Source organism: Halogeometricum pallidum JCM 14848, from assembly GCF_000337095.1.
In the GTDB taxonomy this organism is placed as follows: Archaea; Halobacteriota; Halobacteria; order Halobacteriales; family Haloferacaceae; genus Halogeometricum; species Halogeometricum pallidum.
The window spans coordinates 57,672-112,204 of sequence record NZ_AOIV01000004.1; the positions used below are offsets into that span (position 1 = coordinate 57,672).

Sequence of the window (54,533 nt, forward strand, 5' to 3'; positions counted from 1 at the left end):
GGCTCGCGTCTCGGAGCTACGAACAATTAAGGCGGATGGCCTCAAGAGGGTCCACATGGACGGCACTCCCGAAGAGCTAACGACGCTCGTCGGGCGCGAGGTCTACTCGAACAACGGCGTCTTCGTCGGGGAAGTCGAGGATATCCGCCTCGACCTCGACCGACAGACCGTGACCGGACTCGCGCTCGGTAGACTCAACGACGAACTGTTCGGAACCCGGATCGACCCGGGGAAGGGCGTGCTCCTCCCCTACCGCTGGGTCCGCGCCGTCGGCGACGTCATCCTCGTCAACGACGTGATAGAGCGCCTGAAGCACTCCGACGAGGAAGAAGAGTCGACGGTCGTCGCCTGACTCGAACGGCTGCGACGACCCCGAATCGGATCTATATCCGGATTCGGTCTCAGTTTCCGTTTCCGCTCTCGCTCTCGACGCCCATCGCCGCGAACAGTTTCTTCCGGACCGCCTCCTCGGTGAGTTGGAGCAGGGTGTCACGGTTGTCCTCGGACGTCTCGATGCCGGTGAAGATTCCGAGCGGAATCTCCACGTCGCCCTGCGTGGAGTGGCCGCCCGCCTCGCCGATGCCCTGGAAGGCGTCCTGCAGGACGTTACCGATGTTCATCCGGATGTCCTTCGACCGCGCCGAGAGGTAGATGTTGTTGTCGACGATGCCGAAGACGGCCGTTGTCGTCACGCCCTCGAGGTTGAGGAGGTGCTGGGCCGCCTGTCCGAGGGCGTCCCTGTCGCGGATGAACCCGGCGTTCGAGACGAGGTGGCTCCCCTGCACGTCGCGGTTCTGGATGGCCTCGGCCAGCACGTCCAGCGTCTCCGGCGACATCGACGGGGACTCCACCTGTTCGAGCGTGTCGTGGTCGGCGAACGGGTAGAGATACGCCGCGGCGGTCAGGTCCGCGGGCGTCGTCTCGCGCTTGAAGTCCAGCGTCTCCGCGCGGATGCCGTACAGCAACGCGGTGGCGACGGCCTCGCTGGGGCTGATGTTGAACTCCTGGATGTACTTCGTGAGGATGGTCGACGTCGAGGAGACGTTCGGTCGGACGTCGATGAACGCGGGGTCGATGACCTCGCTCGGTTCGAAGTGGTCGATGAAGACGTCCACCTCGGTGCCGATGTCGGGTTCGCCCGACTTCATGTGGTCGACGAGGGCTACCGCGCCGTAGGAGGCGAGGTCCGGCGCGTCAGACAGTCGCAGCAGGTCGATGCCGAGGAGGTTGACGAACGCCCGGTTCTCCTGGTGGCCCATCTCGCCGTCGTAGAGGATGTCCGCCTCCACGTCGAACTCGGCGGCGATGGCCTGCAGAGCGGCGGCGCTGGCGATGGAGTCGGGGTCGGGGTTGTCGTGCGTCAGGATGGCCAGCGTCCCCTCCGTCGCCTCCAAGAGGTCGGCCAACTGCCGGGCCTTGTACTCCAGTTCGCCCGACTCCAGCGAACGGAGCGCGGAGTCGGCGATAACCTCCGAGGGGGTGATGACCACGTCGGCGCCGAGTTCGGCGAGTTCGTCCTCGGAGACGGGGTCGGAGGCGCGGACGACGATGAACTGGTCGTCGCCGCGTTCTCGGATGGTGGACACGGCCGCCTTGTTAGCTTCGACGTCCGAGGAGAGGATGAGGACCACGTCCCGGTCGCTGACGGCGTCCCCGACTTCGGACTCGGAGATATCGGTCGTCTGCGCGTTCAGGTCCTGGTCGCGGAGGGCCTCGACGCGGCTCTCGTCCTTGTCGAGGATGAGGACGTCCTTTCCCTCCTCGGTGAGTTCCTCCGCGACGGCGTGCCCGACGCTCCCGCATCCCAGAATCGCGTAGGTGGACATCGAGGAGATGGTGACCCCAGCACTCATAATCGTCAGCACCTCTGGTCGGACGACACTTAACAGCACTCGTTTCCCGCGGTAGCGTCTGCGAACCGACTCGTTCGCCGACAGCGGCCCGGTTCGCCGGGTCGGCGGCGTGCGTGGTTCTCCCACCGAGGGGCTTAAACGAAAGGTCTTTACTTACCCCGCGGAAACGAACGATTGCACGGGCCGGTAGCTCAGTTAGGGAGAGCGTCTGACTCTTAATCAGACGGTCGGGGGTTCAACTCCCTCCCGGCCCGCTCACATTCTCTTCGGGACGACCGAACCCGCCGAGCATCGCCGCTCGTCAGACACCACGTTTCCGGTGAAATACCCACCGAGAGATTCTCGGACGCTCGAAATTTGCTTCTGTCGCTCGCCTCGAATCAAATCGGTTCCGCGGAATCCGCCCGTCCGTGCCGTCGACGCGGCCGACGCTCTCCGTCCTGTCCGTTCGGCGGGGAACCCGGCGAAGAAGGGGTCGAATTGAGTCGCCGCCGAGACGCGACGTTCCGCCGTCAGACTCTCACGCGCCGATCGCGTTCGTCACGGTCCTCGTCGACGGGGCGCGCGTCGTCGCGTCTCGGAGCGGTCGGTCGCTGGGCGTGGTCGACGCCGACGAGTTCGGTGACGCGCCACGCGTTGCCGCGCGAACCGAGCGACTCCATCTTTAAGGGTACCGTCGCGCCCGTCGGAAGCCGCGCCAACGTGTGCTTGACGGCGTCGCTCTCGCACTCGACTATCTGCCGTACCTCGTTCGACGCCTCGACGCGTACCGTCATCGCGCCGTGGTCGTTCATCGGCCACTCGATTCGCGCCGTCGTCGTCTCCGCGCCGGATGGGTTGGTGGGGTGAGACCGCATATTAGACACCTGTCACTACACCATCTTAAACTCTAGTTTGCGTACTCTGAATTTATTATCAATTTGTGAGAATCTACTATATGGGTGAAGAAATATCACGTCTCACCGATGTTCACTCGTCTTCGAGTAGTTCGTCGAGGAGCGTCTCCAACTCGTAGTTCTGGAGGACGCGCGCGCTGTCGCGGAGCGTCGAGACGACGAACGTGGAGTTCGTCCGTTCGACCTCGTCTATCTGCTCGAAGTCGGTGATGAGTCGTTCGACCATCTCCCGGCCCGAGAGATGAGCGACGACGATGAAGTCCGTCTCGCCCATCGTGAAGTACGCCTGTGTGACGCCCTCCACGTCGAGAATCTTGTCCTGAAAGGTGTGGTGGGGACCGCTGTAGTCGGTGAGCAACTCAACCAGTACGGTCACGCCGAGTCCGACCTTCTCCAAGTCGATGTCGTAGAGGTCGTTCTCGATGATGCCCGCCTCGCGCAGGTTGTTCAGTCGATAGTGTATCGTCGATACAGGAATCCCCGTCTCCTCGTGGAGTCGTTCGGGACTGCCCGTTTCGAGGTCCGAGATGGCCTTCAGAAGGCGTATATCACGTTCGTCCATGGCCCAGTTGTCTCTCCATACGCCCCTCGGGGGTTGTATGTTCCGCCTTCTGTCCGAGTTTATGTACCGTAACAAGGATATTATAAGTATACCGAACTATCATGGTCTAAGACGGAATAAATTTGAACCAAAATCGAATTCCTAATGAACTGTTGTAGATAGATTTAATTACTCTCGTATACAAGAATATACAACGCAGATGTCGCTCCGAACCTCCTCCACCACTGCCGACCGGAACGCCCTCCTCTTCCTCGCGCTCGCGTGCTTTTGGGGTACGTCGTTCGTCGCCATAGAGACCGGACTCGAATACTTCCCGCCCGTGCTGTTCGCGGGCGTGCGCTACGTCCTCGCTGGCCTCGTCATCCTCGCCTACGCCGTCGCCACCACCGACCGCTGGATTCCCCGCACCCGCGCGGAGTGGCTCAGCGCGGGCGTCGCCGGCCTGTTCGTCATCGCCGCCTACCACGCGCTGGCCTACCTCGGACAGATGCACGTCTCCGCCCCCGTCGCCGCCGTCGTCGTCAGTCTCTCGCCGGTGCTGACCGCAGTGTTCGCCGCGGCGATGCTCGACGAGTCGCTCGACGCCGTCGCGGGCGTCGGCTTCCTCCTCGGCGTCCTCGGCGTCGTCATCGTCGCCAACCCCGACCCGGCGAATTTCCTGTCTTCGAACCTGCTCGGCATCGTCCTCGTCCTCCTTGGCGCCGCCAGTTTCGCCCTCGGGTCCGTGCTCACGGCGCCCCTCCGGACGACGCTCCCCACCGAGTCGATGCAGGCGTGGGCGATGCTCATCGGCGCCGCCGTCCTCCTCGCGGTGTCGGCCGCCCGCGGCGAGTCTGTCGCCGCCGTCGAGTTGACGCTCCCGGCCCTCGTCTCACTGGGCTACCTGACGCTCGTCTCGGGCGTCGTCAGCTACCTCATCTACTTCGCCCTCCTCGACCGCGTCGGCGCGACCGAAATAAACCTCGTCGGCTACCTCCAACCCGTCGCCGCCGCCGTCACCGGCTGGGCGCTGTTCGGTCAGGTCGTCGACGCGACGACGCTCGTCGGCTTCCTCGTCATCTTCCTCGGGTTTGGCCTCGTCACGCGCGAGACGCTCCGCGCGCGCCTCTTCGGCCGTCCCGCCGCCGTTCCGGACGGCGCGGCGACGACGCGGACTGACGGCGGCTACGACGCGGACTGATCGCTTCCGGTCTCGGACCTTTTACTACGAACCGAAACCGCTTTTCAACCCTCCCGAGCAGTACCGCCGTGAATCGGAACAGCATACAATTTTACGCGCTCTACCTCACGCGGTTCGCCGGCGGCTACGGGTTCATCACCCTCATCACGCTCCTTTCCGACTACATTGACGCGCTCGACCCCACGAGCGTCTCCGTCTTCGGCCTCTTCACGGTCGGGGCGGGATTCATCGTCGGCATGTACACGACGGGGTTTACCGCCGCGCAAACCATCGCCGTCGTCCCCCTCGCGTGGGCGGGCGACCGCTTCGACAAAGGCGACGTGCTCGTCGGCGTCCTCGCCCTCGGGACGGTGGCGTACGCGCTCTTCGTCCCCGTCGACTCCAGTCTCAGCTTCATCGGCGTCCGCGCCCTGCAGGGCGTCGCCGTCACCGGCGCGGGGCTGATGTCGCTGTCGCTGGTGGGCGAACTCTCCGCCGTCGGGTCGCGCGCGAACAACATCGGCAAGGCGAACGCGTCGGCGTTCGCCGCCTCCATCCTCGGAAGCCTCCTCGCGGGGGCGCTGTACGACACGTTCGGCTTCACGCCCATCTTCGCCATCATCGTCGTCCTCATGGCGATAGCCACCGTCACCTGCTGGCTGTTCCTCGACGACGACGACACCCGAGTCCGCGGGTTCCCGTTCACCGACCTCGCGCTGAACCGACGCATCCTCACCATCGCCACCTTCCGCGCGCAGTACGCCGTCGCCGTCACCCTCGTGCGGACGTGGGTTCCCATCTACGCTGGCGTCTCTGCGGCCACCGGCGGCCTCGCGTACGCCAGCCTCGCCGTCTCGTTCACCGTCGTCGCGGAGAAGTTCACGAACATGCTGTGCCAACCGCGGACGGGCGCGCTCTCGGACCGGTACGGCCGCGCCCTCTTCGTCTTCGTCGGCGGCGGCGTGTACGGCCTCGTCGCCCTCGCGGTGCCCTTTTCGCCCGCCATCGGAACCGCCCTCGCCTTGCCGGCCGCGTTCCCGATTCTGGGACCGCTCTCGCCCGCGTTCCTCCCCCTCGTGGGGCTGTCGGGACTGCTCGGCGTCGCCGACAGCTTCCGCGAACCGGCGAGCATGGCGCTGTTCGCCGACGAGGGAACCGACAGCGGCGGCGTCGCCTCCTCGTTCGGCATCCGCGAACTGCTGTGGCGGCCGGGCAGCGTCGTCGGCCCCCTCCTCGGCGGGTGGCTGATGTACGAAGTCGGGATGGAGTGGGTGTTCTTCGTCGGCGGCGCGACGGCGCTCACCGGCGTGCTCACGTTCCTCGCCGTCCTCGTCTACGACTTCGGGCCGGGTGCGCTCACCGAGTGGTGACTCCCCCTGGATATCATTCAGGATAACCGACCGGTCGGTATTTATCCCGGCGGTCGCCTCCTTCTCTCTAATGTTCCGCGCGGACGCACCACCCGAGGAGGCCTACGAGCGACTACGAAAGACGCTCCGTTCGCTTCCGGAGGGAGTGGTGTCGCTGGCTCAGGTGACCGAGGAGTTCCAACACGCCTACGGGGGGTTGTTCCCCGACCTCAACGTCCCGCGGGCGATGCAGGACCTCATCGTCCTCGGCGAGGTCGAACTGTGCCGCGAGACCGACTCCGGCGCGCACGTCTGGTTTCGCCACCGCTGGGGCGACGTCGACCCCGACGATAGAGCGGACGACCCGATAGTCGTCACCGGGACGACGTGGCGGTGCTACGTCGCCCCCGACTTCCGGCGGCGCCGCGCCGACCGACTGTTCACCACCCGAAGCGCCGCGTTCGACCACCTGCGACGCGCCGGCGGCGTCGACGCGGATGCACTCGAACCCGTCTGGTTCCTCGAGGCGGTGTGGGCCGCGGGGCTCGAATCCGGCGAGACCGCCGTCGTCCGGCGCGAACCGGTCTACGAACGCGAGGCCGTCCACGGGGAGTACTACGAGGAGACGAGCGATTTCGGCGAGTAGACCGGGGGTCGTAGCGTCCACCGACGCACCGACGTCGACGCCTCGGCGCGTCGGGCGCCGTCGGCCTAGAGTGAAGAAATACCCCCCCGTAGGGAGGGTATGGATAGCCTCGACACCCCGCGCCGGCACCGACTCCTCGGCTCCCGTCTCGGGGGCCTGCTCGAGACGCAGACGTACGAGACGGTGGCGTTGCGTCGACTCCGGCGTCGGTACGCGGTCCGCCGCGCCCGCGCCGCCGCCGACGTGTCCCTCGGGTCCGGCCCCGCGGCGTTCCTGCGGGCGGCCGACGCGCCGCCGGCGCCGCACCTCCACGACCGAGTCGAGGCCGCACTCGCCCAGTTCGCGGAGTTCCGAGAACGACATGAGGACGCGGCCGACCGCTGGGAGGCGGCGTTCTGGGGCGACGAGGAGACGACGCCGGACGAACGCGTCGCCCGCGAACGCGAGCGACGGGCGGCCGACGCCGCCCACGCCGCCCCGGACGACCTGTTCGACTTCCTCGAACGCGACCACCTCGTCCCGCCCGTGGCGTTCGACGTTCCGACCCCCAACGACGCCCGCGACCGCTGGGCGCACGAACTCGCCGAACCTGAGCGGCTGTACGGGTTCGCCGACTCCACGGTGAGCGAGTCGCTCCCGCGCGTCTCGCGGTCGAAGACGGTGCTCGGCCCCGAGACGGTGGAGTACCGCGTCCGGTTCGCCACGCCGTCGCTGCACGTCGGCGACACCGCCACCGCCCGGGTGTACGAACCGGAGTCGGCGACGGACGACCTCTCGACGCTCGTCTTCTTCTCCGGCCTCGGGTCCTTCGGCGACCGGGCGGCGTACTGGCTCGAAGAGGAGGCGGTGGCTCGGCCCCTCGCCCGCGAGGGCTACCGGGTCGTCCTGCCGGACGCGCCGTGGCACGGCCGGCGCGAACCGCTCGGCGCCTACGCGGGCGAACCGTACCTCGCCCGGGCACCCGTCGGCCACGCCGAGTTGTACGGCGCCGCCGCTCAGGAGGCGGGCGTGTTAGTCGAGTGGGCGCGGACCGAAGGGGCACCGGCCGTCGCCGTCGGCGGTCTGAGCCTCGGCGGTATCGTCTCGCTGCACGTCGCGGGTCGGTGCGGCGACTGGCCCGAATCGATGCGCCCGGACCTCGTCGCCCCCGTCTCCGGCGTCGGCTCCGTCACGCAGGCGCTCACCGGGTCGCGCCTCGTCTCCCTGCTCGGCGTCGACGACGCCCTCACCGCCGCGGGGTGGACCGGCGACGACCTGAACGACTTCGCTCCCCTGCTGAACCCCCCCGCGAAGCCGGCGCTCCCGCCCGAGCGAATCCTCGCCTGCTACGGCTCCCGCGACGACGTGGCGCCCGCCGAGGGGATGGCGAGTCTCCTCCGCCGGTGGGACGTCCCCCGGCGGAACGTGATGGTGTGGGACCGCGGGCACGTCGGCACCGCGACGCGCCTCGCCCGCGACGACGCCTTCCGACGCGTGCTGACGGACGAACTCGACCGGCTGGCGGCCGAGCAGAGCGGGGACGGCGACGGAGAACGGGACGACGACGCCGACTCCGGAACGGCGACCGAATCGACGGCGTAGTCGCCTCCGAGCGTTCGTCCGTCGGGGCGAAGGAGAGAAGAAGAAAGTGTTCAGTCCGCGAGGAAGTCGGGTTCGAGGCGCTTCTCGCCGTACTCGGCGTCGAGGTGCTCGCGGAACGCCTCGACGGCCACGTCCTGCTCCTCGCGCTCCTGCCGGTCGCGCACGGAGATGGTGCCGGCCTCCGCCTCGTCCTCGCCGACGACGAGCATGTACGGCACGTTGTCATCCTGAGCCTCGCGTATCTTTCGCCCGAGCGTCCACGAGCGGTCTTCGACGGAGACGCGGAAGTCGCCGAGTTCGTTCTTCACGCGGTGGGCGTAGCCGAGTTGGTCGTCGGAGATGGGGAGCACTCTGACCTGCTCGGGCGCCAGCCACAGCGGGAACTTCCCGTCGAAGTGCTCGATGAGGACCATGAAAAACCGCTCGTAACTGCCGTAGAGGGCGCGGTGGATCATCACCGGGCGGTGCTCCTCGTTGTCCTCGCCCGTGTACGTCAGGTCGAACCGCTCGGGCATGTTGAAGTCCACCTGCACCGTCGGACCGTCCCACTTCCGCCCGAGGGCGTCCTCGAACGCGAAGTCTATCTTCGGGCCGTAGAACGCGCCGTCGCCGGGTTCGAGGTCGTAGTCGACGTTCTGGTTGTCGAGGACCGCTCGCAGTTGCGTCTCCGACTGCTCCCATATCTCGTCGCTCCCCACGGACTTCTCGGGGCGCGTAGCGAGGGCGACGTGGGCCTCCAACCCGAAGGTATCCAACACCTCGTAGATGGAGTCCATCACCTGCCGTATCTCGGCCTCTATCTGCTCGGGTCGGCAGAACAGGTGGCCGTCGTCGATGGTGAACGACCAGACGCGCGAGAGCCCCGACAGTTCGCCGCGCTGTTCTTTTCTGTACACCTTCCCGTCCTCGAAGTATCGAACCGGCAGGTCGCGGTAGGACCACGAGTGCTGGTCGAAGATGGTCGCGTGGCCGGGGCAGTTCATCGGCTTCAACCCGTACTCCTCGTCGTTCACGTCGAGGAGGAACATGTCGTCGACGTAGTTGTCGTAGTGGCCCGACTGCTTCCACAACTCCGTCCGAAAGAGGTGCGGCGTCTCGACGGGTTCGTAGCCGGCGTCGACGTTCAGAGACTCCGCGAAGCCCGACAGTTCCGAGAGTATCTTCTTGCCGTTCGGGTGATACAGCGGCAGGCCCGGCCCCGTTACCTCGGGGATGGAGAAGAGATCCATCTCCTTGCCCAGTTTCCGGTGGTCGCGCTCTTCGGCCTCCGCGCGCAGTTCCATGTGGTCCTGCAGGTCCTTTTCGGACTCGAACGCCGTGCCGTACACCCGCGTCAGCGTCTCGTTGTCCTCGTCGCCGCGCCAGTACGCCGAGGAGATGTTCAGCAGTTTCACCGCGCCTATCTCGCCCGTCGACTCGACGTGCGGGCCCTTACAGAGGTCCTCGAAGTCGCCCTGCACGTAGAAGGAAAGCTCCTCGTCGCCGGCGGCCTCGTCCTCCAGGATGTCGCGTTTGTATGGGTTGTCCTCGTACAGTTCCAGTGCCTCCTCGCGCGAGCGGAGTTCCCGCTCGACGGGGAGGTCGGCCTCGAGTATCTCCCGCATCTCGTCCTCTATCGCCTCGAGGTCGTCGGCGTCGAGGTCGACGTCCGTCACGTCGTAGTAGAAGCCCTCGTCCGTCGGCGGCCCGATGGCGAGTTTCGCCTCGGGGTGCAGGCGTTGGAGCGCCTGCGCGAAGACGTGCGCGGCCGTGTGCCGGAGGACGCGGAGGTACTCGTCGCTCTGGTCGGTGACGATGACGACCTGTGCGCCGTCGTGGACGGGGTCGGCCTTGTCGACCAGTTCACCGTCGACGACGCCCGCGACCGTGTCCTTTCCGAGCCCCGGACCGATTTCGTAGGCGACGTCCGCGACCGTCGCGCCCTCCTCGACGGACAGCTCCGAGCCGTCGGGGAGCGTCACCACGATTTCACTCATGTGCGTTCGGAATCGGAGCGCACGAATAAGTGTTTTTGAAGGGCGCTACGGGGTCGCACGGGCGCGCTGGCCGCCGGAGACGGTGGCGCCGCGGACCGTCGCGACGCCCGCCGACCCGCGTCCGCTCGGAGGTGACCGGAGCGCGACGCGACGAAACGCCTTTACAACACCGCCTGCTCGCACCCGAATAGATATTCGTTCGCCGTCGCGGCGCGAAGTGCTCGGCTACCGGACGCTCGGGATTCTGGAGGAGGGCTACCGTTCGGACCACCTGCCCGTCGCGGCGCGCTTCCGCCCGTAACCGCCGCCCCCGACGCTGACCCGAACGCCCGCCGACCGCGTGTGCCACACGCTTATCTCTCCGGCCCCGGACAGACGAACTATGAGATTCGACCGACAGTCTGGCGTCTTCATGCACGTCACGTCGCTGCCGGGTCCGCACGGTATCGGCGATTTGGGTGACGGCGCCCACGCGTTCGTGGATTGGCTCGCGTCGGCGGAGCAGTCGCTGTGGCAGTTCTGCCCGCTCGGTCCAACGGCGTCGATTCACGGCGACTCGCCGTACCAGTCGTACTCGGCGTTCGCGGGCAATCCGCTGCTCGTGGACCTCCGGGGACTCCGCGAGGAGGGCTACCTCACCGACGACGACCTCGAACCGGTCCCCGAGTTCTCGCCGCACGACGTGGAGTACGACCGCGTCCGCGAGTACAAAACCGAGATGCTCCGCGCGGCGCACGACCGCTTCGAGTCCGAGGCGACCGACGAGGACCGCGAGGCGTTCGAGGCGTTCCGCGAACGCGAGTCGGCGTGGCTCGACGGCTACGCGCTGTTCATGGCGCTGCGGACGCGCTACGACGGCGCGTGGATCGAGTGGCCGCAGGAGATCCGCACGCACGACGAGAACGCCGTCGAGCGACACCGCGAGGAACTCGCCGAGGAGGTAGCTTACCGCGAGTTCGTCCAGTTCGTCTTCGACCGGCAGTGGCGCGACCTGAAGTCCTACGCCAACGAGAAGGGCGTCGAACTCGTCGGCGACCTGCCCATCTACGTCGCCCTCGACAGCGCCGACGTGTGGGCCTCTCCGGAGGCGTTCGACCTGACCGAAGAGAACGAACCCGCCGCCGTCGCGGGCGTCCCGCCGAACCCCGGCGACGACGGCCAGCGCTGGGGCAACCCCCTCTACGACTGGGAGTACCTCCGCGAGAACGACTACGACTGGTGGATGGACCGACTCGACAGGCTCTTCGAACTCGTCGACGTGACCCGCATCGACCACTTCAAGGGATTCGACGAGTACTGGGCCATCCCGGCGGAGGCGCACTCCCCCGCCGAGGGCGAGTGGCGCGACGGCCCCGGCGCGGAGTTCTTCGAGGCGGCCGCCGACCGGTTCGGCGACCTGCCGTTCATCGTCGAGGACCTCGGCTTCATCGACCAGAGCATGGTCGACCTGCGAGACCGGTTCCAGTTCCCCGGGATGCGCGTCCCCCAGTACGCCAACTGGTGCCAACAGGGGGATATGTACCAGCCGATGCACTTCCCCGACAACAGCGTCGGCTACACCTCGACGCACGACACGAACACGTTCGTCGGCTACTACCGCGACCTGCCGGACGACCAGAAGGACTGCCTGCAGTACAACGTCGGCGCCGACGGCTCCGAGATACACTGGTCCGTCATCGACGCCGTCTGGCGGTCGAACGCCGTCATCGCGTTCACGACGGTGCAGGACGTGCTCGGACTCGGGTCCGAGGCGCGCTTTAACCTCCCCGGCACCGCCCAAGGCAACTGGCGGTGGCGCTGCACCGAGGAGGGGTTCGACCCCGACGCGGCGAACCGCTTGGCGAGTCTCACCGACGAACACATCCGTAACTGAGCGGGTCGCGTCGCCGCCCGTCTTCTCCGTCGCTCATTCTTCGAACCCCGAGTACGGCCTGCGGTGCGTCCGACGGATCAAGTCCTCGTCGGACACTCTGAGCCCCAGTTCGTCCAACTCCTCGCCGATTCGGCTCAGGTCGTCGCCGTCGATACCGACGGCACGCACCAGCACGTTCGCCTCGCCCGTCATCACCTCCTGTACCTCCACGACGCCGGGAACCTCCGCGGCCGCCGCGGCGAGTTTCCCTCTGTCCGGAATCGGGGCGGTGCAGACGATGAGCGTGTACAGCTGATAGCCCGCCGCCTCGTAGTCCACGTCGGCGTGGTAGCCGCGGACGATGCCGTCGGATTCGAGGTTTCGGATGCGGTTCCGCACGGTGCTGGCCGAGGCGTCGAGCGACGCCGCGATGTCGTTCGACGAGGTGCGTCGGGCCTCCCGCTGAAGCGCGTAGAGGACGCGCTTGTCGAGCGCGTCGAGCGTTCGAGTCGACATTCGAACGTCGTTCGACGGCCAGCCCATTAACCCTGTCCGCGGCCGATAGTCAGATACGCAGTATCGTGGTCGATTCTTGCGCGCCTGTCCTTGGTGTTCATTAACCCTCAAACGGTCGATGGGTTCTAACCGCTGGGGCCGGAACGGGAGACCACCATCAGATGAACGCAGCAGAAATCGGCCTCCGACTCGTCGCGGGCGTCGCGCTCATCCTCACGAACGGCTTCTTCGTCGCCATCGAGTTCGCGTTGACGCGCGCCCGCCAGTTCACCGAGGACGAGTTCGTGAGCGGGAATCCGAAACTCGAACGCGCTTGGGAGATGACGCAGGACCTCGAGCTGTATCTGACCACCTGTCAGGTCGGGATTACGGCGTCGAGCATCGCCGTCGGTATCGTCGCCGAACCGGCGCTGGCGGCCCTGTTCGAACCGCTGTTCGGCGGCACGGCGCTCGCAACGGTCGGCGCGGGCGCGATACTCGCCTACGGCATCATCAACCTCGTCCACCTGACCCACGGCGAACAGGCGCCGACGTATCTCGGCGTCGAGCGCTCCCGGACGGTGTGTCGGTACGGGGCCACGCCGCTGTACTGGTTCTACGTCGTCATCTCGCCGCTCATCACGCTGGGCGACGCGGTGGCGAAGTGGACGCTCAAACTGTTCGGCATCGAGATGACGGGAGCGTGGCTCGAAGCCGAGGAGGACGCCATCGAGACGCGCGCGCAACTCCGCAACCGGCTGAGTTCGGTGCTGGAGCGCGGCGAGATATCCGGCGAGCGACACGAAGAGGTGCTGGGAGCCCTGGCGGCCGGGTCCGTGCAGGTGCGGGACGTGATGGTCGCGGAGTCCGACGCCGTCTACCTCTCGACGGACGTTTCGTCCGAGGAGAACCTCCGGCGCGTCGCCGAGACGCCGCACACGCGGTATCCGCTGGTCGACGGCGCCCTGGAATCGGTCGAGGGCGTCGTCTACGTGCCGAGCGTCGTCGACCACATCGACGACCTGCGGGCGGGGGAGATAACGTTCGCCGACATCGCCGCCCCGCAGATGACGATTTCCGCCGAGACGACCGTCAGCGACGCCATCGACCGATTTCAGGCCGAGCAACAGGAGCTCGCGGTCGTGTTCGCCGACGGCGACGCCGTCGGTCTCATCACCGCGACGGACGCCCTGGAGGCCGTCATGGGCGAACTGGAGGACCCGCTCGACGCGGGGGAGGACCGCGACCCGTCGGGGTCGGGGGATGCGACGCCCGCCTGAACGGCCCGTAAACGGCTACGCGTTCGCTGATTGTCGCTGCGGGTTCGACGGCGACTCGTCGTCCGCCCGGCGGAGTCGAAGCGCCACGACGGTTCCGCGGGGGTCGTTGTCGCTGATGTCGAGTCCGCCACCGTAGCGGTCCAACACCGTCTCGACCAGCGACAACCCCACGCCGTGGACCGGCTCGGTCGTCGCGTCGGGCGGTTGAACGATATCCGCTTTCCGCTCGTCGTCGATGCCCGGCCCGTTGTCGGCCACCCGGATGCGCACCTCGTCGTCGGTGCTTTCCACCGCGACGGCCACCGACGGGCGGTCGGCGTCGTTGTGTTCGATGGCGTTCTCCAGCACGTTCGCCAGTGCGGAGACGAGAAACTGCCCCGCCAGCGCCCGTGCCGACTCCGGGGCGTCCACCGAGAAGTCTACGTCGGGGTACGTCCGCCGTATCCGGCGCACCTCGTCGTGGACGATATCGGTCACCTCGACGGGGAGGGGGTCGGGCGTCCCCTGCAAAGCCGCCGAGAACTCCCGGACGCGTTCGGTGAGTTCGCCGAGTTGCGCGCTCCGGTCGAAGACGACGCGGGCGTGCTCTCGAACCATCTCGTCCTCGTGGTCGGTCAGCATCTCGCTCCGAGCGGAGATGACGGTGAGGCCGTTGGCGACGTCGTGGCGGAGCAGTCGGTTGATGAACTCCAGCGTGTTGTGCTGTTCGCTTATCTGCCTGCGCTGATGCTCCGTCTCGCGGAGCAGTCGGTGGTTCTGTCGGGCCCGCGCGCGGTTCCGTCCGATGACGACGCCGCCGAGGGCGGAGAGGCCGCCGTACACCAGAAGCTGACGAGAGTACTCCAGCGGCGAGGCGCCCGACAGAAGGTTGTCGACGTTCGCCCACATCACCAGCGCCCAGAGGAACAGTATCGGGACGAAGAACCACCGCCCCGCCACGCGAACGTCGTCGTCTTCGAGTTCGCTATCGAGCGTCTCGTACATCAGCACGACGCTCGCGACTGCGAGTCCGCCGTTGATGAGCAGTTCGTACACCGCGTCGACCCGACTCGTTATGACCTCCGGGGTGTAGACGAACAGATTCACCCACCCGAGGACGGCGAGCGCTACCCCGGCCGCGACGGCGGCGACGCCGACGGGCGGGCGACTCCGCAGGACTCCACTGACTTCGATAACGGTTCTCACCGGTCGTTCGGTGCTGGTTTTCCGGACAGATGCATGATTGTTGGGGCAAACCACTTAGGGTCGAGGCGTTCACGCGACCGGATACGCCCGAAAAGAAGTACAGATATCGACGTCCGAGCGGGGTCGACTACCGACGGTTCGGATAGTCCATCTGCTCGGCCACCGTCGCCCGCGTCTCGGCGTCGGTCAGTCGCTCGACGAGGTACAGACCGAGGTCCAGCGCCGAGGCGACGCCGCGGGCGGTCACCACGCCGCCTTCGTCGACGACGCGGTCCTCGGACACCTCGCAGTACGCCGCGAGTTCCGCCGTCGCCTCGGGGTGCGTCGTCGCCGTCTTTCCCTCCAGGAATCCGGCCGCGCCGAGGAGCAACGACCCGGTGCAGACCGACGCCATCAGGTCGGGGTCGGCGGTTCGAAGCCACGCGAGGAAGTGATCGTCCTCCCGCAGGGTCCGGGTTCCCGCGCCCCCCGGGACGACGACGAGGTCGTACCCCGCCAGCGGTTCCCCGACACCGTCGGCCTCGAATCTGAGGTTCGCCGTCGCCGTCACCGTCTCCGCGGGGGCGCAGACGTCCCACTCGAACGGGAACGGCGCGAGGTCCATCGTGCCGAGGCGGGTCAGGGGGTCGAACGCCCCGACGAAGTCGAGGGCGGTCATCTCGTCGAAGGCGACGAACGCGGTGCGCATACGGGCGATTCGGCGCGGGAGGAGGTAAAGCCGACTTCCGGTAGCTTTTCGCCGCCCCGCGGAGACGACGACCCGTGCCGCGTCGCCGCCTCGGTTACCTCTCGCTACTGCTCGCGCCCCTCCTCCTCGTCGCCGCCGGCGCCGTCGCCGCGTTCTCGCCGTTCGGGGACGCGGCCGTCGGCGGCGTTTCGCTCGCGTTCCTCGTCTCGCGGGGGTTGACGGCCGCCGCCACCGCCTCGGCCGCGTTCGGGGCGTACCTCGTGGCGGCACACGCCGTCGCTCCCGGTTCGACAGCAAGCGCCGGTCGCACGACGCGCGGAACGTCCTCCGACTCCTCTTCGGGATGGTCGGTCTCATCGCCGTCCTCGGCGTCGTCACCGACCAGTGGCTCGGCGTCCTCCTCTCGCTCGGCGTCGTCGGGTTCGCCGTCACCTTCGCGCTTCAGCAGCCCCTGCTGTCGCTCATCGGGTGGTTCTACGTCATGCTCAAGCGGCCGTTCTCCGTGGGCGACCGCGTGGAGATAGCCGGGACGCGGGGGGACGTGGTCGACGTTGGCTTCCTCGCGACGACGCTGTGGGAGGTGCAGGGTCCGCTCGTCTCGACGGGGCAACCGTCGGGCCGCGTCGTCACCGTCCCGAACGCGCAGGTGCTCTCCGCACAGGTGACGAACGACTCGGCGCTGTTCAGCCACGTCTGGGCGGAGGTGACCGTGCAGGTCGCCTACGAGACGGACCTCGCGTTCGCCCGCGCCGTCATGGTCGAGGCGGCCGACGACCACCTCGGCGACGAGATGGCCGCGGCGGTGCGGTCCTACCGCGAGCGACTCGACGAGACGGCCGTCGTCCTCGACGTGAGCGACCGGCCCACGGTGAACGTCGTCCAACGGGAGTCGTGGGTCGAACTCCGCCTTCGGTTCCTCTCGCTCCCCCGGCGCGTCACTCGGAACCGCAACGCCATCTACGAACGGGTGCTCGCGCGGTTCGAAGAGGAACCCGAGCGGGTGAAGTTCCCCGTCGGCCGGAACCGGTGAGGACCGGTCTCACCGACGCGGCCTCACTTCGGTCCGAGCGCGTAGACGACGTCTGTCGCCGAGACGTACACGTTCGCGCCCGCGACGGCGACGGGTTCGTTCCGACTCTCGTCGCTGTCGAAGCGCCACCGTTCCGAGCCGTCTTCGAGCGAGAGCGCTCGCACGCCGCGGTTGGACCCGGCGAACACCACGCCACCACCGCCGACGACGCCGTCCGAGTCGTCCACGGGGACGCGCCACCGTTCTTCGAGCGAGTCCCGTTCCAGACAGATGATAGCCTCCGTCCCGCAGACGACGACGGCGGCGTGAAACAGGGCCATCCCGCGATTCCACCCGACGTTCAGCGGTCGCCGCGCCCGAGCGTCCCCGGTTCGCGTGTCGACGACGAACAGGTGGTTCGCGAGGAGGCGTTCCTCGCCGCTCTTCCACTCGCCGGTGCTCACCGGAACGAACGCTCGGCGGTCGTCCGTCGCCACCGTCCACGGGTAACCTGTCGTCTCGAACGTCCAGCGGCGTTCGCCGTCGAGTCCGACGCCGACGAGACTCGTGTGGTGGAACCGACCCTCGCCGCGGGTACCGGACGGGCGATAGGATTCGGTACCGCTCGCGACGAGTGTCTCGCCGGCGACGGCGAGTCCGTGGTCGGACCGACCGTGGACCGGATCGGTCTTCGCGTGCCACCGCGGTCGTCCACCGGGAACGCCGCCGAACACCGTTCGGTTCCCGTCTATCGCGTACAGTCGGTCGCCGACGGGAGTGAGCCACTCCGGCCGCCCGTTCCACGTCGCACCGTCGGATTCAACGGTCGGGAAGTTCAGTGTCCACGCGTCCTCGCCGCCGTGCGTCGTCGCCGCCACTTCCATCTTCGACCGTCCCCGGAGCAGGAACTCGTCGGTGACGACCGAGGCCGGTCGTCGATCGCCGCTCGCGTCTCTCCACCGGACTTCACCGTCCGAGCCGACGACGACGGGCCTCGACGCGTAGTACGTCTGCACGACGCTCGGTTCTCGCCCCGGACCGGGGGCGTCCGAATTCACGTTCGTCCGCCGTACGTCGAACCGACGCATCGGCCACACGTCGGAGCCTTCGGGAACGGAGAGCGTCTTCGCGGTGAGCGGATTCGGCGGGAGGGCGGTACAGCCGGCGAGACCGGAGAGCGCGGCACCGGTTCCCGCGAGGAGGGCGCGGCGAGAGGGGTCCATCGACCGTCTGTTCGGCTGACGTGTCGAAACTGTTTCGGACGGCATCGAAACCCCGATACCCGCCGCCTCCCTGACCCGAGACGATGGAGTTCGAAACCGGGGCCATCTCCCTGTCGAACCTCGACGGCGCGTTCGACCTGCAGGCGACGCTGGAGAGCGGGCAGTCGTACCTCTGGGACCGCGCGGACGGCGGGATGTACGAGTCGATGAGCGTGCACGGCGGCGACGCGTGGTACGAGACGGTCGTGCCGCCCATTCCGGGCGTCTCCGAGGAGTCGACCGTGATCCGGGTCCGGCAGACCGGAGACGCGCGCGAGGAGCGTCTGGAGTGGGAGGCGACGGCCGACGCGGTGCCGATTCTCACGCACCTGCTCCGCCTCGACGACGACCTGGACGAGATACTCGACGCGACGCCCGACGACCCCCTGCTCGAACGCGCCTACGACGCCTACGAGGGGATGCGCCTCGTGCGCGACCCGGCGTTTCCCTGCCTCGTCTCGTTCATCTGCTCGGCGCAGATGCGCGTCTCCCGTATCCACGGGATGCAGATGCGACTGGCCCGCGAGTACGGGGAGACGGTCGTCGTCGACGGCGAGACGTTCCACGCGTTCCCGACGCCCGAGCGACTGGCCGCCCGCACGGAGGCGGAACTCCGCGACCTGAGCCTCGGCTATCGCGCGCCCTACGTTCAGCGGACGGCCGAGATGGTCGCCGACGGCGAGGCCCACCCCGACGAGGCCGCGGGGCTCCCCTACGAGGAGGCCCGCGAGTCGCTGACCCGGTTCGTCGGCGTCGGCGACAAGGTGTCCGACTGCGTGCTGTTGTTCTCGCTGGGCTACCTCGAAGCGGTCCCCCTCGACACGTGGATTCGCTCGGCCATCGCGGACCACTACCCCGACTGCGAGAAGGGGTCGTACGCCGACACTTCCCGGGCAATCCGCGAGCGACTCGGCGGGACGTACGCCGGGTACGCCCAGACGTACCTGTTCTACTACCTCCGCGCGGGCGGGGAGTGACCGCCCGGTCGCGGTCGGTCCGGCGGCGGGCGGACCGGCCTCGATTCTGACTCTCGCGAGATACCGGTAGAACCTGATACCCCGGAATAACGCGTCGCTCGCCCCGGAGACGGGGTTCCGGGCCCGACGCGAGTCGTAGTTTCGGGCCAACCTTCATGCGGCGTCCGACGTAACGTCGAACTATCATGGACTGCAGGGTCGTCGTCGAGGCCGCGGTTCCCGTGTACGACGTCGAGACGGAGGACGAGGCCATCCGCATCGCCATCGCGAAGACCGGCGAACTGCTGAACCCGGACCTCAACTACGTCGAAATCAGCATGGGGTCGCGCACGTCGCCCTCCGGAGAAGAACTCGTCCCGGCGTTCGTCGCCGCGGACGAGGCCCTCGTCGCCCTCGAACTGGAGATGACCGTGTTCAACGTCGAACAGGAGGAACACGCCTCCCGCATCGCGCGCAAGGAGATCGGCCAGCGACTGGAGAGCATCCCGCTGACGGTGCTCCGCGTCGACGTCCTCCCCGACGAGGAGGAAGAAGAGGCCGAGGAGGGAGAGGCGGACGACGACCTCATCCCGGAGTTCGACGATCTGATGGACGACGGCTGAGGCGCGCGGTCCAAATTCGCCTCCAAATCCCCCCGGTCACCGTTCGTTTCGCGACGAAATCCCGCCTCCTTTTCGACGCCTCGACGCCGCTATCTGCGACGGTCGGAACGTCCCGCGCCGGAACCCGCGCGTCGACCCGTCCGTCCGGAAGGGCGGCGGCGCAGTCGCGGGAGAGAAGAGACTCACTCGTCGAAGAGTTCGGAGGAGTCGTTGTTCTGTAGGCGGTTCAGTCCGCGTGCGGTGCGACGGCTTTCTGCTCGGGTTCGTCCATCGAGGAGGTGATTCCTTTCACGAGTTTGAAAACAGCAGCCTTGTGGTCGGTCTTAGACTTGTGAATCGACGTCGGTCGGACGCCGAGTTCGTTGTATGCTGTGAGCGGAATGTCGTCGTCTTCCCACTCCTCGATCTCTGTGTGTACCTCTGCGAGCAGGCCGTGCAGGTGGATGAGTTCCTGCTTCTTCATGAGCAACCGCCACTTGAGACTGGAGGATTATATTACTATCCTGACCCTCGTTAGCACACCCTGCCTAAACGGCCGGAAAAACCCGTCTGAGGCCCGATTCCAATACGTTAGATGATGACAGACTGTTCGAACGCGTCCGGTCTAGTCCCGTTCGAACACATTCTCTCACGAGGACTATTGGCGCTCACGACCTAATGGGTGACGGTTCGCGGACGCGGTGCGGTTGAGACCCACTATCAGCCCTGAACGTTTTAGACGTCGCGTTCCCTTCTCTCCCCCATGGGCTACGAGGAACAACTCGACAGAGCGCTCGAAGAGTCGCCCGACGTCGCCGACGGGAGCGACCGCTTTCAGGTCCCCGACCCGCAGATTCGCTCGGAGGGGAACGCGACGGTGTACGAGAACTTCGACGAGACGTGCGACCGACTCGCGCGCGACCCCTCGCACCTGATGAAGTCGCTCCAGACGGAACTCGGAACGAGCGCGGAGATAGACTCGAAGGGGCGCCTCCGCCTCACCGGGAGTTTCAACGACCGGCGTCTACAGGTCGCCCTCGACGAGTACGTCGACGACTACGTCCGTTGTACCGAGTGCGAGTCGCCGGACACGCGCCTCGTCACCGAGCAGGGGACGACGGTGTTGAAGTGCGACGCCTGCGGGGCGCTCTCGGCGGTTCCGGACCTGTAAAAGGGGAAAACCGAGCGTCAGTCGTCCGGCGCCTCCGAGGCGCCGGACCCCCCGCTACTCGAACTGTTTCACCGTTTGGAGGTCGCGTTCGGTTCGCATGAACTCGGCGAGGCGGCGGGTCGTGCCGCACGACGAGCACGTGTAGTTCTTCTTGGTGCCGGGGAGTTCAGACGGGTTCGTTTCCCAGTCCTTCCCGCACTCGGGGCACAGCAATCGAACAAACGCTTCGACCATGGTTGCCTTTGACTCGCGGTGTGGGAATAAAGGTTTCCGCGTCGAAAAGTCGCGTTCCGCGTCGGGTTCGCTCGTCCGGTCGCCGTCGCGCGTGGCAGTCCCTCTCGGTAGCGTTCTCCTCGCCGGTCCCGAACGCCGCCGTTCGCCGGACCGCCCCACGAAAAATCAGCCGACGGTATCAGGCGAACAGGCCCGCATCATCCACTTCGAGCAGCTCTTTGTACCGGTTCCGGATGGTGACTTCGGAGATGCTCGCCACCTCGCTCACCTGACTCTGCGTCACCTTCTCGTTGGTGAGCAGCGCGGCCGCGTAGACGGCCGCGGCGGCGAGGCCGACGGGCGATTTCCCCGAGTGGATACCGACCTCTTTCGCCCCTCGGAGCAGCGTGTGGGCCTGCCGTTCGGCCTCGTCGGAGATGCCGAGTTCGGAGGCGAACCGCGGGACGTACTGTTCGGGGTCGGCGGGTTCGATTTCGAGCTTCAGTTCGCGGACGATGTAGCGGTACGTCCGGGTTAGCTCCATCTTGTCGACGCGGGAGACCGTCTCCAACTCGTCGAGCGACCGGGGCGTGCCGGCCTGTCGCGCGGCGGCGTACAGCGACGCCGTCGCGACACCCTCGATGGAGCGGCCGGGCAGCAGGTCGTCTCCGAGCGCGCGGCGGTAGATGACCGAGGCCGTCTCGCGGACGTTCTCGGGCAACCCGAGCGCCGAGGCCATGCGGTCTATCTCGCCGAGCGCCTGCTTCAGGTTGCGCTCCTTGGAGTTGCGCGTGCGGAACCGCTCGTTCCACGTGCGGAGCCGCTGCATCTGCTCTCGCTGGCGCGCCGACAGGGAGTTGCCGTAGGCGTCCTTGTTCTGCCAGCCGATGTTCGTCGACAGCCCCTTGTCGTGCATCATCCGGGTGGTCGGTGCGCCGACGCGGGACTTCGAGTCCCGCTCCGAGGAGTCGAACGCGCGCCACTCGGGGCCGTGGTCGACGGCGTCCTCCTCGACGACGAGGCCGCAGTCGCCGCAGACCGTCTCGCCGCGAGCTTCGTCGCTGACGAGCGAACCGCCGCACTCGGGGCACACCTGCTGCTCTCCTGCCGTCTCCGTCTCCTGCTCCGTTGCCGTCTCCGTCTCCTGCTCCGTCGCCGTCTCGTCGACGCTCTCGCGCCGCCGGTCTGTGCTGACGTACTCTCTGATTGTCGTGTCGCTCATGGTGGGATGCGGACCCGTCGCCAACCGGGTGAAGAAATAAGAACGGAGAGAGACTCCGGTGGCCCGAGTCCTTACTCTTAGTAATTCTGGAAAGTATATAAATGTTTCCCCAATTTGGACCCAAGAAAACCGCAACACTGAGCCACCAAGCGGATAGATATCGGGCATTTCCGGATAAATCGTGAACGACTGGAACGGTGAGATGGGAACTGTTTATGGCTTTCGGTCGTCAGAGCCAGCCTTCGCGCTCGAAATACAGGAGGAGGATGACCGTGACGAGAGCCATCCCGAGCATCACTGCTGGGTAGGCGTACGGCCAGGTCAGTTCGGGCATGTTCCCGGTCCCGGAGAAGTTCATCCCGTAGACGCCGACGACGAACGTCAGGGGGATGAAGATAGTCGCCACGACCGTGAGCCGTCGCATCACCTCGTTGGTCGACTGGGAGACGACGCTCAGGTAGATGTCGCGCGCGCCCCGCGCCAGGTCGCGGTACGTCTCGGTCAGGTCGACCACCTCGATGAGGTGGTCGTACACGTCGCGATAGTACTTCTCGGTCGGTTCGCGGACGTGCGCGGCGTCGCCGCGGGCGAGTATCGAGACGGCCTCCCGAGTGGGCCACACGACCTTCCGGAACGAGAGCAGGTCGCGCCGGGCGGCGTTGAGGCCGTCGAGCACGTCGTCGTCCGGGCCTTCGAGCACGCCCTCCTCTATCTCCTCGATGGTGTCCTCGACGTCGTCCAAGAGGACGAAGTAATCGTCGACGACGCGGTCGATGACCCGGTAGGCCGCGAAGTCCGGTCCGTTCACGAGGATGCGGCCTTCGCGGTTCTCGACGGACCGCCAGATGCGTTCGACGGCCGGCACGACGTCGTCCTCGACGGTGAGGGTGAGCACCCAGTCCTCCCCGACGAACAGACCGACGGGCCGCGTCCACACCTCCTCGTCGAACGTCGTCTCCCCCCGCCTGAGCGACGCCGCCTTCACGAGGACGAACGTGTGGTCGGGGAACTCTTCGGTCTTCGGTCGCACGTCGCTCCGAACGTCTTCGAGTTCCAGCGGATGGATGGCGAACACCCGCGAGATAGCCTCCATCTCCGCCTCCGTCGCGGTACTGACGCGAATCCACGTCGTCCCCGGCGCGTCGCGCGCCCGTTCGAGGTCCGTCTCGGAGTCGACTCCCCAGGTGTCGACGCCGCCCGCGTCGTACACTCGCGCGTCTATCACGCGCCGTCCCCACCCGCCCCGATGGCGGCGAGCGTTACGCCGACCATGACGCCGACGATAGTAATCGAGCGACCCGGGTAGGAGGCGACGACGCCGACCCCGTAGCCGAAGACCGAGAGGACGGTCAGGACGGCTCCGGCGGTCCGTTCGCGGTTCATGCGGGGTACGTCCCGCGGCGACGAGAAAAGCGTTGTTCGACGGGAGGTGTCGGTGTCAGGCCGGGTGCTCGATGGCCCGCATCATCGACAGCACGTTCTCTTCCTCGCCGCCCAGTCGCTGCGGGTAGACGCCGATGGCGACGACGAAGTCCTCGCCGTCGCGGTACTTCGTGACGTGGATGTACACGTCTACTTCCTGGCCCTCCACGGTCGCGGTTCCGGAGTACTTCGTCACCTGCGTCTGTCGACCCTGCACCGTTATCGTCTGCGAACTGACCTCCTGGACGTCGCTGAGTCCCTGGTACTGGTCCTGGACGAGGGAGACGAGCCGCCGGTTCGAGAACTCCCCGATGGGATTCATCGTCTGTCCGGCTATCTCGACGGCGGGCGTCGAGACGACGGTGAACACGCCCAAGTCGGCCTCGAAGATACCCAGATCGAGCGTCTTCCGGTACGTGGTCACCTGATTCTCCGCGACTACTTCCCGTTCCTGTCCGGCCGCGGACACCGTTCGGTTGACCGAGAGGACGCGGGGACCGTCGGTCGAGTATCCGGCGCTGCTGGCGGCCGACTCGTCCACCACCGCGGGTTCGGCGCTGAACGAGAGCGCTTCCTGCCCGGTCAGAAACCCGATACAGCCGGTCGTCGTCGTGAGCATCGCCACCGCGAGCACCGCGGCGACGACTCGTTTGGAGGTCATCGTAAACTGACTTTTCCTCCGAGACGGAATAAGTCGTTCGGAGAGATATCTAGAACATTCCATTTTCGGTCGTCGGACGAACTCCGCACTCTCCCCGATACGCCGTCTCTCCGGCCGCCGACGCCTCGACTCACTCCGAATCTGTCGGGTCGTCGTCCGCCGACGGTTCCTCCTCTTCGAAGCCCCGTCGCTCGTTCTCTCGTCGAACGACGCGGTTGACGTACCAGCAGTACAGGAGGGTGACGAAGGGGAACACCAGCGCCGACGCGAACCAGAGATGCCGGGAGAGGCCCCACTCGACGCCCTGCTTCCGTAGCGCCCGGATGTCCGCCCAGATGATGCCCGAGAAGAAGACGTGCATCACCACGACGACGGCGAGGGCGCCGCTGACGTTCGCGCCGAACACGGCGAGGGCGATGACGGTCCCGATGGTCCAGATGATGAGCAGCAGTCTACGGTAGACGCTCCCCACCCGCCGTCTTCCCTCTCCTTCGACCTGTCGGCCGCGCCGGTAGCCGTCGTCGCTCGTCCCGCTCATACCCGTCCCGTCCCGCCCCCGGAGTAAAAGCCCGTCGTGGTCCCGCTATCCCGTTCGCTCGCGTCCGCCGTCGGTCCTCCGATCTCCTGTCCGCCCGCGTCAGCCGTCGTTCGCGTCGCTTCGGCGTCGGCTCACCCCAGGTAGTTCACGTCCACCTCGTGCGGGCCCGTCGGCGTCTCCAGCGTCGCGCGTCCGTCGAGGCTGTCGCGGACGGCCAGCCGCCACGCCTCGACGGCCTCGGCGTGGCGTTCGCGGTGTCGCTCGCGGCTGTACGGCTCTTCGGAGGCGCGGAGTTCATCACCCGTCTCGTCGACGGCCGGGAACGACGGGGCGTCGCGGACCAGTCGTTCCGGCGGGACGTGGATGGGTCGCGCACCGTCGTCGTAGCCGCCTTCGGCGCCCTCGAGGTGGAGGCGGGCGCGCATCCGCCCCGCGAACGGAGGCGTCACGCGCAGGACGGCGTCCCGGCCGCGTCGTTCGTTAGCTTCTAGCGCCGTGACCACGTCGTCGGTCGTCACCGCCAGCGACCTGATCCGTTCGGGACCCGTCCGCGACTCGCCGGCGCTCGGGTCCGACTCGTCAGTCACCGGTGACTTTCGCCGGCCCGCCGAACGGACCGAGTTCCCCACCGCAGTCGGGACAGGTCGACCGAAACGACCCCGCCGAGACGCGGTTTCCACAGTCGCGACAGACGAAAGGTGACCGTTCGCTCATCGTTGACGACAGATGATTAGAGACTCACCGTGTTAAACGTTACCGCAGCCTACGGGAGGGGACGGGTCCGGATTTCGCTGTATAGCGTCCCGGTTCGGGTGTTACTATGAGTCTAGATGCTGCGCTTTCGGACTGAGACCGTCTCGGTGCGGGTGGATCTCATGAGCAAGAGACCACGCGAAATCGACCGCACGTTCCTGTGGGGGTTCGCCTGTCCGCGGTGTGGGGGCGACACCGACGTGTTCGTCGACGAACGGTCTGAAACCTACGGATGGATCTGTCCCGCGGCGGACTGCACCGCCGTCGGATTCGGGTTCGAGTCGCGCCGCGCGGCGCGAGTGGGCCTTCGAGCGTACCTCGACGACGGCCCCCGACGGTCGCGGCGCCGGCGCTGAAAGTCGCCGGACGGAGCGGTGGATACCGCTCCCGCCGCGACCCGCTGTTTTACTCGTATGTGTGTCCTCGATCCGCGCGCGGATTCGTGTCGGTGCTTCGCGTCCGTGGCGTTCCTCCTTCGACTCGTCGATTACGGTGCCCGTCGCCAGATAATCCAGTCGTCCGTTGATATCGGCGGCGACGCCGTGGAGGACCCACGGTTGACCCGGTCCGACGGTCTGTGTAATCTGTTTTCTTTCTTCATATCTCGTCCTGTCGTTGATTCATTTATCTGCTTATATCGAATAACTGGTTCCATCTGAGAGAATACGATCTTACTATAGCGAATTACGAAACTACAGGTTCAGATATACGCGCTAAGTACGTTTATATTCGATATAGTAATGGTGGTTAGAAATATATGGTTTCATAATTGGAATTTTACTAACAAAGGGTGACAAGGGCGCCGTTGAATGCCCCGCTCTCTCCGAACGAATGATGGAACTGGGAGCAACGGGCGACGTCCGGGGGATCGAAGTGACGACCGACCACCTCACCGGACGGACGATCAACGACCTCGGTCAAGACCTTCCCGACGGAGTGTTGATCGCGCCCGTAAGCCGCAGGGAGCGTTCGCAACTCCCGGAGTCTGACCCCGCGTCCCAGCACGGTACTACCCGACGTCCGTTGGACGGAGAACGGCCGTTCACGGGGCGATCGAGGGGTACCATCCCGAACGCCACGGCTGGGACTTCGATTTTGCGTCTCTACTGTGGGCGGCGTTTCGACGAATCGTTACGAAGCTAGTTTTGTAACGCATATGCAGTGATGCGTCTACGTTAGTGTTGAAACCTATTGCAGAACACGCTATTAAGACTTACCCGTAGTTGGTGGACCTCTTCGTACATTCGGAGCACCGAAAGGGACTCTTTTCGAGGTTTCCCCCACAGATCGCACGTTTGGTCGGGATAACTGAACAGTCGTTTTCCCGTTCGACGGCTACCACTGGAGGAGACGACATCTGCCGGCGGTTGCTACCCCGCACTGCACCACCGAAGTATTTGTCCGAACATAGCGCGAAAGCCGCTCACCGATGGATGAGGATAGCCGGAACGGGATTCCGCCCGACAGTAGCGCACAGTTTTCGATCGAGAACCTCACCAAACGGGTCGTTTGGACGACCGACACGACGGAGTGTCACAGTTGTGGCTCGACGGTCGAACTCCGGTCCGATCACTACTATGCGACTCCGGAAGCGGGTGAGGAGTCGACGTCCGATGAGGTCGTATTCTGCTCGCGTGCCTGCGCGGAGAGTTACTTCGGGTCGGCTTTGAGCGACTCGACACAGTTCTCGTCGAATTCTCGGTAGGGGAGGAACCGGAACACCAGGCCTTCGAGGTCCTCGCGGATCGTGCCGATGATAGCTTCGCCCGACGAGAAAGCGGGCTCCCAATTCAGTCGAACCGGTAGGTCTCCAGATTCCGCGGTGCGTGCGTCCGGACGTGAAGGTCCTGATAGAGTCCCGACGATAGCTGATCGGTCGACGATTCGTCGCCGTGGACACAGAGAATCCGCTCCGGACGTGGAGACATCGTCCGAACGAACTCTTCGAGGCCCGCACGGTCAGCGTGGCCGGAGAACCCGCTCACGGACGCAACGCTGAGCCGCAGCGTCAACTCGTTGTTCCGACGTCCGCGGCTCTCGAACGGAATCTCGCGCCGTCCGCTCTGAATCCGCCGTCCGAGCGTCCCCTGCGCCTGATAACCGACGAACATGAGCGCGTTCTCCGGTTCGCCGCCCAGTAGCTCCAACCACGACATGATGGGACCGCCCGTCACCATCCCCGACGTCGAGAGGATGACGCACTGCTCGCCGTCGCGAGCGATCCGTTCGCGCATGTCGTGACCCCCGTCGACCTGCTGGAACTGCTCTGCGAGGAACGGATTGTCGTCCTCGTGGAGAATGCGCTGGCGCAGTTCGTCCCGGAGGAAGTGCGGGTACGCCGTGTGAATCGCCGTCGCTTCCCGGATCATCCCGTCGAGATACACCGGCATCGTCGGAATGGCTCCCTCGCTCATGGCCTCTTCGAGAACCAACATGAGCTCTTGGGACCGGCCGACTGCGAACGCGGGAATGACGACTTTGCCGCCCGCCTCGTGCGTCTCGCTTATCAGCTCGAAGAGCTTCTCTTCGCTGTCCCGCTGGTCCGTCTGGTAATCGTCACGGCCGCCGTAGGTGGACTCCATGACGAGCGTCTCGGCCCGCGGGAAGTCGTTCGACGCCCCGTTGAACAGGCGCGTGTCCTCGTAGTGAATGTCTCCGGAGAAGACGACGTTGTGGAAGCCGTCCCCGATGTGGAAGTGCGTCACCGCGCTTCCGAGCACGTGACCCGCGTTGGCGAAGGTGAGCTTCACGTCGGGCGCGATATCGGTGACGTCCCCGTAGTCGACGGTGATGGTGTGTCTGAGCTCCTCGCGGACCATCTCGCTTCCGTACGGCGGCGTGCGACCTTCCTTGGCCGCGACGTCCAAGTAGTCGAGTTGGAGCAAGCCCATCAGGTCGCGCGTCGGTTGCGTGAGGTAGACCGGACCGTCGTAGCCGTACTTGAACAGCAGGGGGAGAAGCGCCGAGTGGTCGAGGTGGGCGTGCGTGAGGACGACGGCGTCGAGGGCGGCGATCGGATTCGCCTCGGGAGCCTGTAGGTAGGGAACCTCGCCCTCCGCGCCGGGTTTGTCGCCGCAGTCGACGAGGATGCGCGTCTCGGGCGTCGAGAGGATGAAGGAGGCGCGTCCGACCTCCCGGCAGCAGCCGAGCGTCGTCACCCGGACCCACTCGGTCTCGTGCGTCCGTTCGCGGTGAATCCTCTCGCCGACCCCTTCGAGAAACTCCCGTCGCTCGTCGCGCTCTTGTAGCAGGAAGTTGCGGACGTTCGCGACGGTCGACGATTCCATCGGGGGCGTCCGAAACACCTCCGGCGTCCATCCGACTTTCTGGGATATCTCTCGGAGCGTGCTCGCGCGCCGTCCGATGACTAATCCCGGCTTCTCGGCCTCGATAAGCACCTCGCCGGTGGCCGGATAGAACCCGAGATTCGTGACGCCCGCCTCTTCCGGCAGTAGGTCGAGAATGACCGGTTTCGCCGTCGACGGGTCCGTCTGTGTTCCGGGCGCCGGTCGTACGGTGATCCGTTTTTTCACCTCGTTCGCCAACTGACGTATCAGGTGGTCGTTCTCGGCGAATTTGCGGGGCGTGTCGGTGTAAACGATGAGCTCCGGCCCTTCGTACGTGACCCGAGCGATCGATACGTCGTCGGGGACTTCAGATTCGATGAGTTCTGTTATCGGTTCGAGCGAATTCATACTCAGTAGTTTCGTTGCCGACTTCGCGGTCCGAGGGGTACGCACCTCTCCCACGGGGATTCGGTTTCTCGAACCCTGTTGGCGCTGAGGCTTATTCGTACGGCTGCTGGAGGAACCGAGCAGACGGGTTAGGAACCGGACGTGCGAAGTCGTCCGTCTCTTCTATCTTGAGTCCGATATAAGTACTTACTGTCTATGGGCTGCCGGATATGCCGCTGGACCCGTCAGTACGCCTGCGAGCCGACGGTTGACGCTTCCCGAAGGGAGCCTAGAGGTGAAGCAGCTTAAGTGAACTACAGAGCTTTTTCTCCCTCTGTGGCTCCAAGTAACCAATAGAGTGGTCGATAATAGCTCTGACGGATTCTCGCTCTTCGCACGCACTTTGAGTATTCATCCGTATCTCTTCCCTCCGTAACGAGACATTCCAAACATATAGTAGCGATGTGCGGGGGTGAAGCGGAAAATGAAAACAAAGATCCGATAATAGATTTCATATCAAACGAGTGTGACCCTCGTAGTGTATTTAAATTCATAGAGTGGATCTTCATTCTCAAGAATAAGGATAAAAAATCGTATCCTGTCCATACGTCTTTATATCTGGTGTTATGGAAGTGGCTGGAAGCGTAGTATTTAGACCTCGTATTTGCCACCCCGAGAGGGAGACTGCCGAGAACAACGCGGTCGGAGGACCGCGTGACGCCGCGGTCAGTGGACCTCGGAAGGAAACGAAGCGACGGTAGCGGTGAGTATGCGTTACTATCTCGGACGAACTAGTTTGTCCACAAAACCCTGATATACGTATCTAACGACTGCAGTACGAGCACAGACGACGTCGACGATGTCGTCGGTCGCATTCGATCTGCTACTCCGGCAGACCGACCGTGATTAGCGAATCTGTTCGGCTACGACCGAACGCGACGGAAATCACACGACGAGTAGCGGTACCGGATTCGCCTCGTTTTGCGTACCGGGACGGATATACCGGTCCGGGGACAGCGTGGATGTATGAACGACGGTGCGCCCTCGACGAACGCGGGTTGGTTCGAGGGCATCGACCCCGACGAGTCGGAGAGAGCGAGCGAGGTGATCACTGACGGCGAAGCCGAAGAGCCGCGGAACTGGCCCGCGATTGCGGTCGAGTCGGGATTCGTCGACTCGGAGGAAGCGTACTACGAACGGCTTCACGAGGCGTCTCTCGACGCGACGAGACGGGAGGTCAGAGAGCGCGAACGAGCCGACGACATGCAGTTGGTTCATAGTATTCGCGCGATGGACGACGCCGAACGCACCGCGAACGAACTCGCGGAGCGACTCGCCGAATGGGCCGGGACGCTGTTCGACGACGCCGACGTCGGCGTCGACGGCGCCCGCGCGGTGGCCGAACGCGACCCGGAGACGCCCCTCGAAGAGCGGGTCGTCTCGTTCGCCGGGCGCATCGCGGACCTCGCCGACGAACGCGACGACCTGCGGGCGTTCATCGAGTCGCGGGCGCCCGCCGTCGCACCGAACCTCTCGGAGATGGCCGGCCCCGTCCTCGCGGCCCGCCTGGTCGCCCTTGCGGGCGGCCTCGAATCGCTGGCGAAGAAGCCCTCTGGGACCGTGCAGGTGCTCGGCGCGGAGGATGCCCTGTTTGCCCACCTCAAGGGTCGCGCCCCCTCCCCGAAGCACGGCGTCATCTACGTCCACGACTACGTGCGCGGCACCCACCCCGACCACCGCGGGTCCGCCGCGCGCGCGTTCGCCGGCAAACTAGCCATCGCCGCTCGAATCGACCACTACTCCGGGGAGATGAAACCGGGGATACACGAGGAGTTGCGCGAGCGCATGGAGACGATTCGAGCACGGGAGGCAGGCGAATGACTGACCTGCCCGAGGGCGTCGAACGCCGCACCTTCGACGGCCGCAAGCGACTCGCCACGCGGGGGGAGACGGTCTACGGTGAACCGCGCGACGAGGAGGGGTGGCGCGCGTGGGACGCCGGCCGGTCGAAACTCGGCGCGATGTTCGAACACGGGATGGATACCGGTCTCGTCGGCGGCGAGTCGGTGCTGTACCTCGGCGCGGCGTCGGGAACCACGGTATCGCACGTCGCCGACTTCGCGGGTCCGACGTACGCCGTCGAGTTCGCGGCCCGACCGGTCCGGGACCTCATCGACGTCGCCGAGGCGCGGGGGAACCTCTTTCCGCTCCTGAAGGATGCGCGAACGCCGGAGACGTACACGCACGTCGTCGAGTCGGACCTCGACTGCATCGTACAGGACGTGGCGACGCGCGGACAGGCCGACGTTGCGGTGCGGAACCGACGGTTCCTCAGCGATGACGGCCGCCTGCTCGCGGCCGTGAAGGCGCGAAGCGAGGACGTCGTCGCCGACCCCGAAGCGGTGTTCGAGGCGTTCCTCGAGGACCTGCGCGACTCCTACGAGGTACTGGAGACGCAGCGACTGGACCGCTTCCACGAGGACCACCTCGGTGTCGTCGCCCGGCCGAAGTAGATTCGGGCTTCGGGCCCGCCGCGCCCACCGGTCGCCCGCACGGGTCGCCGGGGTCCACGACCTATTTAATGAGCCCCGCCGAACGACCGTGCGATGGAACTAGGGTCCGCGGACGCCTTCGACCGGATGGGCACGCTCGGCGTCGAAGAGGAGTTCTACATCGTCGACGGCGACGGTCGCCCCGCCTCGGGCATCTCGGACCTCGTCTACGACAGTCCCCCCGAGGGGCTCCTCGGAGACCGCATCGACCACGAACTGTTCCGGTTCACGGTCGAGACGCAGACGCCCCTCATCGAGGACCCCTCGGAGGCGGGGGACCTCGTCCGCGCCGTCCGGCAGGCGCTCGTCGACCACGCGGCCGACCACGGCTACCGCATCGCCGCGGCGGGCCTCCACCCGGCGGCGAAGTGGCGCGAGCTCGACCACGCGACGAAGCCGCGCTACAAGTCCCAACTCGACCGCATCCAGTACCCCCAGCACCGCAACACGACCGCCGGCCTGCACGTCCACGTCGGCGTCGACGACGCGGACAAGGCGACGTGGGTCGCCAACGAGGCGCGGTGGTACCTCCCGCCGCTCCTCGCGTTGTCGGCGAACTCCCCCTTCTGGAACGGGTTCGACACGGGCCTCTCCTCGGCGCGGGCCAAGATATTCGAGAACCTTCCGAACACCGGGATGCCCTCGCGTTTCTCGGACTTCGAGGCGTTCCAGGAGTTCGAGCGTCGGATGGTCGAGTTCGGGTCCATCGAGGACCGCGGCGAACTCTGGTTCGACGTGCGCCCACACACCGGCCACGGCACCGTCGAGGTTCGGACGCCCGACGCGCAGTCGGACCCCGAACGGACGCTGGCGTTCGTCGAGTACGTCCACGCTCTCGTCCTCGATTTGGCCGAGCGCTACGAGGACGGCGAGTCAGGGACCGACCTCCGTCGGGAACTCCTCGACGAGAACAAGTGGCGCGCGACGCGGCACGGCCACGAGGCGAGTTTCGTCGGCCGGGACGCCGAGAGCACCGTCTCTCTCGGCGAGTTCGTCGACAGTGAGTGCGACCGACTCGGCGTCGACGGCCTCCGCGACGTGTACGACGCCGAGAGCGGAACCGAACGACAGCGGCGGATTCGCACGGAAGAGGGCCTCGACGCCCTGTGTGAGCACCTGTGTCTCGAATGACCGTTCGGAAAGGTTTTTAAGCGACTGGTTTTGACCTATGGAACAGAACAGTATGTCTGCGGACGATACTCCCGACGACACGAGAGAGGACGGTTCCGACGGGGACGAGGTGGCCGACCCGACCGACGCGACCTCGGAGCAATCGACCCGCGAGCGCCTCGAAGTGGAGGCCGACCGGGCCGTCTCGGAGTTCGACGAGAACATCGTCGACCTGCTGGCGTGGTTGCTCGACACGGAGACGCGCGCTCGCATCTACGTCTACCTCCGACAGAACCCGCACACCACGAGCGACGAGGTGGCCGACGGTACCGGTCTCTACCCCAGCACCGTCCGCGAAGCGCTCGCCGAACTCCACTCCGAGGAGACGGTGACGCGGCGCAAGCGCAAGAACTCCGGGGCGGGCAACAACCCCTACGAGTACACCGCCATCCCGCCGAGCGACCTCGTCCAGAGCGTCGTCGGACAGGTCCAATCCCAACTGAACACCGTCTTCAACCTCGACCGCCGTCTGCTCGGGGACGACGAGGCGGGCGACATCGAACCCGTCACCATCACCGTCCGCCCCGACGCCGACGACTGAATCGTCGGCCCTCGTCCGCGCTCCGTAAGCCGACCTTTTTAAGTCGCGAGACGCCGACCCCCGGATATGAACGTCGCGCTGGGCGGGACCTTCGATCCGGTTCACGACGGCCACCTCGCGCTGTTCGCGAGGGCCTTCGAACTCGGCGACGTGACCGTCGGTCTCACGAGCGACGAACTCGCGCCGAAGACCCGCCACGTCGACCGGTACGTCCGACCGTTCGAAGAGCGCAAGCGCGACCTGGTGAACCATCTGCGACCGCTGGCCGAGGAGTACGGTCGGGAGTTCGACATCCGGGAACTCGACGAACCGACCGGCATCGCCACCGAACCCGGTTTCGACGTGCTCATCGTCTCCCCGGAGACGAAGGACGGCGGCGCGCGGGTGAACGAGATACGGGAGGAACGCGGCCTCGACCCCCTCGACATCGAGGTGGTGGGCCACGTCTCGGCCGACGACGGAGAGCGCATCTCCTCGACGCGCATCGTTCGCGGGGAGATAGACCGGCACGGCAATCTGACGCCGGACCGCGACGGTCGCGAGGCGACCCGTCCGGACGACGCCTGACTCCGCTCTTCGTTCGCTCTCTTCTCACGACCGCGGTCGCGTTATAGTAGCGTCTGCAACTGATTACTCATCCGACCGAACGCCGTCGTGCGGTCGAGTGGGTTGAAGACTTGCAGACGCTACTACACCGTCTCACCACGTCGGCGGCCGGAACCCGGCGTCCTCGAGGATGTCCTTCCAGCGCTGTTGAATGCTGAGACGCGTCACGTCCATCGCTTCGGCGACGCGCGACTGCGAGCGCTCCTCGCCCGCGATGAGTGCGCCGGCGTAGAGGCTCGCGGCGGCGACGGCCCGCTTCGAACGGTCGGTGTCGGGGACGTGCGAGAGGAACATGTCGCTCGCGTACGACCGGGCTTCGGACCCGAGTTCCAAGCGGTCTCCGCCCGCCTCGATTCGCTGCAACCACTCCTCGTTGTCGACCCTATCCCGGGCGCTGTACATACCGAACGCTCCGCGCCGACGCACTTGACGCTTGCTCCGGGCGGTGCCGCGAACCGGTCGACGGGGTCGATTCCGCCGGCCGGTGGGCCGCCCGCCGGACGTCTTCGGAGGCGTCCGACCCGCCGACGAACGATAGCTTCTTACCTCGATTCCTGATACTGTCCAATGCGCGCGGGTAGCCAAGCCAGGCCAACGGCGCAGCGCTTAGGACGCTGTCTCGTAGGAGTCCGCCGGTTCGAATCCGGTCCCGCGCATGACTTCTCCGAACGCCAGTGAGGAGAGCCACCGGTACGGTCGGACTCGAAGCAGGGAGCAAACGGAGTGAGCGACCGAGGTTCGAATCCGGTCCCGCGCACTTTCCGTCCGAGCGACGGCGAGGACGAAAATCGCGACGAGCGGAGAGAACCCTGCAAGGAACGCGCAGCGAGCGAGCATTTCTTGCTCCGGTTCGAATCCGTTCCGCACACTAAGCGAACTCCCACCGCCGGCAGAGAATCGGTCCGCCCGCCGGGCGTCGATTCGTCCGTCGGCGTCCGCCGGTCACCTCTCAGTCCGCCGTTCTCGCACCCGTCCCGAACCGGTTGTCTGACGCACGTCAGTCGATATCAGTTCGGAGAACGTCCCACAAGCCTTTTTCTCACTGCAGATGACGTTCACGTGATGGTGGCGCTATCGGACCTCCTCGACGATGTCGTGGCCGACGTGGACGCGTTGTTTGTTTTCTCACCCAGCGGTTCGTTCTACGAACGATTCGCGGACGCCGACCTCGACACGCCCGTCGTGGTCGTCGCCCCCGAGAACGCCGTCGATGCGGAGACGTACATCGAACTCCCCTTAGAGTTCAAGAACGTCCGCGACCGCATCCGATTCGGCGTCGAGGGGGCGATGGAGGCGGACGTCGTCGAGGAGGGGGACGTTATCGCCTGTAGTGTCGCCGTGTTCGACGGCGATCAGGACGCCGTGATCCGCGTCCGCGTCGAGGAGAAGATGCGCTCGGGCATCTACGACCTGTTCGCCAACTCCCGGGCGGACCCCAGCGTCATCCGCGACGTGTTCGAGGTGGCCATCGAACTCGGCAAGAAGGGCCAGAAGGGCAAGCCCGTCGGCGCGTTGTTCGTCGTCGGCGACGCGGGCAAGGTGATGAACAAGTCCCGGCCGCTGTCGTACAACCCCTTCGAGAAGTCGCACGTCCACGTCGGCGACCCCATCGTGAACGTGATGCTCAAGGAGTTCTCGCGCCTCGACGGCGCGTTCATCATCTCCGACTCCGGGAAGATAGTCAGCGCCTACCGCTACCTCGAACCCGCCGCGGAGGGCGTCGACATCCCGAAAGGCCTCGGCGCGCGCCACATGTCCGGGGCGGCGATCACGCGCGACACGAACACGACGAGCATCGTGCTTTCCGAGTCAGACGGCCTCGTCCGAGCGTTCAAAGGCGGAAAGATGATTCTGGAGATAGACCCGGAGGACTACTAATGACACCCGCGGCTACGCTCCTCGCGGCCCAGACCGGCGTACCCACCGAGGCGCCCGACGCCGCCGAACCGTTCTTAGAGGAACTGTTCGGCCTCCTCCCTCGGGATATCTGGTTCGCGCTCGTCGTCCTCGTCGTCGGCATCGCCGTCGCCCTCCTCCTCGGGACGCTCACCCGACGCGTCCTCGAAGGACTCGGCGTCCCGGACTCCATCGAGGGCACGTCGTTCGAACGGACCGCGCGCAACTTCGACACCTCGACGGTCGAACTGCTCGGGTGGTTGGTCCGCTACTTCGTCGTCGGCGTCGCCGTCCTCGCCGCCCTCTCCATCGCGAACGTGAACTACGCCGACCGCTTCTGGAGTCGGGTCGTCGAGTTCCTCCCGATGCTGTTTTTCGCGGTGGTCATCGTCATCGTCGGCATCGTCGTCGGCGACAAGGTGGGGCTGCTCATCGCGGAGCGACTGCGCGGCGTCAAACTGCCGCAGGTCGGCATCATCCCGGCGGCCGCGAAGTTCACCGTGTTCTTCCTCGCGGCGCTCATCGCCCTCTCGCAACTCGGCGTCGCCACGACGGCGCTAGTGGTCCTCCTGGCTGCCTACCTGTTCGCCGTGGTGTTCCTCGGCGGTATCGCCTTCCGGGATATGCTCCAGTCGGGCGCGGCGGGGACGTACCTCCTCCTCACCCAACCCTACGCCATCGGAGACGAGGTGCGCGTCGGCGACACCGACGGTATCGTCCAGGAAGTCGACCTGTTCGTCACGCGCGTCGAGAACGACGGCGAAGAGTACATCGTCCCGAACCGGAAAGTGTTCGACGAGGGTATCGTCCGTGTGCGATGATAACGGCCTCAACTGACACGTCAGTTACAAAAACTATTTTGAGCTGTCACGGGGATTATCGTCCGAACACGGACCCCGCGCACAGCAGACATGACACCGGACCTCCCTCCAACAGTCGGTTCAGACGCCCTCTCGACGGCAGCGCGCGACACCGCTGAGACCCTTCTCGAAGCGTTCTACCAGCAGGACATCCGCGAAGAGTGCCTGCTGCGGGGGGACGCTGAGGGGGCGACCGAGGCGGCCGACGCGAGCGCCGAGGCGATGGCGACGGTGTTCAGAGCGGAGTTTCCCAGACGACCGCCCGAACGCGCCGAACGGGCCGGGAGAGCGTTCGCACACGCCCTGTTCCTCCACGACGAAATCGAGAACTGGCCCGCCCTCCGATCGAACGACGTGTCGTTCGACCGCCCCGAGACGGAGTTTCTCTTCAGCGACCTCTCGAAGCGGTACGCGGACGATATCGAGGAGGACCCCCGCTGGGAGATGGTGCAGAAACTGCTCTGCCGCGTCTGTGCGGAGGCCGGCATCGACTCCGCCTACGGCGAGCGACAGACGGAGTTCTGGCGACAGCACGGCCAACGCGACGAGAACTGGGCGCGGACGGCGCTGGAGGCGCACCGACTGAAGGTGGAGGCGATGGTCGCCGACTGCGACGGCGACGAGGCGACCGCACTCTCCGAGCGGTTCGTCTCGGGCGTGGAGTTACACGACCGGTGGACTCGGATCGACCGAGACCGGGATTTCGCCCCGATACGCGATGTCGTCGCCGCCTACTACCAGCGCGTCTTCGAACTTCGCGGCAACTCCCCCTCGGCGTGACCGATCTATCGAACCCGGAGGATAAAATACTCTGAGCGTCTGGTGGACGTGTGGAGTGGAGCATCGACGGAGATGACGACCGCCTCGGCGGTAAGGTGTACCGCCAAGCCTTCCGCAGCACCGGCGCTCCCGCGCTCATCGCCGACCCTAACTTCGTCATCCGCGACGTCAACGACAGCGGTCTGGAGTTTCTCGGCTATCGACCGGGTGAACTGGTCGGGCGCTCGGCGGCCGAGATATCTGGCGAGGACGACATCTACGCCGACATCGTCGACCACCTCTCGCGCGGCGAGACCTGGAGCGGTCGGTTCGTCGCCCGGACGAGCGAGGGCGACAAGGTGTACGGTCGCGGGTCCGCGGCCCCCATCCTCGTCGACGGCGACGTCGAGGGCGTCGTCGCCATCTTCGTCGACACGACCAAACAACAGCAGTACGAGAACGCCTCGGAGGTGCTGAACAGACTGCTTCGTCACGACCTGCGCAACGAACTCAACGTGATGTACGGCCACATCCAGCGCGCGCAGTCGGCCGCCTCGAAGGAGGAGGCGACCGAGAGTCTGCAGAAAGCCCAGAAGCTGGTTCTCGAAATCGTCCGCAAGTCCGAGCGAGCGCGCGACCTGCGCGACCTGCTAGAGCGCTCCTACGCCGCGACCAACCGCCCCGTCCGCCTCGACATCGTGCTGAACAACGCGATGGTCGAGGTGATGCGGGAGTTCTCCGACGCCACGTTCCGCTTCGAGGTGTTCCCCGAAGTCGTCGTCAGCGCGGACGACCTGCTGTCGACGGCGGTGGAGGCGGTGTTAGAGAACGCCGTCACGCACAACGACGCCGACGACCCGGTCGTCACCGTCGACGTGGACGTCCGCGAGGACGAGGTGGTCCTCTCGGTTTCCGACAACGGCCCCGGCGTCCCGGAGCCCCAGCGCGACCTGATATTCGGGCGCGAGGAGTACGACCAACTCCACCACGGCACCGGTATCAGCCTCTTTTTCGCCGACAGCGTCTTCGACAGCTACGGCGGCGACATCTGGGTCGAGGACAACGACCCGCGCGGTGCGACGTTCAAGATCCGACTGGAGCGCGTGTGAACCAACGATGCTTTCGATCCAAGTCACCGTCCTGCCCGCCGTCGGCTTCGCGCTGATGGCGCTCTGCGTAGTTCTGGCCGCGCCTGCGCTGGCGTACGCCGTCTTCGCCGACGCGCGAGCGCTCGGCAGCGACCACCCGTACCTCTGGGGCGTCGGCTCCGCCGCGGTCGCACCGCTGTTCGTCGTCTATCTCCTCGTCCGCCGCCAGTGGGGGGCGCGCGGACCGCCGTCGGACGGCGAGCGAATCGCGCGGACCGCCGCCGCGGCGGTGCTGGTCTCCCTGCTCGTCTCGGTGACGTTCACGCCGCCGGACGTCAACTCCCAGATTCTGTGGTTCTGGGGGTCGCTGGTCGTCGCCGCGCCCGTCTCGTACTCTCTGTTCTACCGGACGTAGTCAGTCGTCGTCCTCGAACTCGGCGCTCGACATCTGCCGGGCGGGCACGCCCGCCACCGTCGTCCCCGGCGGCACGTCCCGCGTCACGAGCGAGTTCGCGGCCACCTGCGCGTCCTCGCCGACGATGACGCCGGGCAGGATGACCGCCTTCGCGCCGATCATCGCCCGGTCTTCGAGGACGACTTCGCCCGTCCGGTACTCCTCCTGCAGGAACTCGTGACAGAGGATGACCGAGTCGTACCCGACGATGACGTCGTCGCCGAGGGTGATGAGTTCGGGCCAGAACACGTCCGGCGTGGCTTCGAGGCCCCACGAGACGCCGCGGCCGACGGTGACGCCGAGTCGCCGGAGCGCCCAGTTCTTCCACCGGAGGAACGGCGCGACGCGGGCCACCCACACGAGGAGGTAGTTCAGCGTCACCCGCCAGACGGGTTTCGCGTCGGTCCAGTACTGGAGGGAGTTCAGGGGGCCGGGCGTCGGGTGCGAGGTCACCCGGCGGTGTCGGGGGCCCGTCGCGTCGTCGGTGTCGTCGCTCACGCGGAACGGTTCTCCGTGCGAGGGTTTCAATCCCCCGTCGGCCCTCGGACGGTCGTTGCTCGGGCGGCCGTCGCACCGGCAGCGGCCGGTTACGGTGACGCGGTCTGCGACCCGCGCTCACGGGTAGTTCGACCGCGCGTAGGCGATGAGATCTGACAGCGCCGGGCCGCCGCCCGCCTCGTTGTCCCCCGAAGTGTCGTCTCCGGGCGTGGACGCACCGACGCTGTGGACCCCGACGACCCGCGGCCACGGTTCGTCGTCCCACCACCCCCAGTACGGTCCGCCCGAGTGCCCGCCCGAGGTGTCCATGAAATGCCCCATGACGTAGCCCGACTGACCGGCCGTCGAACGAGACTGGACGGACTCGATACTACCGGGGCTGAAGAACGCGGGACGCTGCGCCCCCGAGAGGTCGCCGGGGTATCCGATCTGCTGCCAGTAGTTCCCGTCGTTCCAGGCGGAGGCGTACGTCCGGTAGCCGGCGTATCCCGTCAGGTCGCCCATATTCCTGTCGAGCACGACGACGACGTAGTCGAAGGCGGTTTCCTGGTCGGAGAGGCCGTCGGAGGCGTCCGGTCGCTCCCAGTAGACGACTCTGGTTCCCCACGCGTGGCCGAACGGTTCGTCGCCGGCGTGGAAGGCGGGGGTGAACTTCACCCACCCCGCGCCGTCGTCGTCCCAGTCGACGTTGTGGCCGGCCGTCACCATCAGTCGACGTCCGATCATCGTCCCCGTACCGGTCCCTGCAGCTGTCTCGACTCTCCCGGCCGTACACCAGGGGAACGATGGGTCTCGGAAGAGATACCGCGTGTCCGGAGTGAACACCACCTCCGGAACGTCGTTGCCTTCGCGGATGTACCGACGCACCTTCTCGGTGAGTTCCGGCCGGTAGGTCACCGGAAGGTGCGGGGGACGCGAGCCGTCGGCCCCGTGTCGGCCCTCTAGGTCTTCGACGCTCTGCGGGTCGAGGGGTTCGCGCTCGATGGCAGGCGGGTCGGTTCGCTCCAGTCCGTACGGGGCTTCCAGAACGAACGAGGAGCGCTCCTCGTCGAAACGGAGCGTCGGCTCGGACTCCGCGTCCTCGACGACGAAGACGCGCCCGAGTTCGACCGTCGTGCCCGGTGATAGTTGTTCCTCGGCCTCCTCGTCCTCTCGGTCCTCCACCGCGTCGACGTGGGTCGGACGAGTCGGCGGTCGGCGAAGCTCTCGAACTCGGGCCTCGAATCGCTCCAACACCTCTTCGTCGACGGACGCGGCCCCCGCGTCGCGAAGTTCGTCCAGCAGTCTCCGCATTCGGTCCGTCACGTTGTCTCCGGGTATCTGTTTCTCCAACGTCTCTGATGGATGTCATACCTCATCACTATTTTCGACGTTCGAAGAGAATTACCCGGTGGGGCGTATATCCGACCCTGACGGCCGTATTCGGATCGAGCTGTGTCGGTAACGGTCGGAACGTGTCAGTTGCGCAACTCCGCCATGTGGTCGATTCGACGCTGGACGAGGTCCGGCTTGCCGATGTCGTGACGGACGCGCAGGCCCTCGCCCGCGGCCGCGAGGGCCGACTCGGCGGACTCCTCGGCCGCCTCGATGGTGTCCTCGACGCCGACGACGGCGAACGACCGCGAGGTGGTCGTGTACAGGCCGTCCTCGCGGGCGTCGACGCTGGCGTAGAACAGTAGTGCGTCGCCGGCGCTCTCCTCGTCGACCTCGATTTTCGCCCCGGAGTCGGGGTCCGTCGGGTAGCCGTCGGGGACGGCGTACTTGCAGACGGTCGCCTTCCCCGCGAACTCCACTTCGGGGAGCGACTCGCCGTCGCGGGCGGCGGTCACCACGTCGAGGAACGGGGTTTCGAGGACGGGTAGGGTGTTCATCGCCTCGGGGTCGCCGAAGCGGGCGTTGAACTCGACGACTTTCACGCCCCCGGTGGTGAGCATGAACTGCCCGTAGAGGACGCCCTTGTAGTCGTCGAGTGCGCCGACGGTCGCCTCCAGCACCTCGACGGCCTCCGTGTACTCCTCGAACGACATGAACGGCAGTTCCGCGGCCGAATCGCTGTAACTGCCCATGCCGCCCGTGTTCGGACCCTCGTCGCCCTCGTAGGCGCGCTTGTGGTCCTGCACGGCGGGCGTCGGGCGCACCTCGCCGTCCGCCACGAACGCCTGCACGGTGAACTCCTCGCCGACGAGGCGTTCTTCGAGGACGACCTCCGAGTAGTCCGAGTCGCGCAGGTACTCCTTGGCCTCCTCCTTCGTCACCTGGTCGCCGGTGACTTTCACGCCTTTCCCACCGGTGAGGCCCGCGGGCTTGACCGCCAGGTCGCCGTCGTAGTCGTCGATGTACGCGCACGCCTCCTCGGTGTCCTCGAAGACGGCGAAGTCCGGACAGCCCGGAACGTCGTGGGCGGCCATGAACTCCCGCTGAAAGGCCTTGTCCGTCTCGATGCGCGCGTCGTCGGACTTCGGCCCGAACGTGTAGACGCCCGCGTCGTCCAACGCGTCCGCGACGCCCGCTTCGAGGGCGGATTCGGGGCCGACGACGGCCACGCCGGCGCCCACCTCCTCGGCGTAGGCGACGACGGCTTCGGCGTCCGTCTCCGACGCCTGTCGGAACCCGGCCGACAGCGACGCGATGCCGGGGTTGCGGTTGCTCGCGCAGGCGTACAGTTCGCAGTCCGAGTCCGACGTCAGGGCGCGCGCGATGGCGTGTTCACGGCCGCCGCCGCCGACGAGGAGCGCAGTCTCCGTCATACGCGAACAGACCTCGGCACGAGGGTGTAAAGGTTGCTCTTCTCGGGGACGAATCTGTGCGCGGTCGTGCACACCCGGTTCGCGCCGACCAGTCGGACGCGCCTCGTCGGTCGACCGTCAAACGTCCGTTTCACTCACCGGAAGGCACTTTCCGTCGTCCTCCCGATGGGGAATATGGTCTCTCGCAGACAGTTCCTCCGACTCGGCGCGGCCGCTCTCCCGACCATCGGTATCGCAGGCTGTCTCGGCGGGCCGAGTCCGCTCGGCGGCCCGAACGCGCCGCCGCCGACCGACTCGGCGACGTCAACGACCGAAGCGACCGGCGACGGCCCGTCGGAGACGCTGGGCGAGGTGCCCGCGTGGGAACCGGACTGGTCGCTGTCGTTCGACGGGGACGTACTCGGTCTCGAAGCTGACGGCGGCGACCTATTCACCACGGTGAGCGACGAGGGCGGTGACTCGGCCGTCGCCGCCATCGCGGCCGTCGACCCCGCCGACGAGTCAGTCCGCTGGCGGACGGCGATGGAGGGCGAGGCCGTCGCCGGGTCCCACGCCTCGGCGCGGGGCATCGCCCGCGGCGGATGGGGAGCGACGCTCGACGGCGACGCCGTCTACGCCGTCGCCGGCCGGGCGGACGAACGGGAGTGGACCGCCCTCCACTCTCTCGACCGGTCGACCGGCGAGCGTCGCTGGTCGCTCGAACGCGACCGAGAACTCGGCGTCGCCGGCGTCTCGGAGGGCCTTCTCGTCGCCACCGGACTGGAGTTCTTCCCGCCTGCGGACGTGACGCCGACCAGCCACCAGACGCCGGAGGAACCCCTCACGACTGTCGTCTACGGACTCGACGCGGACGACGGGAGCCTCCGCTGGACGCGGGAGTTCGAGGCCGCCTCCGACGTCGGTGCCGGGCCCGAGGGGGTGTACGTCGCCGCCGGGAACCGATTCGTCGGACTCGGTCTCGACGGCGAGACGCGGTTCACGCTCCGCGTCGGCGGTGGCCCCCCGAGACGGGTCGAAGTCGACGGCGACCGGGCGTTCCTGCTCACTGGAGAGGACGGGGACGCGACGCTCTCGGGCGTCGCCCCGAACGGCGACGTGGACTGGCGACTCGACGCGCCCGTCGGGGAACTGCTCCTCGGCGCGGAGCGACTGTACGCCGGCGGCGACGCCGTCCTCGCCGTCGACTCCGACGGCGCCGTCGACTGGCGCGACGACGACTACGGCCGGTGGCTCCTCCTCGACCCGGACGACGACACGCTGTACACGCGGTCGGGGGTCGGGGCCGACGCGGCGACGGCGTACGACGCCTCGGGCGGAGGCGAACGGTGGACGTTCTCACCGCCGTCGAACAACGCGTGGCCGGAGGCGGCGACCGCCGAGAGACTGGTCGCCACCGCCATCACCGCCGAGGACGCGGACAGTCCGTTCTACACCGTCTACTCGGTCGACGCCGACGGCGAGGCGACGAAGTCGCTCGGCGTCGACACCGCGTTCGACGCGCTCGGAGTCGACGGGAGGGTCTACCTCGGCGACGGCGAGTCGAACCTGCTGGCCCTGACGCCCTGAGCGCGCGGCCGTCGCCGCCGCGTCCGTCGACCACCGAATCGACCCCGCCGGACGCGCCGCCTCCACGTCCCTTTAGTCTCCGCGGCGTCGTCTATCGACCATGAGCGACGCGACGGGGCGCAATCGGCTAGGCGAAGAGCAGAGTCCGTACCTCCGACAGCACGCCGACAACCCGGTGCACTGGCAACCGTGGGACGAGGCGGCCCTCGAAACCGCGCGCGAGGAGGACAAACCCATCTTTCTCTCGGTCGGCTATTCGGCGTGTCACTGGTGTCACGTCATGGCCGAGGAGAGTTTCGAGGACGAGGCGGTGGCGCGGGTGCTGAACGAGTCGTTCGTCCCCGTCAAGGTAGACAGAGAAGAACGACCGGACCTCGACCGCATCTACCAGACCATCTGCCAACTCGTCTCCGGCGGCGGCGGGTGGCCGCTCTCGGTGTGGCTGACGCCCGAGGGCAAACCGTTCTACGTCGGGACGTACTTCCCGAAGGAGGAGCGACGCGACCGGGGCAACGTCCCCGGGTTCCTCGACCTCTGCGAATCGTTCGCGAACGCGTGGGAGACCGACAGAGAGGAGATAGAGAACCGCGCCGAGCAGTGGACCGACGCGCTGAAAGACCAGTTGGAGGAGACGCCGGACGAGGTGGGCGAGGCGCCGGGGACCGAGGTGCTGGGCGAGGTGACGAAGGCCGCCCTCCGCGGCGCGGACCGCGAGTACGGCGGATTCGGCTCCGGCGGGCCGAAGTTCCCCCAACCCGGCCGAATCGAGGCGCTCCTGCGCTCGTACGTCCACTCCGGCGAGGAGGAACCGCTCGACGTGGCGATGGAGGCGCTGGACGCGATGGCCGGCGGCGGGATGTACGACCACGTCGGCGGCGGTTTCCACCGCTACGCCACCGACCGGCAGTGGACCGTCCCGCACTTCGAGAAGATGCTGTACGACAACGCCGAGATTCCCCGCGTCTACCTCGCCGCGCACCGCCTCACGGGTCGGGAGGCCTACGCCGACGTCGCCCGCGAGACGTTCGACTTCGTCGCGCGCGAACTCCGGCACCCGGACGGCGGCTTCTACAGCACCCTCGACGCCCAGAGCGACGGCGAGGAGGGGACGTTCTACGTCTGGACGCCCGAGGAGGTGCGCGAGACGCTGGACGACGAGACGCGCGCCGACGTGTTCTGCGACTACTACGGCGTCACCGCCGACGGCAACTTCGAGAACGGCACTACCGTCCTCACCGTCTCCGCGCCGATAGACGAGGTGGCCGAAGAACGCGGGCTGACAACCGAGGAGGCCGTCGACCACCTCGACGCGGCCCGCGAGACGCTGTTCGAGGCACGGGAGTCGCGGACGCGCCCGCCGCGCGACGAGAAGGTGCTCGCCGGGTGGAACGGCCTGATGGTATCCAGTCTGGCGCAGGGGTCGCTCGTCCTCGGCGACGAGTACGCCGAACTCGCGGCCGACGCGCTCGGATTCGTCCGCGAGCACCTGTGGGATTCGGACGAGAAACGACTCTCCCGCCGGTTCAAGGACGGCGACGTGAAGGGCGACGGCTACCTCGAAGACTACGCGTTCCTCGCGCGCGGCGCCTTCGACCTGTATCAGGCGACGGGCGACGTCGACCACCTCGCGTTCGCCGTCGACCTCTCGCGGGCACTGGTCGAGTCCTTCTACGACGAGTCGGCGGGGACGCTGTACTTCACGCCCGCCGACGGCGAGACGCTCGTCACCCGCCCCCAGGAGCTACAGGACCAGTCCACGCCGTCGAGCGTCGGCGTCGCCGCCTCCCTGCTCCTCGACCTCGACTCGTTCGCCCCCGACGCCGACTTCGCGTCCGTCGCGGGGTCGGTGCTCGACACGCACGCGGACCGGATTCGGGGACGACCGCTCGAACACGTCTCGCTCGCGCTGGCGTCGGAGAAGCGCGCCCGCGGCGGGTCCGAAATTGTCGTCTCGGCCGACGCCCTGCCCGACTCGTTCCGCGAGGCGCTGGCGACGCGCTACGTCCCCGGGTCGGTGCTCTCGGTCCGCCCGCCGACGGACGACGAACTGGCGCCGTGGCTCGATGTCCTCGACCTCACGGAGGCGCCGCCCGTGTGGAAGGGCCGGGAGATGCGCGACGGCGAACCGACCGTCTACGCCTGCGAGGGGCGGGCCTGCTCGCCGCCCGCGCACTCCGTAGACGAGGCGCTCTCGTGGTTCGGCGGAAAGCGCGATCTCGACGTGGAACCGTCCGAGGTGGAACTCGACGAGTCGGAACTGGAGTTCGGCGACGAGTAGCGGCTCAGGCCCGAATCTCGCGGCCGTCGTAGTGTTGGAGCGTCCCTGCGAGGAACGCGGCGACCGACGCCGCCCGCTCGGCATCCTCGCACGACAGTCCGGTGAGGGCGTCGACGTAGTCGCTGCTCAGGAGCGTGTGCGTCCCGTGGAAGTCGGTGGAGGGCACGTCGGCACGTTTACGACCGCAGTTCGTCGGCGAGGTAGACGGCGATGGAGACGCGCGCCTCCTCGACGAAGCGGGCGACTTCCTCCCCATCGCGTTCGACGACGACGGTCGGAATCAGTTCGATGTCGTACTCCTCGACGAGCGGTCCGGTCTTGCTGCCGTCCTCCTCTTTTTCCACCGGGTGGTGGTGGATTCGGTCCTCGGGCACCTCGGCCGCGCGGAGTGCGGCCCCGAAGTCGGGCAGTTGGTTGCGGCAGTCCTTGCACCAGTCGCCGCCCCAGATTCGGAAGACGAGACCCTCCTCGGAGAGCGTCTCGACGGCGTCGGCGTAGGAGTCGGCGTCCCACGCGGGGTTCGGTCGCATCGTCTCGAGCGTTCCGGATTCGGCGTCGGCCATGGGCGAGGGTAGCGAACGCGGCGACGTAAACCGCGCGGTGCCGGAGACGCTCGCCAGCGCCGGGCGGCGGTCGGCGGCGAGCGTCGAGTCGTCGACGGCGACGAACGGGCGGAGACGGAGAGACCGATGTATCGGCGTCTCTTGCCCCCGTCCACCACCGTTTTCGGTGCGAACCGACTACCGAGAGGTGATGGACGCGAACATCCTCGAGACCATCGGCTCCCCGCTGGTCGAGGTGTCGTCGCCCGAGGGGGCGACGGTGGCGGCGAAGGTGGAGTCGAAGAACCCCGGCGGGTCGGCGAAGGACCGCCCGGCGCTGGCGATGATAGAGGCCGCCGAACGCGCCGGCGACATCTCGCCGGGCGACAGCCTCGTCGAACCGACGAGCGGCAACACCGGCATCGGCCTCGCCATGGCGTCGGCGGCGAAGGGCTACGACATCACCATCGTGATGTCCGACTCCGCCTCGAAGGAGCGCCGCGACGTCATGCACGCCTACGGCGCGGACATCGAACTCGTCGAGGGCGATATCTCCGCCGCGAAAGAACGCGCCGACGAGTTGGAGGCCGAGGGGATGACGCAACTCCGCCAGTTCGAGAACGAGGCGAACCCCCGCGCGCACTACCGGACGACGGCCGAGGAGATTCTCGAACAGGTCGGCGACAGGGAGGTAGACGCCCTCGTCGCCGGCGTCGGCACCGGCGGCACCCTCTCGGGCATCGGCCGCCGCCTCCGCGAGGAGTTCCCCGAGATGACCGTCGTCGCCGTCGAACCCGCCGAGAACGCCGTGCTCTCGACGGGCGAGTCGGGTCCGGACGAATACCAAGGAATGGGGCCGGGGTTCGTCAGCCCCAACCTCGACACCGACCTCTTGGACGACATCGAAATCGTCCCCCTCGAAGACGCCGAGGCCGAGTGTCGCCGCCTCGCCCGCGAGGAGGGGATTCTGGTCGGTCAGTCCTCCGGCGCGTCGAACCTCGCCGCGCGCCGCGTCGCCGAGGAACTCGCCACCCCCGAGGCGAACTGCCCCGAACCGCCGGAGGGGTACGTCATCGAGGACGCGGCGGACGACATCCGGAAGGACGCCGGGTCGGAGGACGCCCGCGCAGATGGTGGCCCTGCCGGCATAGACGACGCCGCGGACGCCGCGACCGGTGCCGACGCCGACGACTGCCCCCTCGTCGTCACGGTGTTCTGGGACAGCGGCGAGCGCTACATGTCGACCGGAATGTTCGACTGAGGTTCGGGTCGGCGCGGCGTTCGATTCCCCCGTCAGACGCCCTACGAGCCGAACTCCGACTCGTGGACGCGGACGACCACCGTCTCCTCGACCTCGCGCAGGTCGTAGGAGGGAATCGACCCGTCCGGGCGGCGCGCGACGAACATCGGTTCGACGAGGCGGCCGTCCACGAGGCCGTAGACGGCGAGTCGTTCGGCCGTCTCCTCGGGTCGCACCTCGCCGTCGCGGACCGCCTCCGCGAGGCGGCGCGAGAGCCACTCGCCGTCGGAGACGCTCGGTTCCCGCACGAGCACGTGGTCGACGAAGCGGACGAGATACCAGTTCAGGTCGTTACACAGCGAGACGGCGGCGCCGACGCTCACGGTGTCGACGGCCAGGGAGTTCTCGAACGGGGCGCGGATGTCGTACGTCGAGAGGGCGGCCCGGGCGGTTTCTCTCGACAGAAGCTCGTACTGCACGTTCACGTCGGACGACCCCACGAAACAGACCCGCGTCACGGTGTGAGACCTGACGCGGGCGGGGTTTATCCGTTCCGATGCGGGTCGCCGGTCCGGTCGTTACCTGTTACCGCCGTCGCGTTCGCGCGGGGGAGGGTTAGGCGTCGTGCTCGTACGCTTCGATCCAGTCGGCGGCGCACGCCTCGTCGCAGAACGAGAGAAGCCGACGCTCCCGGGTCAACTTCTCCGTGCGGTTCGGCGAGCGCTCGCGGTCGAGTTCGGCCTGGTAGTGCGGTTCGTTCAGTTCGACCGTCGCGCCGCAGGTCGGACAGGTGTCGGCGCCCGTCCGCCAGCGATTGCGCGGGACGACCTGCAGGACGGTCCATCCCGCACCGGCCGCCGGGGAGGAGGGGCTGCGAGTCTCAGACATGGTCGAACGTACGGGTTCAGGCTATGTAAAGGCATTTACACCCGGTTTTTCATTCGGTACGTGTCTGTTTGTGTGGAAAAACGTGACGTTAGTTCTGGTATGTCACCCGAGTAGTGGTAGCCAATCACACGTCCCGGTCGAGCGGTTCGACCGACGCCTCACGTCCCGCCTCGCGCGCCGCGTCGAGGACGCCGTCGGGTTCGGCGGCGACGACGCTCTCGAGGGAGGCGTTCGTCTCGGGGTGCGACGGCGCGACTCGCTCGCATCCGACGGGCAGCGTCGAGTCGTCGTAGGTGCCGAGGCGGCGCGCCTCCTCGACGATATCGGATTTGTCGGTCGTCGACAGCGGTCGGTGGACGGGGAGCGTCGCCGCCGCGTCCGTGACGGCGAGGTTCGGGCCGGTCTGACTCGACTTCTGTCCGAGCGACTCGCCCGTCGCTATCGAGTGGGCGCCGTCGCGCCGGGCCACCGCCTCCGCCATGACGAGCATCGCCCGGCGGAGCGACAGCATGCGCGTGTCGTCCACCGCCGCGACGAGGCGGTCGACCACGGCCGCGCCGTCGACGACGCGCGGCCGCAGGTCCTCGCCGGGCGCGCGGGCCGCGAGCGTTCGAACGACCTCGAACGCCCGGGCGCGGTGGTCGGCACCGCCGTAGTCGCCGATGTCGACGTAGACCGGAATCGGAACGCACCCGCGGCGCATCAGTCGCCACGCGGCGACGGGGGAGTCGATGCCGCCGCTGACGAGGACGGCCACGCGGCCCTGCGTCCCGAGGGGCAGGCCGCCCGGGCCGTCGAACCGAACGACGGAGACGAACGCCTCGTCGCCGCGGACCTCGATTCGGTACGTCCGGTCGGGGTCGTCCAACTCGACGGTCGCGCCGGTCAGTTCCTCTATCAGTCGCCCGCCCTCGACGTTCAGGTCCCGACCGGAGAACTCGTGTCTGTCGGCCGGGCCGACGCGGTCGGTGTCGACGGCGAACTCCTCCCCGTCGGGATGGTCGGCAGCGAGGGCTTCGAGGGCTTCGTACACCTCTTTCCGCGTCGCGCCGACGGCGAGCACCGGTCGGGCGAACGAGACGCCGGGGAGCGTCGCCACCGCCTCCGCGACGGCGTGCGCCCCCTCGGCGTCCGGCGCGCGGACGACCATGCGGGACCACCGACGCTCCACGTCTCCCTCGAATCCGCGCCCGCGGAGCAGGTCGCGCACGCTCGCGGCCAACCGGCCGGCCATCTTCGCGCGGACCTCGCTGCTCTTGGCGCCGAACTCGCCGAACCCGACGAGCACGGCGTCCGCTTCGGTCACGACGCGGAGTTGGCCGCCGACCGGTATCAGCGTCCCGGTGTGCTCGCGGTCCGCAGAACCCGCTCGAACGCGCCGGCGCTCAGAACGTCGTCAGTTCGCCGTCGATGACGCGGCGCGTCACGTTCGTCACGTTCGCCAGTTTCTCGTCGATGATGGCCTCCACGTCGGCTTCGATGTCCGAGAGGGGGACGCCCTCCTCGGTGACGACCTTGGCGTCGGCGACGTGCGGTTCGTCGATGGGGCGGCCGATCTGCGAGAGCAGGCGCACCTGCAGGTCGCGGATGCCGTCGACGTCGTCGACGACGGACTCTGCGATGTCGGTCGACAGGAGGTTGTATATCTTCCCGATGTGGTTGACGGGATTCTTCCCGGAGGTGGCCTCCATGCTCATCGGACGGTTGGGCGTGATGAGGCCGTTCGCGCGGTTGCCGCGGCCGACGGAACCGTCGTCGCCCATCTCGGCGCTGGTGCCGGTGACCGTGAGGTAGATGGAGCCCTCGTCGTAGTCGTCTGCGGTGTTCACCTGCACGTTCACCTCGCGGTCGGTGTGGTCCCGCGCCACGTCGCCGACGTACTCGCGGACGTGTTCGACCGCTTCCTCGTACTCCTCGATGTCGGCGATGTAGGCGTCCACCATCGCGGCGGCGACGGTGATGTCTATCCGGTCGTCCTCGCGCTTGCCCATCACCTTCACGTCGGGGCCGAGGTACGGATGTCGCTCGGCGTACGGGCCGTTCAACTGTCGTTCGACGTTCAGCACGATGCTCTCGGTCTCGGTCAGGGGGGCGTGACCGACGCCGAAGGAGGTGTCGTTCGACATCGGCACCTCGACGGCGTCCTCACCGAAGACGTCCTGCAGGTCCCCTGAACCCTCGCCGAGTTTCACGTCGACGATGACGTCCGTGCCGAACTCCAGTTCGGGAACGTGCTCGGCGAGGTAGTCGCGCGCCGCTTCGAGGGCGACGGCGTCGACGGGGAGTTTCTTGCCGTCGTACTGCTTGGTCGCGCGGCCGACGAGGAGGATGTAGATGGGTTCGATGACCTCGCCGCCGCCGAACTGGGGTGCGGACTCGCCGGCAACGATTTGGGTCTCGTCGGTGTTGTAGTGGAGGACTTTGCCGACCCGGTCGAGATAGAGGTTCGAGAGCGCGCGCGAGACGTTCTCGGCGATGCCGTCGGCGATGGAGTCGGGGTGACCGATACCCTTCCGCTCGACGATTTCGACGCTCTGGTCCTCGACGGCGAGTCGCTCGACCGCCTCGATTTTGATGTTCCGCTCGGTCATTACGTCCCCTTCCGACCCACTCGGTGCTATAACTTGCGGAAAACTTCTTCCACTCTCGTATTACTGGTGAGAATACACGCGGGACGGGGCGGCCTCACTCCGAGAGGAGGAGGGCGAGATAGGAGGTCCGAATCTGGTCGTTCGGGTCGAGGCCGAGGCGGCGGAGGACGTCGAAGGCGCCCTCGCGGGCGGCGTCGACGTCGTCTTCCGTCTGCATCTCCACCTCCACGAACTCGCCGAGGTCCGCCACGGCGTCGAGGGTGACGGTGTACCCGTCGAGACTGAAGAACTCGCGCTCTTTCTCCACCGTCTCGACCGGTTCGAAGCTGAGACCCGAGAGGATGTTCTCGGCGCTCTCGCCGTCTTCGACGGCCGTCTCGTGTTCGCTCCGCGTCTTCGACTGCTCGTCGACGAGGGGACCCTTGTACGTTACCGTCGTCTCCTCTCCGTCGGCCGTTTCCGTCCCGTCGTCGACGCGCGTCTCCCGGCGGATTCGAAGCGCCTCGTCCGTCTCCGCGAAGTCGCGGTGCGGGGCGTCGTAGTAGGTGTCTACCTGCGTCGTCCGCGCCTCGCGGACGGCGCCCGCCTCGGCGAGTCGCGCCCGGACCGTCTCGTGGTCCGCGCGGAGTTTGACCTCCACCTCGTACATACTCCGGACTGGCGCCCCGTGCGGGTAAAAACGCACGCTCTCCTCGCCGCAGTTCCTATCCTCCATTCTATATAATGATTTATCACCATCCACAACGTGCTAGTAAATACCATGAGTGGAGAACTCACGGAACGGGAGTCCGTCGGCGTCGAGGAATCGCTCGCCGAGTCGTTCGACATCCCTATCAGCGGACGCGTCGTCCTGATGGCGATGACGGGGGGTTTCGCCGGCACGGTGCTGATGATGCCCATCCTCGTCGGCATCCCCGAACTGTTAGGACTGTTTCAGACGGCGCCCATCACCGGATTCGCGGGGTTCGCCGCGTTCTTCGGCCTCGAACCGACGGTGCTGCTCGGTGTCTTCCTGTTCGGGTTCGGCGGCACCGTCGTCCTCCCCTTGACGTTCCTCGTCCTCGGGGCGTTCCTCCCGCCGGAGTCGCCGCGCTACCTCCGCGGCGCGACGTTCGCCACGTTCTTCTGGACGGGATTCGTCCCGGCGTTCTGGCCGAACGCCGGCGTCCTCACCGTCCTCTCCTTCCTCCTCTTTTCGCTCCTCGCCCACTGGGTGTACGGACTGACGCTCGGTGTGGTTCTCCATCGAACTACCGGTATCCCGCAGCACGACGTCTGAGCGCGCGCTTCGTTCCCCCCCCGTTCGCACGTTCTCGACGGCGCGCCGTCGGGGACCGAATCGGGAGCGGCGCCGGGAAAACAGATAAATAATATAAATAATAATCAACAACCCGTGTTCACATGTCAACAACTACCACTGACGTGGGGCTCGACGTCCTCGCCCAGACGGGGCTGATTCCGCGCGGGACGCGCGCGTTCGTCTTCGAGCGTATCTTCGAGGTGTTCCTCGCGTTGGGAACGGCCGTCGGCGTCGTCGTCATCGGCTACATGCTGTACAACGCGTACAAGTACCGCGCGGGCGGCGGACGCGGGAGCGACGCCGACCGGCCCGTCCTCGGCGAACTCCCGACGGGAAGCGGCGGCGGGCGAAAGCTGTTCACCTCCTTTTTCCTCAGCACCGTCGTCGTCATCTCGCTCGTCTCGTGGACGTACGGGACCCTCCTGTTCGTCGAGGAGGGGCCGGAGGCGGAGGACGCGATGGAGGTCCGCGTGGAGGGCTATCAGTTCGGGTGGCGCTTCGTCTACCCGAACGGCCACACCGAGGACGGCACCCTCTACGTCCCCCGAAACGAGTCCGTCAGACTCGTCGTCACCTCCGACGACGTGTTCCACAACTTCGGCGTCCCCGAGTTGCGGGTGAAGACCGACGCTATCCCCGGCCAGGAGACGGAGACGTGGTTCCGCGCCGAGGAGACGGGCAACTACAGCGCGCAGTGCTACGAACTCTGCGGGGCCGGCCACTCGTTCATGACGGCGACGGTGGTCGTGATGGAACCCGAGGAGTACGAGGCGTGGTACGAGAGCACGGAAGGGAACGAAAGCGAAACCGGGAACGCGTCGACGACTGCCGGAGCGACGGCGGAGAGTGACCTCGGCGGAGCGCTCGTGGAGGTGGCGGGATGACCGACAGCGCGCCCGGTAGCGGCGGGCGGGACGACCCGGCTCACCGACCCGACGGCGGGCAGCAGGCGGACGCCTCGACGGCGGCGGGCGAACTGACCGTCCCGGCCCGCAAGAGCGACTACGAGGAGGCCGCCTCGGAGTTCCCGTCGATGGGGAGCATCCGCCGGTGGTTCGTCACGACCAACCACAAGGACGTGGGCATCCTCTACATCGTCACGTCGCTGTTCTTCCTCGTCCTCGGCGGCGTCCTCGCGTGGCTCCTTCGGATTCAGCTATGGGCGCCGCGAACTCCGACGACGACGGTGCTCGAACCGCTGGCGTACAATCAGGCCGTCTCCGCGCACGGACTCATCATGGTGTTCTGGTTCCTCTCGCCGTTCGCGTTCGGCTTCGCCAACTACGTCGTCCCGCTCCAAATCGGCGCGAAAGACCTCGCGTTTCCCCGGCTGAACGCCCTGTCGTACTGGCTCTACTTGTTCTCCGGAATCCTGTTCGGCGTCTCCTTCTTCCAGGGCGGGACGTTCGCCGGCGGGTGGACGATGTACGCCCCGCTGAACGTTCCGACGTTCACGCCGGACGTGGGAGCGAGCACGGCGGTGCTGGCGCTCACACTGTTCGTCGCCAGCGTCACCGTCTCCTCGGTCAACTTCCTCACCTCGATGCACACGATGCGCGCGGAGGGGCTGACGCTGCGAAAACTCCCCCTGTTCACGTGGTCCATCCTGCTGACCGTCTGGATGATGCTGTTCGCGTTCGCCGCCCTGCTGGCCGCGCTCATCATCCTCTCCTCGGACAGGCTGCTCGGAACCACCTACTTCGCGCTGGAATCGCCCGCGGGGTCGATGCTGTGGGCGCACCTGTTCTGGTTCTTCGGCCATCCCGAGGTGTACATCGTCTTCTTCCCCGCACTCGGGGTGATGGCCGAGGTGTTTCAGACGTTCACCGGCCGCCGCATCGTCGGGCGCAAGTGGTTCATCGCGGCGATGGTGCTCGTCGCCCTCCAGAGCTTCGTCGTCTGGATGCACCACATGTTCTTGACAACCATCAACCTCCAGATAAAGACGCTCT

General features: G+C 66.7%; 55 protein-coding genes, 2 tRNA genes and 2 pseudogenes (1 of these 59 only partly in view). 30 read left to right on the top strand and 29 right to left on the bottom strand.

The features are described 5' to 3' along the window. Positions 1-55 precede the first annotated feature (55 nt). Positions 56-352: a PRC-barrel domain-containing protein gene (locus C474_RS01970; RefSeq protein WP_008383434.1), complete on the top strand. Its 297-nt coding sequence runs from the start codon at positions 56-58 to the stop codon at positions 350-352. Between the two features lie 49 nt (positions 353-401). Here C474_RS01970 and C474_RS01975 read toward each other — a convergent pair whose 3' ends face one another. Then, positions 402-1,853 (bottom strand): DHH family phosphoesterase, encoded by a 1,452-nt coding sequence (locus C474_RS01975; RefSeq protein WP_008383435.1) that lies wholly within the window; start codon positions 1,851-1,853, stop codon positions 402-404. 180 nt (positions 1,854-2,033) lie between these two features. Here C474_RS01975 and C474_RS01980 point away from each other — a divergent pair. Beyond that, positions 2,034-2,107: transfer RNA gene (locus C474_RS01980), tRNA-Lys, on the top strand. A gap of 258 nt (positions 2,108-2,365) precedes the next feature. On the opposite strand, the gene C474_RS22980 is transcribed toward C474_RS01980, so the two are convergent. Further along, positions 2,366-2,710 (bottom strand): hypothetical protein, encoded by a 345-nt coding sequence (locus tag C474_RS22980; protein ID WP_239640361.1) that lies wholly within the window; start codon positions 2,708-2,710, stop codon positions 2,366-2,368. Between the two features lie 112 nt (positions 2,711-2,822). Then, positions 2,823-3,311, bottom strand: a complete 489-nt coding sequence (locus tag C474_RS01990) for an Lrp/AsnC family transcriptional regulator (protein WP_008383437.1) — start codon at positions 3,309-3,311, stop codon at positions 2,823-2,825. A 199-nt stretch (positions 3,312-3,510) separates the two neighbouring features. Here C474_RS01990 and C474_RS01995 point away from each other — a divergent pair, with 199 nt between their 5' ends. From C474_RS01995 to C474_RS02010, 4 genes are all read left to right on the top strand, one after another. Then, the gene (locus C474_RS01995; RefSeq protein ID WP_008383438.1) at positions 3,511-4,491 is read left to right on the top strand and encodes a DMT family transporter; all 981 of its coding nucleotides are present in this window, start codon (positions 3,511-3,513) and stop codon (positions 4,489-4,491) included. Between the two features lie 68 nt (positions 4,492-4,559). Then, positions 4,560-5,840, top strand: coding sequence for an MFS transporter (locus C474_RS02000; protein ID WP_008383439.1), 1,281 nt, complete (start codon positions 4,560-4,562; stop codon positions 5,838-5,840). A gap of 70 nt (positions 5,841-5,910) precedes the next feature. Continuing rightward, positions 5,911-6,465, top strand: a complete 555-nt coding sequence (locus C474_RS02005) for a hypothetical protein (protein ID WP_008383440.1) — start codon at positions 5,911-5,913, stop codon at positions 6,463-6,465. 99 nt (positions 6,466-6,564) lie between these two features. After that, complete coding sequence (locus C474_RS02010; RefSeq protein ID WP_008383441.1) at positions 6,565-8,046, top strand: alpha/beta hydrolase; 1,482 nt, start codon at positions 6,565-6,567, stop codon at positions 8,044-8,046. A 50-nt stretch (positions 8,047-8,096) separates the two neighbouring features. Here the strand turns inward: C474_RS02010 and thrS are convergent, their stop codons facing one another. Then, positions 8,097-10,022 (bottom strand): threonine--tRNA ligase, encoded by a 1,926-nt coding sequence (gene thrS / locus C474_RS02015; RefSeq protein WP_008383442.1) that lies wholly within the window; start codon positions 10,020-10,022, stop codon positions 8,097-8,099. A 355-nt stretch (positions 10,023-10,377) separates the two neighbouring features. Between thrS and malQ the strand changes: the two genes are divergently transcribed. After that, entirely contained in the window at positions 10,378-11,895 is a 1,518-nt protein-coding gene (malQ, locus tag C474_RS02020) for a 4-alpha-glucanotransferase (RefSeq protein ID WP_275039801.1), read from the top strand. 33 nt (positions 11,896-11,928) lie between these two features. Here the strand turns inward: malQ and C474_RS02025 are convergent, their stop codons facing one another. Continuing rightward, entirely contained in the window at positions 11,929-12,390 is a 462-nt protein-coding gene (locus C474_RS02025; protein WP_008383444.1) for an Lrp/AsnC family transcriptional regulator, read from the bottom strand. Positions 12,391-12,551: 161 nt separating this feature from the next. Here C474_RS02025 and C474_RS02030 point away from each other — a divergent pair, with 161 nt between their 5' ends. Further along, the gene (locus tag C474_RS02030; protein WP_008383445.1) at positions 12,552-13,649 is read left to right on the top strand and encodes a CNNM domain-containing protein; all 1,098 of its coding nucleotides are present in this window, start codon (positions 12,552-12,554) and stop codon (positions 13,647-13,649) included. A gap of 15 nt (positions 13,650-13,664) precedes the next feature. On the opposite strand, the gene C474_RS02035 is transcribed toward C474_RS02030, so the two are convergent. After that, positions 13,665-14,834 carry a sensor histidine kinase gene (locus C474_RS02035; RefSeq protein WP_008383447.1) on the bottom strand — a complete coding sequence of 390 codons (1,170 nt, stop codon included), beginning with the start codon at positions 14,832-14,834 and terminating at the stop codon, positions 13,665-13,667. Positions 14,835-14,961: 127 nt separating this feature from the next. Then, a complete protein-coding gene (locus C474_RS02040) occupies positions 14,962-15,522 on the bottom strand; it encodes a DJ-1/PfpI family protein (protein WP_008383450.1) in 561 nt (186 codons plus the stop codon). A 74-nt stretch (positions 15,523-15,596) separates the two neighbouring features. On the opposite strand from C474_RS02040, the pseudogene C474_RS02045 reads away from it, so the two are divergent. Continuing rightward, a pseudogene (locus tag C474_RS02045) lies at positions 15,597-16,552 on the top strand (mechanosensitive ion channel family protein). A 23-nt stretch (positions 16,553-16,575) separates the two neighbouring features. Here the strand turns inward: C474_RS02045 and C474_RS02050 are convergent. Next, positions 16,576-17,754 carry an outer membrane protein assembly factor BamB family protein gene (locus C474_RS02050; RefSeq protein WP_008383455.1) on the bottom strand — a complete coding sequence of 393 codons (1,179 nt, stop codon included), beginning with the start codon at positions 17,752-17,754 and terminating at the stop codon, positions 16,576-16,578. 83 nt (positions 17,755-17,837) lie between these two features. On the opposite strand from C474_RS02050, the gene C474_RS02055 reads away from it, so the two are divergent. Together C474_RS02055 and C474_RS02060 are read left to right on the top strand one after the other, a co-directional pair. Then, the gene (locus C474_RS02055) at positions 17,838-18,770 is read left to right on the top strand and encodes a DNA-3-methyladenine glycosylase family protein (RefSeq protein ID WP_008383457.1); all 933 of its coding nucleotides are present in this window, start codon (positions 17,838-17,840) and stop codon (positions 18,768-18,770) included. A 185-nt stretch (positions 18,771-18,955) separates the two neighbouring features. Next, positions 18,956-19,372, top strand: a complete 417-nt coding sequence (locus tag C474_RS02060) for a DUF555 domain-containing protein (RefSeq protein WP_008383460.1) — start codon at positions 18,956-18,958, stop codon at positions 19,370-19,372. 226 nt (positions 19,373-19,598) lie between these two features. Here C474_RS02060 and C474_RS02065 read toward each other — a convergent pair whose 3' ends face one another. Beyond that, positions 19,599-19,835, bottom strand: a complete 237-nt coding sequence (locus tag C474_RS02065; RefSeq protein ID WP_008383461.1) for a UPF0058 family protein — start codon at positions 19,833-19,835, stop codon at positions 19,599-19,601. Positions 19,836-20,114: 279 nt separating this feature from the next. Here C474_RS02065 and C474_RS02070 point away from each other — a divergent pair, with 279 nt between their 5' ends. Then, the gene (locus C474_RS02070) at positions 20,115-20,522 is read left to right on the top strand and encodes a translation initiation factor IF-2 subunit beta (protein WP_008383463.1); all 408 of its coding nucleotides are present in this window, start codon (positions 20,115-20,117) and stop codon (positions 20,520-20,522) included. A gap of 54 nt (positions 20,523-20,576) precedes the next feature. Here the strand turns inward: C474_RS02070 and C474_RS02075 are convergent, their stop codons facing one another. The 8 genes from C474_RS02075 to C474_RS23470 form a co-directional block, all read right to left on the bottom strand. Next, positions 20,577-20,756 carry a DUF7836 family putative zinc-binding protein gene (locus tag C474_RS02075; protein ID WP_008383465.1) on the bottom strand — a complete coding sequence of 60 codons (180 nt, stop codon included), beginning with the start codon at positions 20,754-20,756 and terminating at the stop codon, positions 20,577-20,579. A 178-nt stretch (positions 20,757-20,934) separates the two neighbouring features. Next, positions 20,935-21,957 (bottom strand): transcription initiation factor IIB, encoded by a 1,023-nt coding sequence (locus C474_RS02080; protein WP_008383467.1) that lies wholly within the window; start codon positions 21,955-21,957, stop codon positions 20,935-20,937. A 229-nt stretch (positions 21,958-22,186) separates the two neighbouring features. After that, positions 22,187-23,182: a magnesium/cobalt transporter CorA gene (corA, locus tag C474_RS02085; protein WP_008383469.1), complete on the bottom strand. Its 996-nt coding sequence runs from the start codon at positions 23,180-23,182 to the stop codon at positions 22,187-22,189. After that, positions 23,179-23,340, bottom strand: a complete 162-nt coding sequence (locus tag C474_RS22480; RefSeq protein ID WP_008383471.1) for a hypothetical protein — start codon at positions 23,338-23,340, stop codon at positions 23,179-23,181. Before C474_RS22480 ends, corA begins: the two co-directional genes overlap by 4 nt. A gap of 55 nt (positions 23,341-23,395) precedes the next feature. Then, positions 23,396-24,040 (bottom strand): DUF6517 family protein, encoded by a 645-nt coding sequence (locus tag C474_RS02090; RefSeq protein WP_008383473.1) that lies wholly within the window; start codon positions 24,038-24,040, stop codon positions 23,396-23,398. A 130-nt stretch (positions 24,041-24,170) separates the two neighbouring features. After that, entirely contained in the window at positions 24,171-24,578 is a 408-nt protein-coding gene (locus tag C474_RS02095) for a hypothetical protein (RefSeq protein ID WP_008383475.1), read from the bottom strand. A 131-nt stretch (positions 24,579-24,709) separates the two neighbouring features. Next, the gene (locus C474_RS02100; RefSeq protein ID WP_049916656.1) at positions 24,710-25,165 is read right to left on the bottom strand and encodes a hypothetical protein; all 456 of its coding nucleotides are present in this window, start codon (positions 25,163-25,165) and stop codon (positions 24,710-24,712) included. Then, a complete protein-coding gene (locus C474_RS23470; RefSeq protein WP_152421582.1) occupies positions 25,158-25,292 on the bottom strand; it encodes a rubrerythrin-like domain-containing protein in 135 nt (44 codons plus the stop codon). The genes C474_RS02100 and C474_RS23470 overlap by 8 nt, the downstream gene beginning before the upstream one ends. Before the next feature lie 161 nt (positions 25,293-25,453). On the opposite strand from C474_RS23470, the gene C474_RS02105 reads away from it, so the two are divergent. After that, positions 25,454-25,687: a hypothetical protein gene (locus C474_RS02105; protein WP_049916657.1), complete on the top strand. Its 234-nt coding sequence runs from the start codon at positions 25,454-25,456 to the stop codon at positions 25,685-25,687. A gap of 1,434 nt (positions 25,688-27,121) precedes the next feature. Here the strand turns inward: C474_RS02105 and C474_RS02115 are convergent. Next, positions 27,122-29,026, bottom strand: coding sequence for a beta-CASP ribonuclease aCPSF1 (locus tag C474_RS02115; RefSeq protein WP_008383481.1), 1,905 nt, complete (start codon positions 29,024-29,026; stop codon positions 27,122-27,124). Between the two features lie 1,005 nt (positions 29,027-30,031). Between C474_RS02115 and C474_RS02120 the strand changes: the two genes are divergently transcribed. The 5 genes and pseudogenes from C474_RS02120 (at position 30,032) to C474_RS02140 (ending at position 33,835) form a co-directional block, all read left to right on the top strand. Beyond that, positions 30,032-30,886: an NOP5/NOP56 family protein gene (locus C474_RS02120; RefSeq protein ID WP_008383483.1), complete on the top strand. Its 855-nt coding sequence runs from the start codon at positions 30,032-30,034 to the stop codon at positions 30,884-30,886. After that, positions 30,883-31,518 (top strand): fibrillarin-like rRNA/tRNA 2'-O-methyltransferase, encoded by a 636-nt coding sequence (locus C474_RS02125; protein WP_008383485.1) that lies wholly within the window; start codon positions 30,883-30,885, stop codon positions 31,516-31,518. Before C474_RS02120 ends, C474_RS02125 begins: the two co-directional genes overlap by 4 nt. A 93-nt stretch (positions 31,519-31,611) precedes the next feature. Beyond that, entirely contained in the window at positions 31,612-32,688 is a 1,077-nt protein-coding gene (locus C474_RS02130; protein ID WP_008383487.1) for a glutamate--cysteine ligase, read from the top strand. A gap of 52 nt (positions 32,689-32,740) precedes the next feature. Further along, a pseudogene (locus tag C474_RS02135) lies at positions 32,741-33,265 on the top strand (helix-turn-helix domain-containing protein); the annotation flags it as partial. Positions 33,266-33,334: 69 nt separating this feature from the next. Then, positions 33,335-33,835: a phosphopantetheine adenylyltransferase gene (locus C474_RS02140; protein ID WP_008383491.1), complete on the top strand. Its 501-nt coding sequence runs from the start codon at positions 33,335-33,337 to the stop codon at positions 33,833-33,835. A 132-nt stretch (positions 33,836-33,967) separates the two neighbouring features. On the opposite strand, the gene C474_RS02145 is transcribed toward C474_RS02140, so the two are convergent. After that, positions 33,968-34,276 (bottom strand): cyclin family protein, encoded by a 309-nt coding sequence (locus tag C474_RS02145; protein WP_008383493.1) that lies wholly within the window; start codon positions 34,274-34,276, stop codon positions 33,968-33,970. 169 nt (positions 34,277-34,445) lie between these two features. Between C474_RS02145 and C474_RS02150 the strand changes: the two genes are divergently transcribed. From C474_RS02150 to C474_RS02175, 6 genes are all read left to right on the top strand, one after another. Next, a tRNA-Leu gene (locus C474_RS02150) sits at positions 34,446-34,530 on the top strand. 406 nt (positions 34,531-34,936) lie between these two features. Then, positions 34,937-35,752 carry a diadenylate cyclase gene (gene dacZ / locus C474_RS02155; RefSeq protein WP_008383495.1) on the top strand — a complete coding sequence of 272 codons (816 nt, stop codon included), beginning with the start codon at positions 34,937-34,939 and terminating at the stop codon, positions 35,750-35,752. Next, positions 35,752-36,591 carry a mechanosensitive ion channel family protein gene (locus C474_RS02160; RefSeq protein ID WP_008383498.1) on the top strand — a complete coding sequence of 280 codons (840 nt, stop codon included), beginning with the start codon at positions 35,752-35,754 and terminating at the stop codon, positions 36,589-36,591. The genes dacZ and C474_RS02160 overlap by 1 nt, the downstream gene beginning before the upstream one ends. 90 nt (positions 36,592-36,681) lie before the next feature. After that, entirely contained in the window at positions 36,682-37,410 is a 729-nt protein-coding gene (locus C474_RS02165; protein WP_008383500.1) for a hypothetical protein, read from the top strand. Between the two features lie 50 nt (positions 37,411-37,460). After that, a complete protein-coding gene (locus C474_RS02170; RefSeq protein ID WP_008383502.1) occupies positions 37,461-38,498 on the top strand; it encodes an ATP-binding protein in 1,038 nt (345 codons plus the stop codon). A 7-nt stretch (positions 38,499-38,505) separates the two neighbouring features. Then, the gene (locus tag C474_RS02175; protein ID WP_008383503.1) at positions 38,506-38,892 is read left to right on the top strand and encodes a hypothetical protein; all 387 of its coding nucleotides are present in this window, start codon (positions 38,506-38,508) and stop codon (positions 38,890-38,892) included. Here C474_RS02175 and C474_RS02180 read toward each other — a convergent pair whose 3' ends face one another. The 3 genes from C474_RS02180 to purD all read right to left on the bottom strand — a co-directional run bounded on the left by C474_RS02180 (position 38,893) and on the right by purD (position 42,176). Beyond that, positions 38,893-39,429: an acyltransferase gene (locus C474_RS02180; RefSeq protein WP_049916650.1), complete on the bottom strand. Its 537-nt coding sequence runs from the start codon at positions 39,427-39,429 to the stop codon at positions 38,893-38,895. A 117-nt stretch (positions 39,430-39,546) separates the two neighbouring features. Continuing rightward, a complete protein-coding gene (locus C474_RS02185) occupies positions 39,547-40,722 on the bottom strand; it encodes a trypsin-like serine peptidase (RefSeq protein ID WP_152421583.1) in 1,176 nt (391 codons plus the stop codon). A 164-nt stretch (positions 40,723-40,886) separates the two neighbouring features. Continuing rightward, positions 40,887-42,176 carry a phosphoribosylamine--glycine ligase gene (gene purD / locus C474_RS02190; RefSeq protein ID WP_008383511.1) on the bottom strand — a complete coding sequence of 430 codons (1,290 nt, stop codon included), beginning with the start codon at positions 42,174-42,176 and terminating at the stop codon, positions 40,887-40,889. 174 nt (positions 42,177-42,350) lie between these two features. Between purD and C474_RS02195 the strand changes: the two genes are divergently transcribed. After that, positions 42,351-43,742 carry an outer membrane protein assembly factor BamB family protein gene (locus C474_RS02195; protein WP_049916659.1) on the top strand — a complete coding sequence of 464 codons (1,392 nt, stop codon included), beginning with the start codon at positions 42,351-42,353 and terminating at the stop codon, positions 43,740-43,742. A gap of 100 nt (positions 43,743-43,842) precedes the next feature. Next, positions 43,843-46,020 carry a thioredoxin domain-containing protein gene (locus C474_RS02200; RefSeq protein ID WP_008383515.1) on the top strand — a complete coding sequence of 726 codons (2,178 nt, stop codon included), beginning with the start codon at positions 43,843-43,845 and terminating at the stop codon, positions 46,018-46,020. A gap of 4 nt (positions 46,021-46,024) precedes the next feature. On the opposite strand, the gene C474_RS22285 is transcribed toward C474_RS02200, so the two are convergent. Together C474_RS22285 and C474_RS02205 are read right to left on the bottom strand one after the other, a co-directional pair. Further along, positions 46,025-46,186, bottom strand: a complete 162-nt coding sequence (locus C474_RS22285; RefSeq protein ID WP_160166815.1) for a hypothetical protein — start codon at positions 46,184-46,186, stop codon at positions 46,025-46,027. 10 nt (positions 46,187-46,196) lie between these two features. Next, positions 46,197-46,583 (bottom strand): thioredoxin family protein, encoded by a 387-nt coding sequence (locus tag C474_RS02205; RefSeq protein ID WP_008383517.1) that lies wholly within the window; start codon positions 46,581-46,583, stop codon positions 46,197-46,199. A 190-nt stretch (positions 46,584-46,773) separates the two neighbouring features. On the opposite strand from C474_RS02205, the gene C474_RS02210 reads away from it, so the two are divergent. Then, the gene (locus C474_RS02210; protein WP_008383519.1) at positions 46,774-47,823 is read left to right on the top strand and encodes a PLP-dependent cysteine synthase family protein; all 1,050 of its coding nucleotides are present in this window, start codon (positions 46,774-46,776) and stop codon (positions 47,821-47,823) included. A gap of 41 nt (positions 47,824-47,864) precedes the next feature. On the opposite strand, the gene C474_RS02215 is transcribed toward C474_RS02210, so the two are convergent. The 5 genes from C474_RS02215 to cyaB form a co-directional block, all read right to left on the bottom strand. Continuing rightward, positions 47,865-48,320, bottom strand: coding sequence for a DUF5804 family protein (locus tag C474_RS02215; protein ID WP_008383521.1), 456 nt, complete (start codon positions 48,318-48,320; stop codon positions 47,865-47,867). 97 nt (positions 48,321-48,417) lie between these two features. Continuing rightward, entirely contained in the window at positions 48,418-48,690 is a 273-nt protein-coding gene (locus tag C474_RS02220; protein ID WP_008383524.1) for a hypothetical protein, read from the bottom strand. Positions 48,691-48,814: 124 nt separating this feature from the next. Further along, positions 48,815-49,996, bottom strand: a complete 1,182-nt coding sequence (locus C474_RS02225) for a tRNA sulfurtransferase (protein ID WP_008383525.1) — start codon at positions 49,994-49,996, stop codon at positions 48,815-48,817. Between the two features lie 79 nt (positions 49,997-50,075). Then, entirely contained in the window at positions 50,076-51,281 is a 1,206-nt protein-coding gene (locus C474_RS02230; RefSeq protein WP_008383527.1) for a methionine adenosyltransferase, read from the bottom strand. A 94-nt stretch (positions 51,282-51,375) separates the two neighbouring features. After that, complete coding sequence (gene cyaB / locus C474_RS02235) at positions 51,376-51,930, bottom strand: class IV adenylate cyclase (protein WP_008383529.1); 555 nt, start codon at positions 51,928-51,930, stop codon at positions 51,376-51,378. A gap of 111 nt (positions 51,931-52,041) precedes the next feature. Here cyaB and C474_RS02240 point away from each other — a divergent pair, with 111 nt between their 5' ends. From C474_RS02240 to C474_RS02250, 3 genes are all read left to right on the top strand, one after another. Continuing rightward, on the top strand, positions 52,042-52,560 hold the full coding sequence (locus C474_RS02240; protein ID WP_008383530.1) for a DUF6789 family protein: 519 nt from the start codon (positions 52,042-52,044) through the stop codon (positions 52,558-52,560). A 122-nt stretch (positions 52,561-52,682) separates the two neighbouring features. Next, the gene (coxB, locus tag C474_RS02245; RefSeq protein ID WP_049916652.1) at positions 52,683-53,465 is read left to right on the top strand and encodes a cytochrome c oxidase subunit II; all 783 of its coding nucleotides are present in this window, start codon (positions 52,683-52,685) and stop codon (positions 53,463-53,465) included. Continuing rightward, positions 53,462-54,533, top strand: the beginning of a protein-coding gene (locus tag C474_RS02250; protein ID WP_008383534.1) for a cbb3-type cytochrome c oxidase subunit I. The gene runs 1,496 nt beyond the window's last position; only the first 1,072 of its 2,568 coding nucleotides appear in the window; the start codon lies at positions 53,462-53,464; its stop codon lies off the right edge, out of view. Before coxB ends, C474_RS02250 begins: the two co-directional genes overlap by 4 nt.

What these genes read in the sequence shown, in the direction of transcription:
- C474_RS01970 (WP_008383434.1), top strand. Translation starts at nt 56, where the DNA reads ATGGACGGCACTCCCGAAGAGCTAACGACGCTCGTCGGGCGCGAGGTC.
- C474_RS01975 (WP_008383435.1), bottom strand. Translation starts at nt 1,853, where the DNA reads ATGAGTGCTGGGGTCACCATCTCCTCGATGTCCACCTACGCGATTCTG.
- C474_RS22980 (WP_239640361.1), bottom strand. Translation starts at nt 2,710, where the DNA reads ATGCGGTCTCACCCCACCAACCCATCCGGCGCGGAGACGACGACGGCG.
- C474_RS01990 (WP_008383437.1), bottom strand. Translation starts at nt 3,311, where the DNA reads ATGGACGAACGTGATATACGCCTTCTGAAGGCCATCTCGGACCTCGAA.
- C474_RS01995 (WP_008383438.1), top strand. Translation starts at nt 3,511, where the DNA reads ATGTCGCTCCGAACCTCCTCCACCACTGCCGACCGGAACGCCCTCCTC.
- C474_RS02005 (WP_008383440.1), top strand. Translation starts at nt 5,911, where the DNA reads ATGTTCCGCGCGGACGCACCACCCGAGGAGGCCTACGAGCGACTACGA.
- C474_RS02010 (WP_008383441.1), top strand. Translation starts at nt 6,565, where the DNA reads ATGGATAGCCTCGACACCCCGCGCCGGCACCGACTCCTCGGCTCCCGT.
- thrS (WP_008383442.1), bottom strand. Translation starts at nt 10,022, where the DNA reads ATGAGTGAAATCGTGGTGACGCTCCCCGACGGCTCGGAGCTGTCCGTC.
- C474_RS02025 (WP_008383444.1), bottom strand. Translation starts at nt 12,390, where the DNA reads ATGTCGACTCGAACGCTCGACGCGCTCGACAAGCGCGTCCTCTACGCG.
- C474_RS02030 (WP_008383445.1), top strand. Translation starts at nt 12,552, where the DNA reads ATGAACGCAGCAGAAATCGGCCTCCGACTCGTCGCGGGCGTCGCGCTC.
- C474_RS02040 (WP_008383450.1), bottom strand. Translation starts at nt 15,522, where the DNA reads ATGCGCACCGCGTTCGTCGCCTTCGACGAGATGACCGCCCTCGACTTC.
- C474_RS02050 (WP_008383455.1), bottom strand. Translation starts at nt 17,754, where the DNA reads ATGGACCCCTCTCGCCGCGCCCTCCTCGCGGGAACCGGTGCCGCGCTC.
- C474_RS02055 (WP_008383457.1), top strand. Translation starts at nt 17,838, where the DNA reads ATGGAGTTCGAAACCGGGGCCATCTCCCTGTCGAACCTCGACGGCGCG.
- C474_RS02060 (WP_008383460.1), top strand. Translation starts at nt 18,956, where the DNA reads ATGGACTGCAGGGTCGTCGTCGAGGCCGCGGTTCCCGTGTACGACGTC.
- C474_RS02065 (WP_008383461.1), bottom strand. Translation starts at nt 19,835, where the DNA reads ATGAAGAAGCAGGAACTCATCCACCTGCACGGCCTGCTCGCAGAGGTA.
- C474_RS02070 (WP_008383463.1), top strand. Translation starts at nt 20,115, where the DNA reads ATGGGCTACGAGGAACAACTCGACAGAGCGCTCGAAGAGTCGCCCGAC.
- C474_RS02075 (WP_008383465.1), bottom strand. Translation starts at nt 20,756, where the DNA reads ATGGTCGAAGCGTTTGTTCGATTGCTGTGCCCCGAGTGCGGGAAGGAC.
- C474_RS02080 (WP_008383467.1), bottom strand. Translation starts at nt 21,957, where the DNA reads ATGAGCGACACGACAATCAGAGAGTACGTCAGCACAGACCGGCGGCGC.
- C474_RS22480 (WP_008383471.1), bottom strand. Translation starts at nt 23,340, where the DNA reads ATGAACCGCGAACGGACCGCCGGAGCCGTCCTGACCGTCCTCTCGGTC.
- C474_RS02090 (WP_008383473.1), bottom strand. Translation starts at nt 24,040, where the DNA reads ATGACCTCCAAACGAGTCGTCGCCGCGGTGCTCGCGGTGGCGATGCTC.
- C474_RS02095 (WP_008383475.1), bottom strand. Translation starts at nt 24,578, where the DNA reads ATGAGCGGGACGAGCGACGACGGCTACCGGCGCGGCCGACAGGTCGAA.
- C474_RS23470 (WP_152421582.1), bottom strand. Translation starts at nt 25,292, where the DNA reads ATGAGCGAACGGTCACCTTTCGTCTGTCGCGACTGTGGAAACCGCGTC.
- C474_RS02105 (WP_049916657.1), top strand. Translation starts at nt 25,454, where the DNA reads ATGAGCAAGAGACCACGCGAAATCGACCGCACGTTCCTGTGGGGGTTC.
- C474_RS02115 (WP_008383481.1), bottom strand. Translation starts at nt 29,026, where the DNA reads ATGAATTCGCTCGAACCGATAACAGAACTCATCGAATCTGAAGTCCCC.
- C474_RS02120 (WP_008383483.1), top strand. Translation starts at nt 30,032, where the DNA reads ATGAACGACGGTGCGCCCTCGACGAACGCGGGTTGGTTCGAGGGCATC.
- C474_RS02125 (WP_008383485.1), top strand. Translation starts at nt 30,883, where the DNA reads ATGACTGACCTGCCCGAGGGCGTCGAACGCCGCACCTTCGACGGCCGC.
- C474_RS02130 (WP_008383487.1), top strand. Translation starts at nt 31,612, where the DNA reads ATGGAACTAGGGTCCGCGGACGCCTTCGACCGGATGGGCACGCTCGGC.
- C474_RS02140 (WP_008383491.1), top strand. Translation starts at nt 33,335, where the DNA reads ATGAACGTCGCGCTGGGCGGGACCTTCGATCCGGTTCACGACGGCCAC.
- C474_RS02145 (WP_008383493.1), bottom strand. Translation starts at nt 34,276, where the DNA reads ATGTACAGCGCCCGGGATAGGGTCGACAACGAGGAGTGGTTGCAGCGA.
- dacZ (WP_008383495.1), top strand. Translation starts at nt 34,937, where the DNA reads ATGGTGGCGCTATCGGACCTCCTCGACGATGTCGTGGCCGACGTGGAC.
- C474_RS02160 (WP_008383498.1), top strand. Translation starts at nt 35,752, where the DNA reads ATGACACCCGCGGCTACGCTCCTCGCGGCCCAGACCGGCGTACCCACC.
- C474_RS02165 (WP_008383500.1), top strand. Translation starts at nt 36,682, where the DNA reads ATGACACCGGACCTCCCTCCAACAGTCGGTTCAGACGCCCTCTCGACG.
- C474_RS02175 (WP_008383503.1), top strand. Translation starts at nt 38,506, where the DNA reads ATGCTTTCGATCCAAGTCACCGTCCTGCCCGCCGTCGGCTTCGCGCTG.
- C474_RS02185 (WP_152421583.1), bottom strand. Translation starts at nt 40,722, where the DNA reads ATGCGGAGACTGCTGGACGAACTTCGCGACGCGGGGGCCGCGTCCGTC.
- purD (WP_008383511.1), bottom strand. Translation starts at nt 42,176, where the DNA reads ATGACGGAGACTGCGCTCCTCGTCGGCGGCGGCGGCCGTGAACACGCC.
- C474_RS02195 (WP_049916659.1), top strand. Translation starts at nt 42,351, where the DNA reads ATGGTCTCTCGCAGACAGTTCCTCCGACTCGGCGCGGCCGCTCTCCCG.
- C474_RS02200 (WP_008383515.1), top strand. Translation starts at nt 43,843, where the DNA reads ATGAGCGACGCGACGGGGCGCAATCGGCTAGGCGAAGAGCAGAGTCCG.
- C474_RS02205 (WP_008383517.1), bottom strand. Translation starts at nt 46,583, where the DNA reads ATGGCCGACGCCGAATCCGGAACGCTCGAGACGATGCGACCGAACCCC.
- C474_RS02210 (WP_008383519.1), top strand. Translation starts at nt 46,774, where the DNA reads ATGGACGCGAACATCCTCGAGACCATCGGCTCCCCGCTGGTCGAGGTG.
- C474_RS02220 (WP_008383524.1), bottom strand. Translation starts at nt 48,690, where the DNA reads ATGTCTGAGACTCGCAGCCCCTCCTCCCCGGCGGCCGGTGCGGGATGG.
- C474_RS02230 (WP_008383527.1), bottom strand. Translation starts at nt 51,281, where the DNA reads ATGACCGAGCGGAACATCAAAATCGAGGCGGTCGAGCGACTCGCCGTC.
- cyaB (WP_008383529.1), bottom strand. Translation starts at nt 51,930, where the DNA reads ATGTACGAGGTGGAGGTCAAACTCCGCGCGGACCACGAGACGGTCCGG.
- C474_RS02240 (WP_008383530.1), top strand. Translation starts at nt 52,042, where the DNA reads ATGAGTGGAGAACTCACGGAACGGGAGTCCGTCGGCGTCGAGGAATCG.
- coxB (WP_049916652.1), top strand. Translation starts at nt 52,683, where the DNA reads ATGTCAACAACTACCACTGACGTGGGGCTCGACGTCCTCGCCCAGACG.